General features: G+C 61.2%; 49 protein-coding genes and 3 tRNA genes (1 of these 52 only partly in view). 32 read left to right on the forward strand and 20 right to left on the reverse strand.

Annotated elements, in window-relative coordinates:
* Positions 1–516 carry the 3' portion of an FKBP-type peptidyl-prolyl cis-trans isomerase gene (locus tag OGL93_RS00255; protein WP_263260250.1) on the forward strand. The gene continues 102 nt to the left of window position 1, outside the view, so only the last 516 of its 618 coding nucleotides appear in the window; its start codon lies off the left edge, out of view; its stop codon occupies positions 514–516.
* A 123-nt stretch (positions 517–639) separates the two neighbouring features.
* Here OGL93_RS00255 and OGL93_RS00260 read toward each other — a convergent pair whose 3' ends face one another.
* The 3 genes from OGL93_RS00260 to OGL93_RS00270 all read right to left on the reverse strand — a co-directional run bounded on the left by OGL93_RS00260 (position 640) and on the right by OGL93_RS00270 (position 2,349).
* Complete coding sequence (locus OGL93_RS00260) at positions 640–882, reverse strand: hypothetical protein (protein ID WP_263260251.1); 243 nt, start codon at positions 880–882, stop codon at positions 640–642.
* Positions 883–957: 75 nt separating this feature from the next.
* Complete coding sequence (locus tag OGL93_RS00265; RefSeq protein WP_263260253.1) at positions 958–1,296, reverse strand: zinc ribbon domain-containing protein YjdM; 339 nt, start codon at positions 1,294–1,296, stop codon at positions 958–960.
* Between the two features lie 84 nt (positions 1,297–1,380).
* Positions 1,381–2,349 (reverse strand): polyprenyl synthetase family protein, encoded by a 969-nt coding sequence (locus OGL93_RS00270; protein ID WP_263260255.1) that lies wholly within the window; start codon positions 2,347–2,349, stop codon positions 1,381–1,383.
* A 297-nt stretch (positions 2,350–2,646) separates the two neighbouring features.
* On the opposite strand from OGL93_RS00270, the gene rplU reads away from it, so the two are divergent.
* The 5 genes from rplU to OGL93_RS00295 all read left to right on the forward strand — a co-directional run bounded on the left by rplU (position 2,647) and on the right by OGL93_RS00295 (position 6,379).
* Positions 2,647–2,958, forward strand: a complete 312-nt coding sequence (gene rplU / locus OGL93_RS00275; RefSeq protein WP_263260257.1) for a 50S ribosomal protein L21 — start codon at positions 2,647–2,649, stop codon at positions 2,956–2,958.
* Positions 2,959–2,994: 36 nt separating this feature from the next.
* Complete coding sequence (rpmA, locus tag OGL93_RS00280) at positions 2,995–3,252, forward strand: 50S ribosomal protein L27 (protein ID WP_263260259.1); 258 nt, start codon at positions 2,995–2,997, stop codon at positions 3,250–3,252.
* A 191-nt stretch (positions 3,253–3,443) separates the two neighbouring features.
* On the forward strand, positions 3,444–4,664 hold the full coding sequence (cgtA, locus tag OGL93_RS00285; protein ID WP_263260261.1) for an Obg family GTPase CgtA: 1,221 nt from the start codon (positions 3,444–3,446) through the stop codon (positions 4,662–4,664).
* Between the two features lie 126 nt (positions 4,665–4,790).
* Positions 4,791–5,909, forward strand: a complete 1,119-nt coding sequence (proB, locus tag OGL93_RS00290) for a glutamate 5-kinase (RefSeq protein ID WP_263261080.1) — start codon at positions 4,791–4,793, stop codon at positions 5,907–5,909.
* An 8-nt stretch (positions 5,910–5,917) separates the two neighbouring features.
* The gene (locus tag OGL93_RS00295) at positions 5,918–6,379 is read left to right on the forward strand and encodes a CreA family protein (RefSeq protein WP_263260262.1); all 462 of its coding nucleotides are present in this window, start codon (positions 5,918–5,920) and stop codon (positions 6,377–6,379) included.
* 232 nt (positions 6,380–6,611) lie between these two features.
* On the opposite strand, the gene rpsT is transcribed toward OGL93_RS00295, so the two are convergent.
* Positions 6,612–6,890: a 30S ribosomal protein S20 gene (gene rpsT / locus OGL93_RS00300; RefSeq protein WP_181115681.1), complete on the reverse strand. Its 279-nt coding sequence runs from the start codon at positions 6,888–6,890 to the stop codon at positions 6,612–6,614.
* Between the two features lie 198 nt (positions 6,891–7,088).
* Between rpsT and murJ the strand changes: the two genes are divergently transcribed.
* The 6 genes from murJ to ispH all read left to right on the forward strand — a co-directional run bounded on the left by murJ (position 7,089) and on the right by ispH (position 14,443).
* On the forward strand, positions 7,089–8,627 hold the full coding sequence (murJ, locus tag OGL93_RS00305) for a murein biosynthesis integral membrane protein MurJ (protein WP_263260264.1): 1,539 nt from the start codon (positions 7,089–7,091) through the stop codon (positions 8,625–8,627).
* Positions 8,628–8,748: 121 nt separating this feature from the next.
* A complete protein-coding gene (ribF, locus tag OGL93_RS00310; protein WP_263260266.1) occupies positions 8,749–9,675 on the forward strand; it encodes a bifunctional riboflavin kinase/FAD synthetase in 927 nt (308 codons plus the stop codon).
* 21 nt (positions 9,676–9,696) lie between these two features.
* Complete coding sequence (gene ileS / locus OGL93_RS00315; RefSeq protein ID WP_263260267.1) at positions 9,697–12,528, forward strand: isoleucine--tRNA ligase; 2,832 nt, start codon at positions 9,697–9,699, stop codon at positions 12,526–12,528.
* Positions 12,521–13,030 (forward strand): signal peptidase II, encoded by a 510-nt coding sequence (gene lspA / locus OGL93_RS00320; protein WP_263260269.1) that lies wholly within the window; start codon positions 12,521–12,523, stop codon positions 13,028–13,030. The genes ileS and lspA overlap by 8 nt, the downstream gene beginning before the upstream one ends.
* Positions 13,023–13,460, forward strand: coding sequence for an FKBP-type peptidyl-prolyl cis-trans isomerase (gene fkpB / locus OGL93_RS00325; protein ID WP_263260271.1), 438 nt, complete (start codon positions 13,023–13,025; stop codon positions 13,458–13,460). Before lspA ends, fkpB begins: the two co-directional genes overlap by 8 nt.
* 35 nt (positions 13,461–13,495) lie before the next feature.
* The gene (gene ispH / locus OGL93_RS00330; RefSeq protein WP_263260272.1) at positions 13,496–14,443 is read left to right on the forward strand and encodes a 4-hydroxy-3-methylbut-2-enyl diphosphate reductase; all 948 of its coding nucleotides are present in this window, start codon (positions 13,496–13,498) and stop codon (positions 14,441–14,443) included.
* Here ispH and OGL93_RS00335 read toward each other — a convergent pair.
* A complete protein-coding gene (locus OGL93_RS00335; RefSeq protein ID WP_263260274.1) occupies positions 14,427–14,969 on the reverse strand; it encodes a GspH/FimT family pseudopilin in 543 nt (180 codons plus the stop codon). The two genes, ispH and OGL93_RS00335, sit on opposite strands and share 17 nt — an antisense overlap.
* A 134-nt stretch (positions 14,970–15,103) precedes the next feature.
* Here OGL93_RS00335 and OGL93_RS00340 point away from each other — a divergent pair, with 134 nt between their 5' ends.
* From OGL93_RS00340 to thiO, 7 genes are read left to right on the forward strand one after another with little or no spacing between them, the layout of a single operon-like run.
* Complete coding sequence (locus OGL93_RS00340; protein ID WP_263260275.1) at positions 15,104–15,574, forward strand: GspH/FimT family pseudopilin; 471 nt, start codon at positions 15,104–15,106, stop codon at positions 15,572–15,574.
* Positions 15,574–16,056, forward strand: a complete 483-nt coding sequence (pilV, locus tag OGL93_RS00345) for a type IV pilus modification protein PilV (RefSeq protein WP_263260276.1) — start codon at positions 15,574–15,576, stop codon at positions 16,054–16,056. The genes OGL93_RS00340 and pilV overlap by 1 nt, the downstream gene beginning before the upstream one ends.
* Positions 16,053–16,787: a prepilin-type N-terminal cleavage/methylation domain-containing protein gene (locus OGL93_RS00350; protein ID WP_263260278.1), complete on the forward strand. Its 735-nt coding sequence runs from the start codon at positions 16,053–16,055 to the stop codon at positions 16,785–16,787. The genes pilV and OGL93_RS00350 overlap by 4 nt, the downstream gene beginning before the upstream one ends.
* A 12-nt stretch (positions 16,788–16,799) precedes the next feature.
* A complete protein-coding gene (locus tag OGL93_RS00355; RefSeq protein WP_263260280.1) occupies positions 16,800–17,273 on the forward strand; it encodes a PilX N-terminal domain-containing pilus assembly protein in 474 nt (157 codons plus the stop codon).
* Entirely contained in the window at positions 17,260–20,442 is a 3,183-nt protein-coding gene (locus tag OGL93_RS00360; RefSeq protein WP_263260282.1) for a PilC/PilY family type IV pilus protein, read from the forward strand. Before OGL93_RS00355 ends, OGL93_RS00360 begins: the two co-directional genes overlap by 14 nt.
* Before the next feature lie 8 nt (positions 20,443–20,450).
* Complete coding sequence (locus OGL93_RS00365; RefSeq protein ID WP_263260283.1) at positions 20,451–20,870, forward strand: type IV pilin protein; 420 nt, start codon at positions 20,451–20,453, stop codon at positions 20,868–20,870.
* Positions 20,871–20,891: 21 nt separating this feature from the next.
* A complete protein-coding gene (thiO, locus tag OGL93_RS00370) occupies positions 20,892–21,986 on the forward strand; it encodes a glycine oxidase ThiO (protein ID WP_263260285.1) in 1,095 nt (364 codons plus the stop codon).
* Between the two features lie 42 nt (positions 21,987–22,028).
* On the opposite strand, the gene OGL93_RS00375 is transcribed toward thiO, so the two are convergent.
* From OGL93_RS00375 to OGL93_RS00390, 4 genes are all read right to left on the reverse strand, one after another.
* Positions 22,029–23,369 carry a sigma-54 dependent transcriptional regulator gene (locus tag OGL93_RS00375; RefSeq protein WP_263260286.1) on the reverse strand — a complete coding sequence of 447 codons (1,341 nt, stop codon included), beginning with the start codon at positions 23,367–23,369 and terminating at the stop codon, positions 22,029–22,031.
* Between the two features lie 2 nt (positions 23,370–23,371).
* Positions 23,372–24,919 carry an ATP-binding protein gene (locus tag OGL93_RS00380; protein ID WP_263260287.1) on the reverse strand — a complete coding sequence of 516 codons (1,548 nt, stop codon included), beginning with the start codon at positions 24,917–24,919 and terminating at the stop codon, positions 23,372–23,374.
* Positions 24,920–24,953: 34 nt separating this feature from the next.
* On the reverse strand, positions 24,954–25,184 hold the full coding sequence (locus OGL93_RS00385) for a PP0621 family protein (protein WP_263260289.1): 231 nt from the start codon (positions 25,182–25,184) through the stop codon (positions 24,954–24,956).
* Between the two features lie 124 nt (positions 25,185–25,308).
* Positions 25,309–26,334 (reverse strand): outer membrane protein assembly factor BamD, encoded by a 1,026-nt coding sequence (locus OGL93_RS00390; protein ID WP_263260290.1) that lies wholly within the window; start codon positions 26,332–26,334, stop codon positions 25,309–25,311.
* A gap of 158 nt (positions 26,335–26,492) precedes the next feature.
* Here OGL93_RS00390 and rluD point away from each other — a divergent pair, with 158 nt between their 5' ends.
* From rluD to OGL93_RS00435, 9 genes are all read left to right on the forward strand, one after another.
* Complete coding sequence (rluD, locus tag OGL93_RS00395) at positions 26,493–27,455, forward strand: 23S rRNA pseudouridine(1911/1915/1917) synthase RluD (RefSeq protein WP_263260291.1); 963 nt, start codon at positions 26,493–26,495, stop codon at positions 27,453–27,455.
* Positions 27,452–28,210, forward strand: coding sequence for a peptidoglycan editing factor PgeF (gene pgeF / locus OGL93_RS00400; protein ID WP_263260292.1), 759 nt, complete (start codon positions 27,452–27,454; stop codon positions 28,208–28,210). The genes rluD and pgeF overlap by 4 nt, the downstream gene beginning before the upstream one ends.
* Before the next feature lie 132 nt (positions 28,211–28,342).
* Positions 28,343–30,907: an ATP-dependent chaperone ClpB gene (gene clpB / locus OGL93_RS00405; protein ID WP_263260293.1), complete on the forward strand. Its 2,565-nt coding sequence runs from the start codon at positions 28,343–28,345 to the stop codon at positions 30,905–30,907.
* A 275-nt stretch (positions 30,908–31,182) separates the two neighbouring features.
* Positions 31,183–31,258: transfer RNA gene (locus OGL93_RS00410), tRNA-Asn, on the forward strand.
* Positions 31,259–31,262: 4 nt separating this feature from the next.
* Positions 31,263–31,339: transfer RNA gene (locus tag OGL93_RS00415), tRNA-Pro, on the forward strand.
* A gap of 6 nt (positions 31,340–31,345) precedes the next feature.
* Positions 31,346–31,421, forward strand: a tRNA-Lys gene (locus OGL93_RS00420).
* Positions 31,422–31,622: 201 nt separating this feature from the next.
* Entirely contained in the window at positions 31,623–32,270 is a 648-nt protein-coding gene (locus OGL93_RS00425; RefSeq protein WP_263260295.1) for a CatB-related O-acetyltransferase, read from the forward strand.
* A 119-nt stretch (positions 32,271–32,389) separates the two neighbouring features.
* Positions 32,390–32,944, forward strand: coding sequence for a serine acetyltransferase (locus OGL93_RS00430; RefSeq protein ID WP_263260296.1), 555 nt, complete (start codon positions 32,390–32,392; stop codon positions 32,942–32,944).
* A gap of 147 nt (positions 32,945–33,091) precedes the next feature.
* Positions 33,092–34,825 (forward strand): AMP-binding protein, encoded by a 1,734-nt coding sequence (locus OGL93_RS00435; RefSeq protein ID WP_263260298.1) that lies wholly within the window; start codon positions 33,092–33,094, stop codon positions 34,823–34,825.
* Between the two features lie 116 nt (positions 34,826–34,941).
* Here OGL93_RS00435 and OGL93_RS00440 read toward each other — a convergent pair whose 3' ends face one another.
* Complete coding sequence (locus tag OGL93_RS00440; protein ID WP_263260299.1) at positions 34,942–40,560, reverse strand: putative Ig domain-containing protein; 5,619 nt, start codon at positions 40,558–40,560, stop codon at positions 34,942–34,944.
* Positions 40,561–40,996: 436 nt separating this feature from the next.
* The gene (locus OGL93_RS00445; protein ID WP_263260300.1) at positions 40,997–42,436 is read right to left on the reverse strand and encodes a SulP family inorganic anion transporter; all 1,440 of its coding nucleotides are present in this window, start codon (positions 42,434–42,436) and stop codon (positions 40,997–40,999) included.
* 409 nt (positions 42,437–42,845) lie between these two features.
* On the opposite strand from OGL93_RS00445, the gene OGL93_RS00450 reads away from it, so the two are divergent.
* Both OGL93_RS00450 and OGL93_RS00455 read left to right on the forward strand, forming a co-directional pair.
* On the forward strand, positions 42,846–44,165 hold the full coding sequence (locus OGL93_RS00450) for an MFS transporter (RefSeq protein WP_263260302.1): 1,320 nt from the start codon (positions 42,846–42,848) through the stop codon (positions 44,163–44,165).
* A 155-nt stretch (positions 44,166–44,320) separates the two neighbouring features.
* Positions 44,321–45,505 (forward strand): amino acid aminotransferase, encoded by a 1,185-nt coding sequence (locus OGL93_RS00455; RefSeq protein ID WP_263260303.1) that lies wholly within the window; start codon positions 44,321–44,323, stop codon positions 45,503–45,505.
* Between the two features lie 57 nt (positions 45,506–45,562).
* Here OGL93_RS00455 and OGL93_RS00460 read toward each other — a convergent pair whose 3' ends face one another.
* From OGL93_RS00460 to pilB, 9 genes are all read right to left on the reverse strand, one after another.
* A complete protein-coding gene (locus tag OGL93_RS00460; RefSeq protein WP_263261081.1) occupies positions 45,563–46,588 on the reverse strand; it encodes a branched-chain amino acid aminotransferase in 1,026 nt (341 codons plus the stop codon).
* A gap of 294 nt (positions 46,589–46,882) precedes the next feature.
* Positions 46,883–48,415, reverse strand: a complete 1,533-nt coding sequence (hutH, locus tag OGL93_RS00465) for a histidine ammonia-lyase (RefSeq protein WP_263260305.1) — start codon at positions 48,413–48,415, stop codon at positions 46,883–46,885.
* A gap of 184 nt (positions 48,416–48,599) precedes the next feature.
* Positions 48,600–49,898 (reverse strand): NAD(P)/FAD-dependent oxidoreductase, encoded by a 1,299-nt coding sequence (locus OGL93_RS00470; RefSeq protein WP_263260307.1) that lies wholly within the window; start codon positions 49,896–49,898, stop codon positions 48,600–48,602.
* A 171-nt stretch (positions 49,899–50,069) separates the two neighbouring features.
* Positions 50,070–50,699 carry a DUF1780 domain-containing protein gene (locus OGL93_RS00475; protein WP_263260308.1) on the reverse strand — a complete coding sequence of 210 codons (630 nt, stop codon included), beginning with the start codon at positions 50,697–50,699 and terminating at the stop codon, positions 50,070–50,072.
* Between the two features lie 66 nt (positions 50,700–50,765).
* Positions 50,766–50,969 carry a DNA gyrase inhibitor YacG gene (yacG, locus tag OGL93_RS00480; RefSeq protein WP_263260309.1) on the reverse strand — a complete coding sequence of 68 codons (204 nt, stop codon included), beginning with the start codon at positions 50,967–50,969 and terminating at the stop codon, positions 50,766–50,768.
* Entirely contained in the window at positions 50,966–51,589 is a 624-nt protein-coding gene (coaE, locus tag OGL93_RS00485) for a dephospho-CoA kinase (RefSeq protein WP_263260310.1), read from the reverse strand. Before coaE ends, yacG begins: the two co-directional genes overlap by 4 nt.
* Positions 51,586–52,461, reverse strand: a complete 876-nt coding sequence (locus tag OGL93_RS00490; protein WP_263260312.1) for an A24 family peptidase — start codon at positions 52,459–52,461, stop codon at positions 51,586–51,588. The genes coaE and OGL93_RS00490 overlap by 4 nt, the downstream gene beginning before the upstream one ends.
* On the reverse strand, positions 52,462–53,688 hold the full coding sequence (locus tag OGL93_RS00495) for a type II secretion system F family protein (protein WP_263260314.1): 1,227 nt from the start codon (positions 53,686–53,688) through the stop codon (positions 52,462–52,464).
* Positions 53,689–53,691: 3 nt separating this feature from the next.
* A complete protein-coding gene (pilB, locus tag OGL93_RS00500) occupies positions 53,692–55,386 on the reverse strand; it encodes a type IV-A pilus assembly ATPase PilB (RefSeq protein ID WP_263260316.1) in 1,695 nt (564 codons plus the stop codon).
* Between the two features lie 225 nt (positions 55,387–55,611).
* Between pilB and OGL93_RS00505 the strand changes: the two genes are divergently transcribed.
* Together OGL93_RS00505 and OGL93_RS00510 are read left to right on the forward strand one after the other, a co-directional pair.
* On the forward strand, positions 55,612–56,025 hold the full coding sequence (locus OGL93_RS00505; protein ID WP_263260317.1) for a pilin: 414 nt from the start codon (positions 55,612–55,614) through the stop codon (positions 56,023–56,025).
* A gap of 300 nt (positions 56,026–56,325) precedes the next feature.
* Complete coding sequence (locus OGL93_RS00510; RefSeq protein WP_263260319.1) at positions 56,326–56,748, forward strand: pilin; 423 nt, start codon at positions 56,326–56,328, stop codon at positions 56,746–56,748.
* The last annotated feature ends 29 nt before the right edge of the window (positions 56,749–56,777 follow it).

Genomic DNA, 56,777 nt, shown 5'->3' on the forward strand with positions numbered 1-56,777 from the left:
CTCGATGCGCTGATCGCCGGGTTGACCGACGCGTTCCGTGGCGAACCCAGCCGCGTTGCACCAGACGACCTGAACAACGCCTTCCGCGCCATTCGCGAAGTCATGCAGGCGCAGGAGAAAGCCCGTGCCGAAGCGGCAGCCGGCGAGGGTATCGCTTACCTGGCCGAGAACGCCAAGCGCGAGGGCATCACCACCCTGGCGTCTGGCCTGCAATATGAAGTGCTTACCGCCGGCACTGGCCAGAAGCCTACCCGCGAAAGCACCGTGCGCACCCACTATCACGGCACCCTGATCGATGGCACCGTCTTTGATAGCTCCTACGATCGTGGCCAGCCAGCCGAATTCCCGGTAGGCGGCGTGATCGCTGGCTGGACCGAGGCTCTGCAACTGATGGGTACGGGTAGCAAATGGCGCTTGTATGTGCCGAGCGAACTGGCCTACGGCGCTCAGGGCGTGGGTTCGATTCCACCGCACAGCGTGCTGGTGTTCGATGTAGAGCTGCTCGAGATTTTGTAATCGCTCCAAAGCTCAGATGGTAAGAGCGTGCGAAGCCCGCGAACCTGCGGCATCTGAGGTTCGCAGGCTGTCGCCGGCTCCTGCAAGGATCGCTTCAACCAAATCTCGTGGGGCTGCATACGCTCAATGCAACTCGCCCGCCGGGCGCAACGCTCGCGCATAGCAGAACAGGAACAGGCTGCGTATCAGCTCTTTCTGCACCATTGGCTCTGTAGAGTTCAGCCCTTCGAAATCCAGTTCGCCCTGCTCGCGTAGCTCGTCCAGGGCGTCTTCATGGAGCACCGCGCAGACCTCACCGGTTTCTCGATGCAGGATGCGCAGGTAAGGGTGGGCACGGTCCAGCCAGGCGTCGATGAGGTAGGTCACGATTATTCTCCTTGATGAGGTTCATTGAGAATAATTCGTATTTGCGTTTTTGCAAAGACTGTTCTGTGCCGGTCGTCAGGCCTTGCGCACGAACTCAGACTTCAGCTTCATGGCGCCGATGCCATCGATCTTGCAATCGATATCGTGGTCGCCTTCGCACAAGCGGATGTTGCGCACCTTGGTCCCTACCTTGACCACCAATGAAGTGCCTTTGACCTTCAGGTCCTTGATGACGGTTATGCTGTCGCCGTCCTGAAGCGTGTTGCCTACAGAATCCTTTACGATCAGGCCGTCGTCGTCGCTTGCGGCGGCTTGGTCAGCGGTCCATTCGTGCGCACATTCGGGGCATACGAGGTGGTTGGCATCTTCATACACGTATTCAGAGCCACATTGGGGGCAGGGTGGGAGCGACATGGGGATTCCTCATGTAAAGGCGCGCACGGCGTGACCACGTGCGCCAAGCGCAGAGGGCAACGGCCGTGGCAGTGCGACGGGATTTCAGTGGGTACGGGCGACCGCGAATTCGCTCAGCTCGACCAGTGCGTCACGGTACTCGCTGGCCGGCAGAGCGTCCAGGCAAGCGATGGCACGGCCTGCGTAACTTTGGGCCAATTGCGCGGTATAGGCTAGCGCCCCGGAGGCGTCCACCGCCTCGCGGATGCGCTCGAGGTCTTCGATGCCGCCTTTCTGGATGGCCTGGCGAACCAGTGCTGCCTGTTCGGCGGTACCCTCGCGCATGGTGTAGATCAGCGGCAGGGTAGGCTTGCCCTCCGCCAGGTCATCGCCAACGTTCTTGCCCAGGGTGTCGGCATCGCCTTTGTAATCGAGCAGATCGTCCACCAGCTGAAAGGCTACGCCCAGGTGGTCGCCGAATTGGCGCAGCGCTTCGCGTGCCTGGTCGTTCGCTCCGGCCAGTGCGGCGGCGCTATGGGTAGCGGCCTCGAAGAGCATCGCGGTCTTGCCGCGGATCACGTCCATGTAGGTTTCTTCGCTGGTGCTCGCATCGCGCACCTTGGACAGTTGCAGTACTTCGCCCTCGGCGATGATCCGCGTGGCCTGGGACAGAATCTGCATCACCGGCATCGAGCCCAGCTCGACCATCATTTCGAAGGAACGTGAATAAAGGAAGTCCCCGACCAGCACGCTGGGCGCATTGCCCCACATGGCGTTGGCAGTGGAGCGGCCACGGCGCATGCCGGACATATCGACCACGTCGTCGTGCAATAGGGTGGCGGTATGGAGGAATTCGATGGTTGCGGCCAATAGTCGCAGGTTGTTGCCTTCATACCCCAGTGCCTTGCCGCCGAGCAGGACCAGCAGTGGCCGAAGGCGTTTGCCGCCCGCGGAGATGATATAGTCGCCGATCTTCGATACCAGCGGCACCCGCGAGGTCAGCTGCTGCTTGATGATCTCGTCGACGGCGGTGAAATCTTCCGCCACCGCACGATAAAAGGCTTGGGGTTGCATCAGCGGCTAACGCTCCATAAAGGTTGCGCGGCATGCTAGGTGTCAGGTCCCGGCGTGTCAAGGCAGGGGGCGGGCGCCCCAGGCCCGGGCCGTGTGCCGCCGGCGTGCTCGCTCATCCCGCAACCCTTGCGCGGGAAACCGCCGTTGCGTACAATCGCGCACCCTGAACTTCCTGGGCATCACCTGCCTTACGCAATTGCAGTAGGGACCCCCATCGGGTTTCCGCCCACTGCAGCCATGCCAGCCAACACCTCTTCTTATAAAGCGCTGGGTGAGCAGGATTAACGGAGAAATATCATGTACGCAGTAATCGTTACCGGTGGCAAGCAATACAAGGTCGCCGAAGGTGAATACCTGAAGATCGAGAAACTGGAAGTCGCCACTGGCGAATCCGTGACCTTCGATCGCGTTCTGTTGGTTGGCAATGGCGATGACGTGAACATCGGCGCGCCGGTCGTTGAAGGCGCTAAAGTGGTTGCCGAAGTGGTAGCACAAGGCCGTCACGATAAGATCCGCATCATCAAGTTCCGTCGCCGTAAGCACCACATGAAGCGCATGGGCCACCGCCAGTGGTTCACCGAGATCAAAATCACCGGTATCCAGGCCTGATTTCTAGCCTGATCCGCACATTGGAGTATTGAACTCATGGCACACAAAAAAGCTGGTGGTAGTACCCGTAACGGTCGCGATTCCGAAAGTAAACGCCTTGGCGTGAAAATGTTCGGCGGCCAGGCCATCAAGGCCGGCAACATCATCGTGCGTCAGCGCGGCACCCAGTTCCACGCTGGCTACGGCGTTGGCATCGGCAAGGACCACACCCTCTTCGCTAAAGTCGAAGGCGTGGTGAAGTTCGAAGTCAAAGGTGCTTTCGGTCGTCGTTACGTAAGCGTCATCGCGGCCTGATCGCGATTTCGCTGAAAAGCCCTGTCTCACGACGGGGCTTTTTTGTTTGTAGTGAGTCTCTTGCAAAGCTGTCTGCTTGAGCTCCAGCGCTGTTTCACTCGGTCGTTGATTGGGGCGCTGCGCTCATTTTTGCAAGAGCCTTATGTTCCCTGGCTTATACGGCTCGCCCTTGGGGCGAGAGGCATGTTTTTATGAAGTTTGTAGATGAAGTATCCATCCGCGTGAAAGCGGGTGACGGTGGCAACGGTTGCATGAGCTTCCGCCGCGAAAAGTTTATCGAGAATGGCGGCCCCAACGGCGGTGACGGTGGTGACGGCGGCTCGGTATTCATGGAGGCCGACGAGAACCTCAATACCTTGGTGGACTACCGTTATACCCGCCATTTCGATGCGCAGCGTGGGCAAAACGGTGGCAGTACCGACTGCACCGGCGCCAAGGGTGAAGACCTGGTGCTGCGCGTGCCCGTGGGCACCACGGTGATCGACGCGAGCACCCAGGAAGTCATCGGTGACCTGGTCAAGCCGGGCCAGCGGTTGATGGTGGCGCAGGGCGGCTGGCATGGCCTTGGCAACAGCCGATTCAAGTCCAGCACCAACCGTGCGCCGCGGCAGACCACTCCCGGCAAGCCCGGCGACCAGCGCGACCTCAAGCTCGAAATGAAGGTGTTGGCGGACGTCGGCCTGCTCGGCCTGCCCAACGCCGGCAAGAGTACCTTCATTCGCTCGGTGTCCGCGGCCAAGCCGAAGGTCGCTGATTACCCGTTCACCACCTTGGTGCCGAACCTGGGTGTGGTGAGCGTGGACCGGTGGAAGAGCTTTGTGATCGCGGACATCCCTGGGCTGATCGAAGGCGCCTCGGATGGCGCTGGCCTGGGGATTCGCTTCCTCAAGCATTTGGCACGTACTCGCTTGCTGTTGCATCTGGTCGACATGGCGCCGTTCGACGAAACCGATCCGGCTGATGCGGCCGAGGTGATCGTCAATGAGCTGGTCAAGTTCAGCCCCTCCCTGGCCGAGCGGGACCGTTGGCTGGTGTTGAACAAGTGCGACAATCTGCTCGAAGAAGAACACGAGGCCGCCGTCAAGGCAGTGGTGGATCGCTTGCAGTGGGAAGGCCCGGTGTATGTGATCTCTGCCTTGGCCAAGGAGGGTACCGAACGCCTGAGCCGCGACATCATGCGTTATCTCGAGCTGCGCGCCGAGCGCCTGGCCGAGGACCCGGCATTCGCCGAGGAGGCTGCCGAGCTCGACCAGCGTATCGAAGACGAAGCTCGTGCCCAGCTGCAGGCTCTGGATGACCAGCGTGCGCTGCGCCGCAGCGGCGTGAAGAGCGTGCACGACATCGGCGATGATGACGACTGGGACGAAGAAGACGACGAAGACGGCCCGGAAATCATTTACGTGCGCGACTGATCGGTTGCAGTACACTACAGCGCCCCGGTTCCGGGCGGGCTGGCAAGGAAAGTAGCCCTTGCCTCCCGATCGGGCCCGGGGCGTTTTTCGTCATGGGTTATGGGTTGGGCAGGCAAGGACACAATGATGCGGAGCAAGGTGACGGGTGCGCAGCGCTGGGTAGTCAAGATCGGCAGCGCGTTACTGACGGCGGACGGCAAGGGCCTGGATCGCGCGGCCATGGCGGTATGGGTCGAACAGATGGTCGCTTTGCACGAGGCAGGGGTGGAGCTGGTGCTGGTATCGTCCGGGGCCGTGGCCGCGGGCATGAGCCGCCTTGGCTGGGCTCAGCGCCCAACCGCCATGCATGAACTGCAAGCCGCTGCCGCCATCGGCCAGATGGGCCTGGTGCAGGCCTGGGAGTCCAGCTTCGCCCAGCACCAGCGCCGCACAGCGCAGATCCTGCTAACCCACGACGACCTCTCCGATCGCAAACGTTACCTCAACGCACGCAGCACCTTGCGGGCCCTGGTGGAGCTGAGCGTGATTCCGGTGATCAACGAGAACGACACCGTGGTTACCGATGAAATCCGCTTCGGCGACAACGACACGTTGGCGGCGTTAGTGGCCAACCTGGTCGAGGCTGACCTGTTGGTGATCCTCACTGATCGCGACGGCATGTTCGATGCAGACCCGCGCAACAACCCTGATGCCCAGTTGATTCACGAGGCCCGCGCCGATGACCCGACCCTCGATGCCGTGGCCGGTGGTACCGGCGGCGCGCTGGGGCGTGGCGGGATGCAGACCAAGCTGCGCGCGGCACGTCTGGCAGCCCGCTCCGGTGCTCATACGTTGATCGTGGGCGGGCGCATCGAGCGCGTGCTCGATCGGCTCAAGGCAGGCGAACGCCTGGGTACCTTGCTGTCGCCGGAGCGCGGCATGCTCGCAGCGCGCAAGCAGTGGCTGGCCGGGCACCTGCAAACCCGCGGTACTCTACAGTTAGATGATGGCGCGGTGCAGGCGCTGCGCGCGGCCAGCAAGAGCCTGTTGCCCGTGGGGGTCAAAGGTGTGCAGGGTGGCTTCCGGCGCGGCGAAATGGTCGTCTGCGTGGCCCCGGACGGCTCGGAAGTGGCCCGCGGCTTGAGTAATTACAGCGCCGCCGAAGCGCAGAAGATCATCGGGCAACCGTCCGACGCCATTCATGGCTTGCTGGGCTACATGGCCGAGCCAGAGCTGATCCATCGCGACAACCTGATTCTGGTGTGAGGCTGAGTATGAAAGGTTTGCGTACCCTGATCTTGGCTGCGGCCTTCGCTCCTTTGCTCGCCCAGGCCGAGCAGGTGGGTGAGGTGTCGACCGTGTTCAAGTTCCTCGGCCCCAATGACCGCATTGTGGTCGAGGCTTTCGACGATCCCAAGGTCGAGGGCGTGACCTGCTATTTGTCGCGCGCCAAAACGGGCGGCGTGAAGGGTGGCCTGGGGTTGGCCGAAGACCGTGCCGAGGCGTCCATCGCCTGTCGCCAGGTCGGCCCCGTGCGCTTTGCTCAGCCGTTGAAAGATGGCGAGGAGGTCTTCAAGGAGCGTACCTCGCTGGTATTCAAGACCATGCAAGTGGTGCGCTTCTTCGACACCAAGCGTAATACGCTGGTGTACCTGGTTTATAGCGACCGGCTGATCGAGGGCAGCCCGCAGAACGCGGTGACGGCGATCCCGATCCTGCCCTGGCCGGTTCGCTGAGCCTGTAGGGATTCTGTGGATCTTTCTCGGTCTGATGGCTTGCAGCGCTAGGCTTGCCAGTGACTGGCCTCATAACGGTACGCCCTTGCCGCTTGTCGTGGGGTTGGCGCTCGCCAGCGAGCCTGAATGCTCTGATCCTGGGCTTTGCCAGCTGGCCGGCCCTGGTTCCACCGGTATTTGCCAGGCAACAAAAAACCGGCCACAGGGGCCGGTTTTTTATGAAGCGCGTTGCTTAGGCAGCAGCGGCGGTCTTCAGGGCCTTGATGTGGCCATTCAGACGGCTCTTGTGACGGGCAGCCTTGTTCTTGTGGATGATGCCCTTGTCGGCCATACGGTCGATAACAGGCACAGCCAGGGTGTAGGCAGCTTGCGCTTTCTCGGCGTCTTTGGTGTCGATCGCTTTGACTACGTTCTTGATGTAGGTACGAACCATCGAACGCAGGCTGGCGTTGTGGCTGCGACGCTTCTCAGCCTGTTTTGCACGTTTTTTGGCGGAAGGTGAGTTGGCCACCGTCGAGCTCCTCGAAAGACTTGGGTAATAGCAAACAAATAAGGCCGCGAATCATGCCGACGCGCGTGGGTAATGTCAAGGGATAGCGCCTTGTATTCCTGATGATTTAAGGACGAACGGTGCTGAGCGGAAAACCTTTCCTTCCACAGCGCGGGCTGTACACTTTCGGCTTTTTGCCCAATAGCGCAAACCATCTCCATGAACCTGCTCAAATCCCTGGCCGCGGTCAGTTCCATTACCATGATATCCCGGGTGCTGGGTTTCGTACGCGACACCCTGGTCGCGCGGATCTTCGGCGCCGGCATGGCCACGGACGCCTTCTTCATCGCCTTCAAGCTGCCGAATCTGCTGCGGCGCATTTTCGCCGAAGGCGCCTTCTCCCAGGCATTCGTGCCGATTCTCGCTGAGTATCGGCAACAGCAAGGCGACGAGGCCGCACGTACCTTTACCGCTTATGTGGCGGGGTTGCTGACCCTCGCACTGGCCGTGGTCACCGCATTGGGCATGCTTGCCGCCCCCTGGGTCATCTGGCTGACGGCCCCCGGGTTCGCCGATACGCCCGAAAAATTCGAACTCACCAGCTCGCTGCTTCGGGTCACCTTCCCTTATATATTGCTGATCTCGCTGTCATCCCTGGCCGGGGCCATCCTCAATACCTGGAACCGTTTTTCGGTGCCGGCTTTCACACCCACGTTACTCAACGTTGCGATGATCGGCTTCGCGCTGTTTCTCACGCCCTATTTCCATCCACCGGTCATGGCGTTGGCCTGGTCGGTGCTGGCGGGCGGGCTGGCGCAGTTGCTCTACCAACTGCCGCACCTGAAAAAAATCGGCATGCTGGTACTGCCCCGGCTAAGCCTGCGGCACACCGGGGCATTGCGTGTGCTCAAGCAGATGGGGCCGGCCATTCTGGGCGTTTCGGTCAGTCAGATCTCGCTGATCATCAACACCATCTTTGCATCGTTCCTGGTTGCTGGTTCCGTTTCCTGGATGTATTACGCCGATCGCCTGATGGAGCTGCCGTCGGGCGTGCTTGGGGTGGCTTTGGGTACGATCCTGCTGCCAACATTGGCGCGCACCTATGCGAACAAGGACCGCCAGGAGTATTCGCGTATCCTGGACTGGGGCCTGCGTCTGTGCTTCCTGTTGGTGCTCCCGTGTGCGGTGGCGCTGGGGGTGCTGGCCGAGCCGTTGACAGTGGCGCTGTTCCAATACGGCCGCTTCGATGCCTTCGATGCCGCGATGACCCAGCGCGCGCTCATGGCTTATTCAGTCGGGCTGCTGGGCATCATCCTGATCAAGGTGCTGGCCCCAGGCTTCTATGCCCAGCAAAACATCCGCACACCGGTAAAGATTGCCATCAGCACATTAGTGGCTACTCAGCTGTTCAACCTGGCCCTGATCGGGCCGCTCAAGCACGCGGGCCTGGCCTTGGCGATCAGCGGCGGAGCGACCCTCAACGCCGGGCTCTTGTATTGGCAGTTGCGCCGCCAGCGAATGTTCCAGCCGCAACCGGGCTGGCTCGGCTTTCTGTTGCGCCTGGGCATAGCGGTCGCTGCCATGAGCGGGGTGCTGCTGGGGCTGATGGCAGTGATGCCGCCCTGGGCTGATGGCGCTATGCTCGAACGCTTCGCCCGCCTCGGTGTGCTGGTGGTGGCTGGCGCAGGGACCTATTTCCTGGCGCTATTGGCCATGGGGATGCGCCTGCGCCAGTTCGCTCGTCGGGGGCTGCATTGAAATTCCCCGCGCCTGCCCGAATATCGGTTTCATCGGGCGATGGCCGCTTGCCTGCGCTGTTGCCTGTCGTCCGTGCCCGGGTGTGGTTATAATCGGCGACTTTATGAGCAAGAAGCGCGCTATGCAGCTGGTTCGAGGCCTTCACAACCTGCGCCCCCATCATCGGGGCTGTGTCGCCACCATAGGTAATTTCGACGGAGTGCACAGGGGCCACCAGGCCATCCTCAAGCGCTTGCGCGAACGTGCCCAGGAGCTTGGCGTGCCGAGCTGCGTGGTGATCTTCGAGCCGCAGCCCCGTGAATACTTCAGCCCGGACACCGCTCCGGCGCGGCTGTCGCGGCTGCGCGACAAGCTCGAGCTGCTGGCCGCCGAGGGCATCGACCGGGTGTTGTGCCTGGCATTCAACCAGCGCTTGCGCAGCCTCAGCGCGGCCGAGTTCGTCGACACCGTGCTGGTGGCAGGGCTGGGCGTGCGGCATCTGGAGGTCGGCGACGACTTCCGCTTCGGTTGCGACCGCCTGGGGGACTTCGACTTCCTCGTCGAGGCCGCTCGCACGCAGGGCTTCACCCTGGAAGCAGCACGCACGGTCGAGGAAGACGGCGTGCGTGTCAGTAGCACCCAGGTTCGCAGGGCGCTGGCCGCGGGGGATTTCACCCAGGCCGAGCGCCTGCTGGGCCGGCCGTTTCGCATCGGCGGGCGAGTGTTGCACGGGCAGAAGCTGGCCCGCCAGTTGGGTTGGCCAACAGCCAATGTGCAGCTCAAGCGGCGTCGGGCGCCCTTCACCGGGGTGTACCTGGTGAGCGCAATGCTGGACGGGCGCGCCTGGCCGGGCGTTGCCAATATCGGGGTTCGCCCCACGGTCGCCGGCGATGGCCGGCCCCATCTGGAGATTCACTTGCTGGACTTCGCTGGCGATCTGTATGGCCGGCGCTTGACGGTGGAATTCCACCACAAGCTGCGTGATGAGCAGCGTTTCGCCTCACTGGAGGCGTTGAAGTCGGCGATCGATGCGGACGTCGCCGCCGCCCGTGCCCACTGGCAGGGCTAACCGCCTAATGAAGAGCCTGAAATGACCGATTACAAAGCCACGCTAAACCTTCCGGACACCGCCTTCCCTATGAAGGCCGGCCTGCCCCAGCGCGAGCCGCAGATACTGCAGCGCTGGGACAGCATTGGCCTGTACCAGAAGCTGCGTGAAATTGGCAAGGATCGGCCCAAGTTCGTGTTGCATGATGGCCCGCCCTATGCCAACGGCAGCATCCATATCGGTCATGCGGTCAACAAGATTCTCAAGGACATGATCATCCGCTCGCGCACCCTGGCCGGCTTCGATGCCCCCTACGTGCCGGGCTGGGATTGCCATGGCCTGCCCATCGAGCACAAGGTGGAAGTCACCCACGGCAAGGGCCTGCCCGCGGACAAAACCCGCGAGCTATGCCGTGCCTATGCCGCCGAGCAGATCGAAGAGCAAAAAGCCGGCTTCATCCGCTTGGGCGTTCTCGGCGACTGGAGCAACCCCTACAAGACCATGAGCTTCGTCAACGAGGCAGGGGAAATCCGCGCCCTCGCCGAGATGGTCCGTGGTGGCTTCGTGTTCAAGGGGCTCAAGCCGGTGAACTGGTGCTTCGACTGCGGCTCGGCGCTCGCCGAGGCTGAAGTCGAATATGCCGACAAGAAATCCTCGACCATCGACGTTGCCTTCCCGATCGCCGACCAGGCGGCACTGGCTGATGCCTTTGGCCTGCCCGGCCTGGAAAAGCCCGCCGCAATCGTGATCTGGACCACCACGCCTTGGACCATCCCGGCCAATCAGGCGCTGAACGTTCACCCGGAATTCACCTATGCACTGGTGGATGTGGGTGACCGCCTGCTGATCCTGGCCGAGGAGCTGGTAGAGGCCTGCCTGCTGCGCTACGGCCGCGAGGGCGTGGTCATCGCCACCGCACCGGGCGCCGCCCTGGAAAAAATCCACTTCCATCATCCGTTCTACGAGCGCTTGTCACCCGTTTACCTCGCCGAATACGTCGAGCTGGGCGCCGGTACTGGCGTTGTGCACTCTGCCCCAGCTTATGGCGAGGACGACTTCGTTACCTGCAAGCGCTACGGCATGCATAACGACGACATTCTCACCCCTGTGCAGAGTAATGGGGTGTACGTGGACAGCCTGCCGTTCTTCGGCGGCCAGTTCATCTGGAAGGCTGGCGCCGCGATCATCGACAAGCTGGCCGAAGTCGGTGCGTTGATGCATAGCGAAACCATCACCCACAGCTACATGCACTGCTGGCGCCACAAAACCCCGCTGATCTACCGCGCCACCGCGCAGTGGTTCGTGGGCATGGACAAGCAGCCGGTGGTCGGTGACACCCTGCGCTTACGTGCGCTCAAGGCTATCGAGCAAACCCAGTTCGTACCCGATTGGGGCCAGGCGCGGTTGCACTCGATGATCGCCAATCGCCCAGACTGGTGCATCTCGCGGCAGCGCAACTGGGGCGTGCCGATTCCGTTCTTCCTGCACAAGCAAACCGGCGAGTTGCACCCACGCACCGTGGAGCTGATGGAAGAAGTGGCCCAGCGTGTGGAGCAGGAAGGCATCGAGGCCTGGTTCAAGCTTGGCGCCGAGGAATTGCTGGGCGCCGAAGCCGCCGACTACGAAAAGATCAGTGACACGCTGGACGTGTGGTTCGACTCCGGCACCACCCATTGGCACGTGCTGCGCGGTTCGCACCCAATGGGCCACGAGCAAGGGCCCCGCGCCGATCTGTACCTGGAAGGTAGCGACCAGCATCGTGGCTGGTTCCACTCGTCCCTGCTGACCGGTTGCGCCATCGACGACCACGCGCCGTACCGCGAGCTGCTCACCCACGGCTTCACCGTGGACGAGAACGGCCGCAAGATGTCCAAGTCGCTGGGCAATACGGTCGCGCCCCAGAAGGTCAGCGACACCCTTGGCGCCGACATCATGCGCCTGTGGGTCGCCTCGACCGACTATTCGGGCGAAATGGCCGTGTCCGAACAGATCCTCCAGCGCAGCGCCGATGCTTACCGGCGTATCCGCAACACCGCGCGCTTCCTGCTTTCCAACCTCAGCGGCTTCGACCCGGCCAAAGACCTGCTGCCACCGGAGAGCATGCTGGCCCTGGACCGTTGGGCGGTGGACCGCGCGCTGCTGCTGCAACGCGAGCTGGAAGAGCATTACCAGGCGTACCGCTTCTGGAACGTGTACTCCAAGGTGCACAACTTCTGCGTGCAGGAGCTGGGCGGCTTCTACCTGGACATCATCAAGGACCGCCAGTACACCACCGCCGCCGACAGCGTGGCGCGCCGCTCCTGCCAGACGGCGCTGTTCCATATCGCCGAGGCCCTGGTGCGCTGGATCGCGCCGATCCTGGCCTTCACCGCGGACGAAATCTGGGAATACCTGCCCGGCGAGCGCAACGAATCGGTCATGCTCAACGGCGCCTATACCGGGCTGAACGAGTTGCCAGAGGGGCAGGAGCTGAACCGTGCTTTCTGGGATAGCGTGATGGCGGTCAAGGCGTCCGTGAACAAGGAGCTGGAAAACCAGCGCACGGCCAAGGTCATTGGCGGTAACTTGCAGGCGGAAGTAACCCTTTACGCCGACGAAGCCGTGCAGGGCGACCTGAGCAAGTTGGGCAACGAGCTGCGCTTCGTGCTGATTACCTCCAAGGCAACCCTGGCGCCGTTTGCTGCGGCACCGGCCGACGCGGTCGCCACCGAAGTGGGTGGGCTCAAGCTCAAGGTGGTCAAGTCCACCAACCCCAAATGCGCGCGCTGCTGGCACTTCGTCGAGGACGTTGGCGCCAACCCCGAGCACCCGGACATCTGCGGCCGTTGTGTAAGCAACATAAGCGGCAGCGGCGAGGAGCGTCACTATGCCTAACGCGGCAGGGCGCTTTGGGCGCCTGGGGCGGCTGTGGTTGAGCGTGCTGGTAGTGGTGCTGGACCAGGCGGCCAAATACTGGTTCGACCACAACCTCTATGAAGGGCAGCGCATGACGGTCATTCCAGGCCTGTTCGACTGGGTGCTGGCCTACAACCGAGGCGCGGCGTTCAGCTTCCTGGCCGATCATTCCGGTTGGCAGCGCTGGCTGTTCTCCGTGATCGCGATAGTGGTAAGCGTGGTGCTGGTGGTCTGGCTCAAACGCCTGGGCCGTACTGACACGTGGCTGGCTATCGCCCTGGCGCTGGTGCTCGGCGGCGCTATCGGCAACCTCTATGACCGTATCGTGCTGGGCCACGTGGTGGACTTCATATTGGTCTACTGGAACCAGCATTACTTCCCCGCATTCAACCTGGCCGACAGTGCCATTTCCGTAGGCGCGGCCATGTTGGCCCTGGACATGTTCAAGAGCAAGAAAGCCGGAGAAGCCGTCCATGACTGATGTACGCATTGGCCAAAACACCCAGGTAACGCTGCACTTCGCACTGCACCTGGAAGACGGTAACACCGTGGACAGCACCTTCGACAAGGCACCAGCCACGTTCAAGGTCGGCGATGGCAATTTGCTTCCTGGCTTCGAGAACGCACTCTTCGGGCTCAAGGCTGGGGATAAGCGCGACTTGAGCGTGCCGCCGGAGAACGCTTTCGGCCAACCCAACCCGCAGAACCTGCAGATCATGCCGCGGAGCCAGTTCCAGGACATGGAGCTGGCCGAAGGCTTGCTGGTGATCTTTAACGACGCGGCAAACGCCGAGTTGCCAGGCATCGTCAAGGCCCTCGACGATCAGCAGGTGACGGTAGACTTCAATCATCCGCTGGCCGGTAAAACCTTACGGTTCGAAGTCCAGATCATCGACGTCCAGGCTCTTTGAGCCAACCCAACAGGCGCAGCGCCGCGGAGCCCTCCATGCACATCAAACTCGCCAACCCCCGCGGCTTCTGCGCGGGCGTGGACCGAGCCATCGAGATCGTCAACCGCGCGCTGGAAGTGTTCGGCCCGCCCATCTACGTGCGCCACGAAGTGGTGCATAACAAGTTCGTGGTGGCAGACCTACGCAACCGTGGCGCAGTGTTCGTCGAGGAGCTCGACCAGGTACCGGATAACGTCATCGTGATCTTCAGCGCGCATGGGGTTTCCCAGGCAGTGCGCCAGGAAGCGGCTGGCCGCGGTCTGAAGGTGTTCGATGCCACCTGCCCGCTGGTGACCAAGGTGCATATCGAGGTCGCCCGTTACAGCCGCGACGGTCGCGAAACGATCCTGATCGGTCACGAGGGGCACCCCGAGGTCGAGGGCACCATGGGCCAGTATGACGCCAGCAACGGCGGCGCCATCTACTTGGTGGAAGACGAAGCCGACGTGGCCACCTTGCAGGTGCGCAACCCGGACAGCCTCGCCTTCGTGACCCAGACCACGCTGTCGATGGACGACACCAGCCGGGTGATCGACGCCCTGCGCGCGCGCTTCCCCAACATTGGTGGGCCGCGCAAGGACGACATCTGCTACGCCACCCAGAACCGCCAGGACGCAGTCAAGCAACTGGCCAGCGAATGCGACTTGGTATTGGTAGTTGGCAGCCCTAACAGCTCTAACTCCAACCGCTTGCGCGAGCTGGCCGAGCGCATGGACACCCCGGCATACCTGATCGACGGCGCTGAAGACATGCAACAGAGCTGGTTCGAGGGGGTAGGGCAGGTGGGTATTACCGCCGGCGCCTCGGCCCCGGAAGTGCTGGTACGTGGCGTTATCCAACAGCTACAAGCCTGGGGTGCCACCGACGCGGACGAGTTGGCCGGGCGCGAGGAGAACATTACGTTCTCGATGCCCAAGGAACTACGGGTCAAGACCCTGAGCTGAGCGGGCATAGCGCAGTGGGCGCGCCGTCTCGGGTGACCCGCACCCGGCCGGTGCGCGCGATCACCACTCGCCGATGATCGCTGCGGTCGGCTTCGCATAGGTGAAAGGTGCCTGCCAGGGCGCCTCGGTTGGGCAAGCGCGGTACCCCCAGGTGATCGAAGGCGATTTGCTCGCTCAGGTTCTGGCTCGGTACCACGCTGATCGGCCAAGGGCCGGCGCGGTTGAGGATGACCGGGTTGCGTGGGTCCGCCGGCCCCTGGCCACTTTCATCGACTACCATGCGCCATCCATTGGCCCACTGGCCACCCAAAGGTTGCAGGATCACGATACGGTTGCGCTGCACCGCTTCGAAGCGGGCGCTACGCAGGCCGCTGGCCAGTTCATTGGCGAATGCCAGCCGGCGTTGTTCGGTGATCAATGCGGAAAAGGCAGGAACTGCCAGGTTGGCTAGAACCGCGAGCACTGCCACCACAATGAGCAGGTCCAGCAGCGTCAGGCCCAGGGCGGGTTTAATGCTGGGGGGCATGGGATCATCCTTGATAAAATTTTGCGCGACCGGCGCATCCAATGCGCTGGTTCTGCTGAAATAACCGTATATGCTTTGCCCAGTAGTCCGACGCTGGGCTGGTTTATAGTCGGCGCGTCGAGGTGGAGAGTGCAATGCGTCAAGGTATCAAGGGATTTTCGCTCATCGAGCTGCTGATCACCGTGGCGGTCATGGTTATCGCCGTGACGGTGGTGATCCCTTCTTTCTCTGGCCTGATCGCCCGTAACCGTGCCGATGCGGATATGGCAGAGATCGCGCGGGCGTTGGGTTACGCACGGTTGGAGGCGATAAACCGCGGTCAGCGGGTCAGGATCCTGCCGGTGCCGGGGCAGCTTTGGGCAGGCCAGCTCGAAGTGATGGTCATGAACACTAATAGCGATATCGTCCGCATGTTGCCCGCCCTTTCAGGTAGTGCCGCCCTGGGCGTGACCGCCAACAGTGCGACTCCCGCCAACATCGAATTCAACAGCCTTGGGGCGCTGGCTTCCGCCTACCCGGTGACGTTTGCCTACACCAAAGGTAACGAAGCCCGCAGCTTGCTGGTATGCGTGAACGGCCGCGTAGCGCTGAACGGGGCGTGTTGATGAAGCGCCAGGCCGGGATTTCTCTTGTCGAAGTGCTGGTCGCCATGCTGGTCATGACCCTGGCGTTGCTTGGAGCTGCCGCCCTCCAGCTCAACTCGCTGAAATACACTGGCAGCGCGAACCTGCGCACTCAGGTCAGCTTTATCGCCTACGACATGATGGAGCGTATCCGCGCCAACAGCGGCGCTACCTATACTCTGCCCAACCTCAGCTCGGCGCCTTCGTCCCCAAACCTCGCCGATCCGAAGACGCAAGATCTCTACGACTTTGCACAGAACGTGAAAAACGTGTGCGGGCCTTTAGCCCAGGTGAGCATTACGCTGGTCAACTCCGTTTACACCATCACCATCGTTTGGGACGACACTCGGGTTGGCTCCATGCTTACTGCCAACAACGGTGCTGCCACTGGCTTGAATACTCAAACCTTCACACTTACCAGCCGTGTGGCCGCCCCCTCCACCGCTGCGGCGTCCACGCCATGAAGCGCCAGCAGCAAGGCCTCAGCCTGATCGAATTGATGATCTCTCTCGCATTGGGGCTGATCATTGTGTTGGGCGTTACCCAAGCGTTCATCTCAGCGAAGAACACCTACCTGACCCAGAACGCCGCCTCGGCCATGCAGGAAGATGCTCGCTACCTGCTCACCCGCATGAGTCAGGAAATTCGCATGACTGGCATGTTCGGCTGCCTGGCCACTATCACGGCGCCTACCACCAGCCCGGCGCTGTTCACTGCGGCGCAAGCCACCCCCATTTCCTGGACTGTGGATGCCACCAATGGCAACCGCTTGATGCTGGTGACGGCCGACGTTGGTTCTGCGGGCACCACGCCGACCTGGACGGTGGTATCGGACTGCCTGACCAACGCCACGGCTTATAACGGCGCCGCCCCCGCTGCAGCTGCCGCGGCCGCTGGGAACATGTCCTTCCTCCTGCGCCAGGTGTACTACTCGTTCCGTAGCAACACCATCTTCACCGGCGCGGTAGGCGCGCAACAGCCGCTGATCAGTAACGTCGGTGCCTTCGGCGTATTGTTTGGCCTCGCTTCGGACGCCACCAGTGCCTCAGTCACCAGCTATGTGGCGACCCCAACTACTGCACAAATGGAAATGATCCGCACGATACGGTTGACCCTGACCATGACCGATCCCAACGGCCGAGTTGCGGATCAGACCTACTCAGTGGTCGCGGCCATGCGTAACCGTTTGCAATAAACGAGGCGAATGATGAGTCCACGTTTTACCTCGCCACCTGCCGAGCGCGGCATGGCCTTGATCGTCGCACTGGTGTTCTTGCTACTGCTTACATTGCTGGGGCTTAACTCCATGCAAAACGCCACCCTGCAGGAGAAGATGAGCAACAGCGTGCAGTTCCGTAACCAGTCGTTCCAGCTGGCCGAAGCGGCGCTGCGGGTCGGGGAGGGGGCGGTATCGGCGTCGACCTACGCTTTGGCGCTATGCGCCAACGCGGCCGCTTGCGCACCTCCAACGGACTCTTCCACCGTGCCGGCCGCAGGCAACGGCCTTTATGTAACCTGGGTGACAGCGGGGGATGGAGCGCTGTATGGAGTTCAACGCCTAGGCACCACGACTGGTGGAGTGTGGATTAGCGGCCAGTCCGCCACCCTTTATCGGATCACCGGCGTCGGCATTGTCGGCAGCGCTCGTACCGTGCTGGAGAGCATTTATGCGAAATACTGATTGGCGCGCTTGGTTACAACGCGGCCGTTCCATGCTCGTTGGCGCGTTGCTAGGACTCTACCTATGTTCACCGGCGTATGCAGCCTTCACACCCTCCAGCGCGCCATTGCTCAGCTCGGCGGCGGTCACGCCAAACGTCATGTTGCTGGTGGATAACTCGGGCAGCATGAACAACCTGATCCGCTCCACGGCCTTCGACCAGACGGTAACCCGGGCCCCGCTTTATATCTGCGCTCGGGACGATAACTGCAACACCATTTCCCTTCAGGACATGGATAACGAAAACCTGCTGTTGTCCAGCCTATACAAAGGTGGGTGCAGCACGGGGTATTACGGCTTCTATCGCTACACCAGCAGTAACTCAGGCTCGAGGGTCTGCCTTAAATTGCCAGACCCTGTGGGAAGCGAAGGTACCCGTTATTCCACGCGTTACCTGTCTTACCTGATTTCCCTGTTATCCACGCTGATCACAACCAAAGACTATACCGACGGCAGCATTCCCACGGATTACCGGGTAAACGTCGCACGCACAGTGTCCTCGGCGCTTGTGACCGCCAACCGCAGCCTGCGCATGGGCCTGGCGACCTTCAATGCGCCGAGCGGCTCGGATCGCGGCCCGGGCGGGTATATCTCGCGGGCCATTGCCGACCTCCAAGCCACTACTAACACCACCTCAGCCCAGGCCACCACCAACTACAACAATCTGCTGACCTCCATCGGAGCATTAAAGGCCGAAGCCAACACGCCGCTGGCCGAGACCTATTACGAAATCACGCGTTATTTCCGGGGCCTGGCGCCGTATTACAACAGCTCGCCGTCGACGTATACGAGCCCAATTCAATATCGCTGCCAGCGCAACTTCGGTGTAGTGATCACTGATGGCCTGCCGACCTACGATCGTACTTTCCCCAGCAACGACCCCGCGATCACCAGCAGCAATACGCTGCCGAATTGGGACAATAAAAATAACGATGGGGACGACCTTAACGGTGATGGTGAGGGCGACACGCTTTATCTGGACGATATAGCCAAGTTCGCCTACGACATCGATATGCGCACCACCGGGACGGACGCGGCGGGCAAAAGCTGGAACGATTCGAACTTCCAGCAAAATCTGTATACCTACACAGTCGGTTTTACCGCTGCCAACCAGATGCTCTCAGACACTGCGACCTATGGGCATGGCCGGTACTACCAAGCCACGGACAGCGCCACCTTGACCACGGCGCTGACTCAGGCGCTGAACGAAATCAGCTCCCAGGCAGGTTCTGGGGGCGGTGGTACTACTGCGTCTTCCACAACCTATAACGCCAACTATTACTACAACAGCCAGTACGACCCAGCAGATTGGAGCGGAACAGTCCAGGCGTTTGCCTTCGCCAGCGATGGAACCCTGGCCACTACGCCTACTTGGACCACCGATACCAAGATGAAGGTGGGCTCGGCTGACGGCACCTTCCAGTCTTGGGATACCAGTGGCAACAAAGTCATAACCCTGGCTTACCAGAATTTCTCTACCGCACAGAAAACCGTCCTCACCAATAGCCTGGCGAACTTGAGTACCCGCAACACCACTGGCGTTCTGCTGACAGGTAGCGACCTCATCGAATGGCTCAAAGGCACCAACCCAACGGGCTTGAAAACCCGCACAAAGTTGCTCGGCGACGTAATTGATTCGCCAGTGGTGCTTGCATCCGCCACCACGCAGACGGCATCTGACCTAACCGGCGACACCAGCTACAGCACTTACTTGAACACCAAGGCAAGCAACATGATCAATAGCATCCTGGTCAACGCCAACGATGGGTTGACCAATGTGATCAAGGCCACTGACGGCTCCCGCCGCTATGCCTATCTGCCTTCTACCACCCTGCCCAGTCTGTCCATCGTAGAAGACCCCACTTATATAAACGGGACCACCCACAAGTTTCTCAATGACGGGCCGCTCGCGGTATTCGATTCGCAGATCAACGGCGCATGGAAAACCATTGCCTTCGGCGGAACCGGTGCCGCGGCCAAGGCGTTCTATGCCATTCAGCTGTTCGATGCCACGCCGAGTAATACCGTCCAAGCCCTATGGGAAATCCGCGCGCCGGACACAGCTAGCACCAGCAATAGCTTCAACGACCTGGGCTATGCCTACGCCAAGCCTGAAGTGGCGCGTTTGCCGGACGGCACTTGGGCAGCCTTCATCGGCAACGGCTACGGTAGCAACAGTGGCGTCGCTGCGTTGTATGTGGTGAACATAGCGGACGGTTCGTTGATCAAGAAAATCGTGATAGACAGCACCGAGACCGACAACGGCTTATCCGCCGTCAAACTCGTGGTCAACGCTTCCAACGTGGTGCAAGCAGCCTATGGGGGCGATCTTAAGGGCCGTCTGTGGAAATTTGACCTGAGCGGCACCTCTACTTCTAACTGGGGCCTGGCGTTTTCCGGCAGGCCGCTGTTCACCACTCCCGGTGGTGCGGCCCAGCCGATCACCGCGCAGCCCTTGGTGACCGCCAATGCCACCAGCGGCTACATGGTGTATTTCGGCACAGGGAAATTCCTGGAAACCACCGACAAGACGTCCACGACGACACAGGCATTCTATGCCGTATGGGACGCCGCCGGCGGGGCAGGTAACTTCTCTCAAAGCAACTTGCAGGCGCAGTCCATTACCGGTGCTTTCACCGCTTCGGGTAACAGCTACCTGACCGTGTCGCAGAACGCTGTGGACTACACCTCCAAAAAAGGTTGGTATTTACCGCTTACCTACAACAACACCCTGGTGGGCGAGCGGGTGATCTATCAGGCCGCCTATACCCGCGGCAGGATCGTTTTCACTACTGCCGGTGTCGATACTTCAGACCCCTGCTCAAGCCAGGGCTTCGGGCGCTTGATCGAGCTGGATGCGACCACCGGCAACATGTTGACCTACCCGGTGATCGACACCAACGGCGACGGCGTGGTGAACAGCAGTGATTTGCTATCGGCTGGCATGACTTACAACAGCATCCCCACGTTGAATGGCATCGTCAGCGACGATTCCAGCACCACTAGCACCACGACCTCCGGCACGGACACCAAGGTTGTTCAGAAGTCGGATAAAACCACTATTTCTGTCAAAGAGGCCGGCGGGCGTGGCACCGGATCCAGGCGGATCATGTGGCGACAAGTACAGTAGAGGACGCTATGAACAAGTCATCCAAGGGTTTCAGCCTGATGGAGCTCATGATCGCGGTCGCCATAGTCGGGATACTGTCCGCGATCGCGTACCCCAGCTACATGAACTATGTGCGCAAAAGTCATCGGGCGGAGATTGCGCAGTTGCTGGTGGAGGCAGCGCAGAATATGGAGCGCTATTATTCGCGGTCAGGAGGCGTGTATACCGCGAAGAGCGGCGTAACCGAGCCGAATATTCCGACTGGGAACGCCTGGTACAACTTGGTGCTTGCCCGCCAAGACCAGACCTTCACTATCACCGCTACCCCAGTGAACAACACCCTAATGGCCAACGATGTATGCGGCAGCTTCATCATCAATAACACCGGCCAGCGCACAAATTCCACTCTCCCCGCCGGGACCACCACCGCGTTCTGCTGGGGCCGCTAAGCCGTATCATCCGGAAACCTCATGAGCAAACCAGAACACGCCATCGTGGTCGGCGCCGGCGTCATCGGCCTGTTGACCACGCTTAACCTTGCCTCGGCCGGAATAAAGGTCACCCTGATCGACCGCCAGCAAGCCGGCAAGGAAGCGTCCTGGGCGGGCGGTGGTATCGTCTCGCCGCTGTACCCGTGGCGCTACAGCCCTGCGGTCACTGCTTTGGCGCACTGGTCCCAGGATTTCTATCCCCAACTGGGCGACCATCTATTCGGCCGCACAGGGATTGACCCGCAGGTTCACGTGACCGGCCTTTATTGGCTGGACCTAGATGACGAGGCACGAGCGCTGACCTGGGCGAATGAGCAGTCCCGGCCACTGAGCAAGGTCGCGATCAATGAGGTTTACCGAAAGGTTCCGGTGCTTGGGCCGGGCTTTGCCGAGGCGGTGTACATGGCCAACGTGGCCAATGTGCGCAACCCTCGCCTGGTGAAGGCCCTGCGCGCCGCGTTGGAAGCAACACCCGGTGTGCAGTTGCTCGAACACTGTGCGGTACAGGGGTTTGTGCAGCACCAGGCCCGAGTGTGCGGTGTGCGCACCGAGGCCGGGGAAATCCTCGGTGATGAGGTGGTGCTGACAGCCGGAGCCTGGAGCGGCGAGCTTCTGGCCACGCTCGGGCTAGCGTTGCCGGTTGAGCCGGTAAAAGGGCAGATGATTCTGTTCAAATGCAGCGAGGACTTCCTCCCCGCCATGGTGCTGGCCCGCACCCGCTACGCCATTCCTCGCCGCGACGGGCATATCTTGGTGGGCAGTACGCTGGAGCATGCGGGCTTCGATAAAACGCCTACCGAAGATGCGCTCGCCAGCCTGCGCGCTTCGGCGCAAGACCTCCTGCCAGCGCTCAGAGAAGCGCAGGTCATCGCCCATTGGGCCGGGCTGCGCCCTGGCTCGCCGGAGGGCATTCCCTTTATCGGGCCGGTGCACAGCCATCCGGGGCTGTGGCTCAACTGTGGGCACTACCGTAATGGATTGGTGCTGGCGCCTGCATCGTGCCAGTTGCTGGCTGATCTGATGCTGGGTAGGGCGCCTATCGTCGAGCCGGCGCCTTACGCCCCGCCTTTTTGATTGCGGTTACGCTAGAGGTCCTGTTCGCCAGCTCGCTGGCGCTTACTCCAGCCCCAGCTTCTTCAACCGATAACGCATGGAGCGGAACGACATGTTCAGCCGCTGGGCTGCGGCGGTGCGGTTCCAGCGGGTTTCTTCCAAGGCCTGGAGAATCAGCGTGCGCTCGATGTTTTCCAGGTAATCCTCGAGGTTGTCCACCTGCGCCAGGTCGTGATCGCTAGCCTCGCGGCACGCGGGGGTGTCTGCCAACCGTAGGTCGGCGGCATGAATGGTGTCGTTTTCGCAGAGGGTGTACGCCCGCTCAAGCATGTTTTCCAGTTCCCGCACGTTACCGGGGAAGCGGTAGTGGCGCAGGGTGGCCTGGGCGTCGGCAGAGAGGGTCGCGGGCGGGAGCCCTGCGCTGGCGGCCAAGCGTTTGAGCACGCTTTGGGCGATAGCGTCGATGTCTTCGCGGCGTTCACGCAGCGGCGGCACGTGCAACTCGATGACGTTCAGCCGGTAGTAAAGGTCCTGGCGGAAGCGCCCGGCCTGGACCTCCAGGGCCAGGTCCTTGTGGGTCGCGCACAGTATGCGCACATCCACCACCACTTCACTTTGCCCGCCTACGCTACGAATCGCCTTTTCCTGGATCGCACGCAGCAGCTTGACCTGCATGCCCAGCGGCAGGTCCGCTACTTCGTCGAGGAACAGCGTGCCGCCTTCTGCCGCCTGGAACAGCCCCGGCTTGTCTTCCATCGCGCCGCTGAAGCTGCCCTTGCGGTGCCCGAAGAATTCGCTCTCCATCAATTCGGTGGGGATGGCGCCGCAGTTCACCGGAACGAATGGCCGCTCGCTGCGGGGGCCTTGATCGTGAATCTGGCGGGCTACCAACTCTTTGCCCGTGCCTGATTCGCCGCTGATATACACCGGCGCCTGGCTGCGGGCCAGGCGGCTGATCTGCTTGCGCAGGGCCTGCATCGGCGGCGAATCACCGATCAGGCGATCGTCGCTGCTTATCGGCTCGTTGGTGCGGGTACCCAGGCGCAGGGCGGTGGCTACCAGCTCGCGCAGGCGCGGCAAATCCACGGGTTTGGTCAGGAAGTCAAAGGCTCCAGCCTTGAGCGCATTGATGGCCGTTTCCACGTTACCGTAGGCAGTGATCATCGCCACAGGGACATTAGGATGGCGCTGCTGGATGTGCTGAACCAGATCCAGGCCGGTACCGTCCGGTAGGCGCATGTCTGTGAGGCATAGTTCGAACGGCTCACGGGCCAACCAGTCTCGCGCTTCCTTGAGGTTGCGAGCGCCGCGCGTGTCCAACTTCATCCGGCCGAGGGTGATTTCGAGCAGCTCCCGGATGTCCGGTTCGTCGTCGACGATAAGGATTTTCTGCCGTGGGGTCATGGTCAGGCCTGCCTTTGGGCGTGGGCGAAGGTAATGCGCATGCAGCTTCCACCTCGCGTGCCTGGCCGATAGTCCAGGTGAGCGCGGTTGCCTTCGCACAGCTCCCGTGAAATATACAGACCCAGCCCCGTACCTTTGGTTTCGGTGGTGAAAAAGGGCTCGAAGATATGCTGGAGCTTTTCCGGAGCGATACCGGGGCCGTCATCGATCACATCCAACACTGGCAGGCCAGTGGCGGGCTCCAGCGCCAGCTTCAGCCACACCTGGGCTTGGGTGTGGTTCAGGCCGCTGTAGCGCAGGCCGTTTTGCACAAGGTTGGTCACCACCTGGGTTAGATGGTGAGGGTCCATGCGGGTCTCGATCGGCCCGTCCGCAACTTTTGCATGCAGGCGGTGATGGCTGGGCGCGGTGGCCTTGAACTCCTCCACGAATGCCAGCAACCAGGTTTTCAGGTCGAGCATCTGCGGCTGCGCGGGGCGTCGCCGGGACAGCTGCAGCACGTTCTCGATGACCAGGTTCATGCGCTTGGACTGGTCCAGGATGATCTGCACCAGGCGTCGATCCGGGTCGTTCAGCGCCTCGGATTCCTGCAATAGCTGGCCGGCATGGCTGATCGCGCCCAACGGGTTGCGCACTTCATGGGCAATGCCCGCGGTCAGCCGGCCCAAGGCGGCCAGCTTGAGTTGCTGCGCCTGTTGGGCGATCTGCGAAAGGTCCTCGAGAAACACCAGGGTTTGCTGGCCAGCGGTGCGGCTCAGGCCGATGAAGCTCACTTGCACCGGCGGGCCATCAGCCCTGAGCTTGATGCTGTTGACCCGCAGCGCTGGGTTCACCTGCCACTGCAGCAGGCGCTCGACCAGGTCTGGTGCGTGCACGCTGACCGGCTGGCCGCTGAATATCGGCCGGCCGAACAGGGCCAGGGCGCTCTGGTTCACGAGTTGCACCCGGTGCAGTGCATCCAGCACCAATATGCCGGTGCGCATGCGCTGGAGGATGAGGGCATTGAGCTCTTCCAGGTTGGTGACGTCACTGGCGCGTTGCTCTGCCAGGTTTTCGCTGGTACGCAGCAAATGGCTCAACCCTTGGACGATCAACGCCACGGCAAAGCACAGCACGCCCAGCGAACCGGCTTGCACGTAGTCGTTGGCGGCGGCCCCGCGGGTAAAGCTCAGGTAGAAGGTAAGGTAGATGATGCCAATGGATGCCAGCGCGGCGATCAACAAGCCGAGGCGCCCACGTAGCAACAGGTTGCTCATCGCCACTGAGGCGATCATCAGGTTGCCGATGCCGCTGGCGGTGCCGCCGCCGGCATAAAACAGCCCGGCCAGCAAAATGATGTCTGCGGCAGACAGGCTGAACACCTTCGCTGACCGGTTTGCATTACCGAACGTCAGGGCTACCAGCAGGTTGAACAGCAGGTACAACCAGCTGCCGAGGCGAAACAGCTGCCCATCGGCCAACTCCAGCAGGCGATTGTCCATGTCGCTGGAGATCAGCAATACGAGGCTGATGCCGATGACCAAACGATACAGGTGGTACAGCCGCAGCATCCGCCGCGCTTGTGCCCTGCTGCTGGGGGGCGCCTCAGTGGTCACGCGGGGCCGGCCCTTGCTCCAGGTGCGCTCGGCTGCAATACCAGTTAGCACCGCCGGCCAGCGCGCGGTCGCCGGGCAGGTGAACGCCGCAATGTGCGCACCGCACCATGGGCAAGGTGTCGCCGGTGGCGCGCGGCGGTTGTGCCTTGGGAGCCTTGAAGCTGCGCCACAACCATACGGCCAGGGCGATAATGGCGATCCAGAAGAGCAGGCGAATCATGGCGGAAGGGCTTTTCGCAGGAAGGGAGCGCGCAGTGTAGCCAAGGGGAGCGGGGGAGGGCCAGCGTCGCCGGCGGCGCACAGCGATCGAGCCTGGCGAGGGCCCGACCGCCATGCAGGCAGGGTCAGTCGAACAGGCCGAAGGTCAGCCGGCTGAACCAGGAGCGGTGCGGCTTGGGCTCGGCATTCTCTACCGGCGGCTCATCGGCGGTACCGCCTTCGTCAGCGGGGCGCAGTTCGCTAGGAATGTTGTCCTTCGCGTCCTGATACTGCTTGGCCAGCTCCTGATTGGCGCGGCTCTCGCTTGGTGGCGGCGGCGTGTCGTTACCTTCGATCAGGCCCAGCGTCGCCTTGGACAGCCACGAGCGGTTGTCTGCCTCTTCCTTGAGCGGAACGAACTGGCCGTCTTTCAGGCTTGGGTGATCCGGGTAGTTGTATTTCAGGGTTTGCAGGCTGGTATCGGCAAGGTCGTCCAGATGCAGATGCTGATAAGACTCGACCATCACCGCCAGGCCGTCGCCGACCGCTGGTGTTTCCTGGAAGTTTTCCACTACGTAACGGCCCCGGTTGGCGGCTGCCACATAAGCCTGGCGGGTAATGTAGTAGTGCGCCACGTGGATCTCGTACGCGGCCAGCAGGTTGCGCAGGTAGATCATCCGCTGCTTGGCATCGGGCGCGTAGCGGCTGTTCGGATAGCGGCTGGTGAGCTGGGCGAACTCGTTATAGGAGTCGCGCGCGGCGCCTGGGTCACGCTTGGTCATGTCCAGCGGCAAGAAGCGGGCGACGATGCCGCGGTCCTGGTCGAAAGAGGTCAGGCCTTTGAGGTAGTAGGCGTAATCCACGTTCGGGTGCTGGGGGTGCAAGCGGATGAAACGCTCGGCGGCGGATTTCGCGGCTTCCGGCTCGGCGTTCTTGTAGTTGGCGTAAATCAGTTCGAGCTGGGCCTGGTCGGCATAGCGGCCGAACGGGTAACGGGATTCCAGCGCCTTGAGCTTGGCCGTCGCACTGGTATAGCCGTGGTTATCCAGGTCGGTCTGGGCCTGCTGGTACAGCTCGGCTTCGCTCAGGTTTTCGTCGACCACTTCCTTGTTCGACGAACAGGCGGCGGTAAGGCCGACAATGGCGATCAGCAGCAGGTGTTTCACTTGCATGGCGGCTTGCGTCCCTTAACGGCCGCTGTCTTGGGCGCGGCCGTCCTGTTATGATGAGCGCCCCGTGAACCTCCGGGGCGAAAGACGCCGTATTTAACCACAAGCGCGCAGCCGAAACCAAAGGCTGTGCGGCCGCGCTGTTTCCTGTGTAGCCAAGCATGCCCGATATCATCCGCCTGACCGCCGAAGTCACCTCCGACCTGGGAGGCCAGCGCCTCGACCAGATCGCCGCGCAACTCTTCGCGGAGTTCTCCCGTTCGCGCCTCTCCGCCTGGATCAAGGAAGGCCGCCTGACCGTCGATGGGGCCGTGCTGCGGCCGCGTGACGTCGTCCATGGTGGTGCCGTCCTGGCGCTGGACGCCGAGCAGGAAGCCCAGGGCGAATGGATCGCCCAAGCCATCGAGCTGGACATCGTCTACGAAGACGAGCAGATCCTGGTCATCAACAAGCCCGCTGGCCTGGTGGTTCATCCAGCTGCGGGCCACGCTGATGGCACCTTGCTCAATGCTCTGCTGCACCATGTGCCAGACATCGTCAACGTGCCGCGTGCCGGCATCGTCCATCGGCTAGACAAAGACACCACCGGCCTGATGGTGGTGGCTAAAACCCTGCAGGCGCAGACCCAGTTGGTCGCGCAGCTGCAAAAGCGCAGTGTCAGCCGCATCTATGAGTGCGTGGTGGTCGGGGTGGTCACCGCCGGCGGCAAGATCAATGCCCCTATCGGCCGTCACGGCACCCAGCGCCAGCGCATGGGCGTGATGGACAACGGCAAGCCCGCCGTCAGCCACTACCGCGTACTGGATCGCTACCGCTCGCACACCCATGTGCGGGTGAAGCTCGAGACCGGTCGCACCCACCAGATCCGAGTACACATGGCCCACGTAGGCTTCCCCCTGGTAGGGGACCCAGTGTATGGCGGGCGCTTCCGCATTCCGCCGGCCGCTAGCCCAAGCCTGGTAGACGCTCTCAAGACCTTCCCACGGCAAGCCTTGCACGCGCGCTTCCTCGAACTGGATCACCCCACGACGGGCGAGCGCATGGGGTGGGAATCACCATTGCCCGACGACTTCGTCTGGCTGGTATCACTGCTCAAGCAGGACCGCGAGGCTTTCGTCGGATGACGCCGCTGGCCGGCAGCCTGCTCCTGCCGGACTGGCCCGCGCCGGCCAATGTACGTGCGTGCGTCACCAGCCGCTCCGGTGGCGTCAGCCAGCCGCCCTTCGCCAGCCTTAACCTGGGCGACCATGTGGGCGATGAACCCGCGGCGGTCGCTGAAAACCGCCGGCGCCTGACTGAGCTGCACCACATACAGCCGGCCTGGCTGCGCCAGGTGCATGGGGTGACAGTGGTCCAGGCCGACCCCGGCGCTCAGCCGGAAGCCGACGCCAGTTGGTCTGCCAGCCCAGGCGTAGCCTGCACGGTGATGACCGCCGATTGCCTGCCTGCATTGTTCACCGATCGCGCCGGCACTCGGGTGGCTGCCGCTCACGCCGGTTGGCGCGGGCTGGCCAATGGCGTGCTGGAGGCCACGGTCGCCAGCCTGGGCGTACCCGCCGAAGACCTGTTGGTGTGGTTGGGGCCTGCCATCGGCCCGGCTGCTTTCGAGGTTGGCGAGGAAGTACGGGACGCCTTTACAGCGCATCATCCGGGCGCCCGCGAGGCGTTCATCCCAGGCCAGCGGCCCGGCAAGCTCATGGCCGATATCTACGCGCTGGCCCGTCTGCGCCTGGCGGCGGTTGGCGTTCAGGCGGTCTACGGCGGTGGCCTTTGTACGGTTGCTGATGACCGCTGGTTCTCCTACCGCCGAGCCCCGCGTACCGGGCGCTTCGCTTCGCTGGTATGGCTGGCGCCTACGCTGGAAAGCCCCGCCTTCTGACACCGATCAGCACCGCTCCTGCTTGAATCTTGAACAATTGCCCCTATCTAAGCGGTATCTCGGGCAGGTTGTCTTGTCATCTATGCGGAGCTGGGTATCGCTCCGGCCTGCCTTTCTCAGGAAGGTATATCCATGCGTATAGACCGTTTGACCAGCAAGTTGCAGTTGGCGCTGTCCGACTCCCAGTCCCTGGCAGTGGGCCTTGATCACCCGGCTATCGAGCCCGCGCACCTGTTGCAGGCGCTGATTGACCAACAAGGCGGTTCGATCAAGCCGCTGTTGATGCAGGTGGGCTTCGACGTAAGCGGCCTGCGTAAGGAGCTTGCCAAGGAGCTCGACCGCCTGCCGAAAATCCAGAACCCCACGGGTGATGTGAACATGTCGCCGGAGATGGCGCGCCTGTTAAATCAGGCCGACCGCCTTGCCCAGCAGAAGGGCGACCAGTTTATTTCCAGCGAGCTGGTGTTGCTTGCAGCCATGGACGACAGCACCAAGGTCGGCAAGCTGTTGCTGGGCCAGGGTGTGAGCAAGAAGGCCCTGGAAAATGCCATCAACAACCTGCGCGGCGGCGAAGCGGTCAACGATGCCAATGCCGAGGAATCGCGCAAGGCGTTGGAAAAGTACACTGTGGACCTTACCCGGCGCGCCGAGGAGGGCAAGCTGGACCCGGTGATCGGCCGTGACGATGAAATCCGCCGTACCGTGCAGGTGCTACAGCGCCGGACCAAGAACAACCCGGTGCTGATCGGCGAACCTGGTGTGGGTAAAACCGCCATCGCCGAGGGCCTGGCGCAGCGCATCATCAATGGTGAGGTGCCTGATGGGCTCAAGGGCAAGCGGCTGCTGTCCCTGGACATGGGCTCGTTGATCGCCGGGGCGAAGTTCCGTGGCGAATTCGAAGAGCGCCTCAAGGCGGTGCTCAATGAGCTGTCCAAGCAGGAGGGGCAGGTCATTTTGTTTATCGACGAACTGCACACCATGGTCGGTGCCGGCAAGGGCGAGGGGTCGATGGACGCCGGCAACATGCTCAAGCCGGCATTGGCGCGCGGTGAGCTGCATTGCGTAGGCGCCACCACCCTTAATGAATACCGCCAGTACATCGAGAAGGATGCCGCGCTGGAGCGGCGCTTCCAGAAGGTGCTGGTGGACGAGCCTAGCGAAGAGGACACCATTGCCATTCTGCGGGGGCTGAAGGAGCGCTATGAGGTGCACCACAAGGTGGCAATCACCGACGGCGCTATCATTGCCGCCGCCAAGCTCAGCCATCGCTATATCACCGACCGGCAATTGCCGGACAAAGCCATCGACCTGATCGACGAGGCAGCCAGCCGCATCCGCATGGAAATCGACTCCAAGCCCGAGCAGCTGGATCGGCTGGAGCGGCGCCTGATTCAGCTCAAGGTCGAATCCCAAGCCCTGAAAAAGGAAGAAGACGAGGCCGCACGCAAGCGCTTGGAGAAGTTGACCGAGGACATCACCCGGCTGGAGCGTGAATACGCCGACCTTGAAGAAGTATGGTTGTCGGAAAAAGCCGAGGTACAAGGTTCGGCGCAGATTCAACAGAAGATCGAACAGTCTCGCCAGGAGCTGGAAGCTGCTCGCCGGCGCGGTGACCTTAGCCGCATGGCCGAGCTCCAGTACGGGGTTATCCCTGACCTGGAGCGCAGCCTGCAAATGGTCGACCAGCACGGCAAGTCAGAAAACCAGTTGCTGCGCAGCAAGGTCACCGAGGAAGAAATTGCCGAGGTGGTTTCCAAGTGGACCGGCATCCCCGTGGCCAAGATGCTCGAAGGCGAGCGGGAAAAGCTGCTGAAAATGGAAAGCCTGCTTCACCAGCGCGTGATTGGCCAGAACGAAGCGGTGGTGGCCGTGGCCAACGCCGTGCGTCGTTCGCGCGCGGGGCTGTCTGATCCGAACCGGCCCAGCGGCTCGTTCATGTTCCTCGGCCCTACCGGGGTTGGTAAAACCGAGCTGTGCAAAGCCTTGGCGGAATTCCTGTTCGACACCGAAGAAGCCATGGTGCGGATCGATATGTCCGAGTTCATGGAGAAGCACTCCGTGGCGCGGCTGATCGGCGCCCCGCCAGGCTATGTAGGCTACGAAGAAGGCGGTTATCTCACCGAAGCGGTGCGGCGCAAGCCTTACTCGGTGGTGCTGCTGGACGAGGTGGAGAAAGCCCATCCGGACGTATTCAACATTCTGCTGCAGGTATTGGAAGACGGCCGCCTCACCGACAGCCACGGGCGTACCGTGGATTTTCGCAACACCGTGGTGGTGATGACGTCGAACCTCGGCTCGGCGCGCATCCAGGAGTTGGTCGGCGACCGTGAGGCGCAACGGGCAGCAGTGATGGACGCACTCTCTAGCCATTTCCGCCCTGAATTCATCAACCGCGTGGACGAGGTGGTGATTTTCGAGCCGCTAGGGCGCGAGCAGATCGCTGGCATCACGCAGATTCAGTTGGGCCGCTTGCGCAGCCGACTGGCCGAGCGCGATTTGGCCCTGGAGCTCACCGACGAGGCCTTGGACAAGTTGATTGCAGTGGGCTATGACCCAGTCTATGGGGCTCGCCCGTTGAAGCGAGCCATACAGCGCTGGATCGAAAACCCGTTGGCGCAGCTGATTCTCAGCGGCAGCTTCCTCCCTGGCAGTTCGATCCAGGCCAAGGTTTCGGGCGACGAGATCGTGTTCACCTGAGCCGATGTTCACCCGTGAGTGCATACCCCTTGCACCCACGGGTGATGTTATATATCATGCGCCCCGCTTGAGTCGCCCTTACCTACGCCGGTTTAACTGGCAGCGGAAAAAAAGATGCAAATCAGCATCTTAGTTGTAAAACAGGGGTTGACAGGGCGAAACGAAGGTGTAGAATGGCGCGCCTCAGCACAGCGAACGTAGCGATACGAAACGCAGTCAGGGCCGAAGCCGAAAGCCTTCGGAAATGTAAAAGGTTGTAAACCGTTGTATGTAGTTCCGTGATAGCTCAGTCGGTAGAGCAAATGACTGTTAATCATTGGGTCCCAGGTTCGAGTCCTGGTCACGGAGCCAACTTCGGGGTGTAGCGCAGTCCGGTAGCGCGCCTGCTTTGGGAGCAGGATGTCAGGAGTTCGAATCCCCTCACCCCGACCATTTTCCGGGTCGTTAGCTCAGTTGGTAGAGCAGTTGGCTTTTAACCAATTGGTCGTAGGTTCGAATCCTACACGACCCACCATGTAGAAAAAGGCACCCGATAGGGTGCCTTTTTTTTCGCCTCGATTTCCTATGGCCAGCCTTTGCCGGCAATAGCTAGCCCTTCTAGCGCAGCATCTACCCTTTCCCTTTCCCTTTCCCTTCCCTTTCGCCGATATCGCCCGTTCGGAGTTGGGTTTGATACAATGCGGATACATTCGGTGATGCACTGGGAAAGATCCTGATGTTCAGATTCTTGAAAAAATTCATAAAAAGAAAAGCCGAACGAAGGAAGAAGAACGCAATCAAGCATCTACCGAAATTTCACAAGCAAACAGAGCTGCTTCGAATAAAATTTCCTGAGTATACATTTGGTCTTGGCACCTATGGCGACTTAGAGGTGCATGATTGGAATGAAGGCTCTACGCTTAAGATCGGTAATTTCACTTCCTTGGCACGAGGCACGAAAGTACTTCTGGGCGGAATTCACCGCGCCGATTGGGTGTCAACATACCCATTTCCAAAGTACATAGACCAAGCAGCTCATATTGTCGACTATCACGGCACTAATGGCGACGTGGTCATTGGCAGTGACTGCTGGATCGCCACCGATGCTATGATCTTGTCGGGCGTGACTATTGGCCATGGCGCAATTATCGCTGCTCGCTCTGTCGTTACTAAAGATGTGCCCCCCTACGCGATCTTCGGCGGCCACCCGGCGAGGCTTATCCGCTGGCGGTTCGATGAAATAACTATTTCAACCTTGCTTGATTCCGAATGGTGGAACTGGCCGGAGCCCGAAATTCGTAGAGTTGCACACTTGCTTTCCGGCAGTATCGAAGAGTTTTTGAAGTACCTTTCTACTCGTGGCCAGCCTTCTAGCTTGCCTTGACGCCCGGATGAGATGGGCTGCACTGAGGCCGGGCGTTATTAGCTTGAGGCGGCGAGGCCATAGGAAAAATCGCTGTGATGTTAGTCCGATTTGCATGATTGCAACGGTGGAGGAAGTAAATGGATTTCAAAGACTTAATAGGGTACTGGAAGACTGAGATTACCGGTAGGCCCGAAGAACGCTTCAAGCTAGTACGTTGCTGGCGAAGAGTGCGACGAAAGGAAATAGATCATTTCATGTTCTGGTTTCGGCTAGCGCAATATCTACACAGAAAGCCGAGCGGAATAATAAATTATCGGAAAATGGCTAGCAAAATTCATACAGGCTTAGTGAGTCGCCACAATATCGACATACTCCTTGATGCCGAAATCGGTCCGGGTATGAAGATTTATCATCGTGTGGGTATAGTCATTGCTGATCGAGTGCGTATCGGCACTAATCTGCGAATCAGGCAGAATACAACTATAGGGATCGTCGGGAAGAAAGAGGGCCTCATTCTTATAGGGAATGATGTAAATATCGGAGCCAATGCTTGCATCATTGGCGATGATCTCAATATTGGGGACAACGTGACTATTGGCGCTATGGCATTCGTCAATCACGATATAGCGTCCGACTCCATTTGTTATACAAAACATGTTTCGAGCATACGGAGCCTGATGAAGGGAAAGTGACTTTACTTGGCGGGCGTAACACCTGTGCCCGCTCCTCGCTCCCGGCGTTCCTGCACAACCCACCGGCTTTTTTGCCCCCGCTGCATGTCGGGCGGCTGCCTATACTCAGGCCACTCGCGTCTACAACAACAAAAACAGGCCAGGCACATGCACGCTATCACCCTCGAACCCGCAGAGGCATCGGTTGCCTCCGCCGCTGCGTTTATCGCGGCGAGAGATTTCCTTCTTGCTCACCGCATTGATTACGAGACCGCTGCCCGGGATTTTCGCTGGCCGCAGCTGGAGTACTTCAATTGGGCGCTGGACTATTTCGATGAGATGGCGGAGGGCAACGAGGCGCCGGCGTTGCGGATCGTCGACGAGCACGGCATTGATACCTGCCATTCCTTCGCGCAAATGCGCGCGCGCTCTAACCAGGTTGCCAATTACTTACGCAGCTTGGGCGTGACGCGTGGAGCGCGGCTGTTGCTGATGCTTGGCAACGAAGTTGCCTTGTGGGAGCTAATGCTCGCCGCGGCCAAGCTCGGCGCGGTGGTGGTCCCGGCGACGGCGCTGCTGGCCAGCGAGGATCTGCACGATCGGCTGCAGCGGGGGCGGATCAGCCACATCGTGGCGGGAGAGGCCCACGTGGCGAAGTTTGAAGGCCTGGGCAGTGACTGCACCAGGGTCGTGGTTGGCGCTGCCGTATCTGGCTGGCATCCGCTGGCCCCGGCCTACGCATTGAGCGAGGCGTTCACGGCCGACGCGCCAACCCGGGCGACGGACCCTTTGTTGCTGTATTTCACCTCCGGCACAACCTCCAAGCCGAAAATGGTGCTGCACAGTCATCAGAGCTACCCGGTTGGCCATCTTTCGACCATGTATTGGATTGGCCTGCAATCGGGCGACGTGCACCTGAATATTTCCTCTCCGGGTTGGGCCAAGCATGCCTGGAGCTGTTTCTTCGCGCCGTGGAATGCTGGTGCCTGCGTGTTTATCCACAATGTGGAACGCTTCAGCGCAAAAGGGTTGTTGCAAGTGTTGCAGGCCTACCCGGTTACCAGCCTGTGCGCGCCGCCTACGGTATGGCGCATGCTGATTCAGGAGGACTTGTACGCGGCTCGCGCGGGGCTGCGGTTGCGCGAGTTGGTCGGGGCGGGCGAACCGCTGAACCCAGAAATCATCGAGCAAGTACAGGCCGCCTGGGGGCTCTGGCTGCGCGACGGTTTCGGTCAGTCTGAAACCACGGCTATCGTTGGCAACACGCCAGGGCAATCGCTCAGGCCTGGCTCCATGGGGCGGCCGTTGCCCGGTTACCGTTTGAGCCTGCTCGATGCCGACGGGCAGCTCGCGCGGGAAGGCGAGGTAGCGCTGCCGCTGCACCCAGCGCCGCTTGGGCTGATGCTGGGGTATGCCGACAATCCAGAGAAGACCGCCGAAGCAATGCGTGACGGCCATTACCGCACAGGTGATACCGCCATGATCGACGACGACGGCTACATCACTTTCGTTGGCCGCGCTGATGACGTATTCAAGGCCTCGGATTACCGCATCAGCCCGTTCGAACTGGAAAGCGCATTGATCGAGCATCCTGCGGTGATGGAGGTGGCGGTGGTGCCCAGCCCCGATCCGCTGCGCCTGGCCGTGCCCAAGGCTTACCTGATCGTTGCGCCGGGGCATCAGGCAGGCGCCGGGTTGGCTGAAAGCATCTTCAGCTTCGCGCGGGAACAGCTGGCCGCTTACAAGCGAGTGAGACGCATCGAGTTCGTCAGTGAACTGCCCAAGACCATTTCCGGGAAGATCCGCCGGGTGGAACTGCGCCAGCGCGAGCAGCTTGGCCACGCGCGGGGCAGGGGAGTGATGGAGTTTTACGAGGAGGATTTCGTGACTGCACGGTTGTAGCGTCACGCCTGCATGCGCCAGCGCCTTTAGGGCGCTGGCGAAGCCTGCGAACCAGGTGTTGCATGGTTCACAGGCTCCGCCGGATAGCCGCCCGCCTTTGCGTCAAGCGCGAGCCCTTACGCGGCGAAGTCGCTCTGATGCAGCTCCTTGACCCCTACCAGCTGGATCTCGAACTCGGCGCTGGCGTCGGCGTTGACGCTGCCATACAGAATGCCGTTTTCGAAGCGCAGCTGGCCGGTGGCGTTATTGCTGTCGAACGCCTGGCTGCCGATGAAGGTGAAGTGCTCCTTGGCCTCGGTGGCGGAATTGGCATCCACTCCCGTGAGGTCGATCTTGTCGCCCTCGGTGGTCTTGAAGCCAATGATCACATCCCGCAGGTTGCCTAACCCCATATCGCCCAGCGCGGCGAACTTGTAGGTATCGGCCCCGGTGCCGCCGGTGAGCGAATCGGTGCCCGCGCCGCCAATGAGGGTGTCATCCCCAGCACCGCCTACCAGGGTGTCGTCGCCGTCGCCGCCATCCATCACGTTAGCGGCACTGCTACCGCTGAGGCTGTCACCGAAATGGCTGCCAATCACGTTCTCGATGTACTTGAGGGTGTCCAGCCCGGAACCACCGGTGTTCTGCTGGGCGCTGGTGCTCAGTGACAAGCTGATGCCGCCGGTGGCGAAGGCGTAGGACACGGTATCGATCCCGCCGCGGCCGTCGAGCACATTGTTGCCGCTGCCCGCGAACAGGGTGTTGTCCAGCGCGTTGCCCACGCCGTTGGCCGCCGCGTCGGTATTGATCACCAGGTTCTCAACGTTGCTGGTCAGGGTATAGGTCGCCAGGCTGCTGTACACGGTATCGATGCCGCCGACGGCGCTGTCACTGTTCTTCTCCACCACGGTGTCGTCGACGTTGTCCACGTAGTAGGTGTCTGACCCATTGCCACCGGTCATGCTGTCGGCGCCGCCCATGCCGTTGAGCACGTTGGCCGCGTCGTTGCCGGTGATGAAGTTGCGCAGGGCGTTGCCGGTTCCGTCAATGGCTGAATAGCCGGTGAGCACCAAATATTCCACGTTGTCGCCGAGGGTCCAGCTGACCGATGCCTTCACGGTGTCGATCTGGCTGGCGGCGGCGTTGGTTTCTGTCACCACGTCTGCGGAGTTATCAACGATGTACACGTCCTTGCCGTCGCCGCCCGCCATGTTATCCGCGCCCAGGTCGCCGTCCAGGGTGTCGTCCCAGGCGCTGCCCACCAGGGTATCGTCCTGGTCGGTGCCGAGGATGTAGCCGCCCTTATGGCTGTTCACCTCGTCGTACACGTCCTGCGCTGTGCCGTTGTCGGTGAGGTCCGCCTGGTAGCCGAGGTCGGTGGCGATGCTGTCGGCCAATCGCTGGCCAACGATTTCCGCCGACTCCTCGTGCAAATGCCACACGTCGTCCGGGTAGGTAACCGGGTCCGCCTCCTGGCGCAGCGGCAGGTCGGTGTAGTCCACGGCGATGTCGACGTCCGAGCGCTCCGCGGCGATCGCTTCCTGTACCGCGCGCACGGCAACCACACCACTTTGGATCGAGGCGATTTTATCTTCGTCGTAGCCACGTACGCGTGCGGCGTCCGCATCGTAGTGGCCGGTTTCCATCATGTAGACCTTGAAGTCGCCCAGCTGCGCATGCAGGTAATCGAACACTTTGAGCGTGGACTCTTTATACAACGCGGCTTGAGCCGTAGGGTCCGCCGCGCGGCCGATCTCCTGAGCGGCTTCTTCGCCCTGGCCCCATACGATGCCCATGGTCACGTTGTCGATGGCCTTCAGGCTGGAAAGCTGTTCCTGCAGCAAGCCCACGGCGCGCAGCAGGGCCGGGCCGGGCTGGTTGGTGTCGGTCAGCCACCAGCACAGGCGCAGCTCTTCCGGAGTGCCGGTAGACAGACCGCAGACGGTGCTGCCCCCTACCGCCACGTCGATGCCATTGCCATCGGCATCGGAGAATTGGCTGCGCACGTCGTAGTCGGTGTACTTGCTCAGGTCCTTGACCATCTCAGTGATCCCGGACTGTCCATCGTCTTCGGTCATGCGCAGCAGCCGGGCGTTGGACTGGCCAAGCGTCGGCAGGAAGAGAATGTCCTGCTGGGCGCGCTCGGCGAACACGAAGTCATCGGCGCTCAGGGTCGTGGCGTAGTTGCCCTGCAGGGTGATCTCGAAGCGGTTGCCGTCCGCATCCGACTCCCCAGACTTGACATAGGTCTTGCTGCCGTCGTCGCTGGTGGTGATGTACAGCGTGTGGTTCGAGCCATTGCCCAGGCCAAGGATGCCCAGGGCGCTGACATCGATCTTGTCCACGCCGACGGTAAAGTCGGTGATGGTGTCGGTAGCGGTGATGCCACCGGCGTCGTAGTCACGGTAGCTGTCGCTCAACGCCGAGTAGCGGAAGGTGTCCGTGCCAGCGCCGCCGGTGAGGGTATCGCGGCCGGCACCACCGTCGAGCACATCGTTGCCGGCGTTGCCGTTGAGGGTGTCAGCGCCGTCTTGGCCCAGGATCAGGTCGTCGTGGCTGGTCCCGTTCAGGGTCTCGGCAGCGGAGGTACCGGTGATGGTATTGAGCGGTGCGTTGGCGACGGTCAGCGCGAACACGTCGCTGGCCGACGCGCCCTTGGTATCAGTGGCGGTGACCAGGAAGTTATACACACCGGCGGCATTGTCGTCCGGGGTGCCGCTGAAAGTCATGGTTTTTGCGTCGAAGGTGAGCCACGCCGGCAGCGGCGTGCCGTCCTGGAGCGTAGCTGTGTAGGTCAGCGTGTCGTGATCGGCGTCGGTGAACGCCGTCGGCGCTACAGTATAGGTGTAAGGCGTATTTTCCGTCGCGGTGCTGTCCAGCAGAGGGTCGCTGACCACTGGCGCATTATTGGCTGGAGGGGTATCGGTGCCGAAGATGAAGTTGGACGCCTTCAACGTGTTCAGGTAGTTGCCCTCGAGCGCCAGCTCGAAGCGATTGCCATTGGCGTCGGCATCTCGGTCCTTGATGTAGGTGCGGCCGGTGCTGCTGTTGTAGGAAATGTTCAGCGTCCCGTTGTAGCCAGTGCCCAGGCCGCCGAAGCCCAGGGCAGACACATCGATCTTGTCCGCGCTCACATCGAAGTCGGTGATTACATCGGTAGCACTGGTGGTGTCGGTGCGGTAGCTGTCCAGGGTCGAGGTGTAGCGGAACACATCCGCTCCAGCGCCGCCGGTCAGTTTGTCTGCGCCGGCACCTCCTACCAGCAAGTCATTGCCGCCGCCGGCATTGATGGTGTCCGCGCCCGCCAGGCCAAAAAACTGTTCATTGGCGTCGGTGCCGGTGAGCGTGTCTTTGCCGGCGGTGCCGTTGAACACGCCGTTGTTATCCGGCACATCCTTGACCGCCAGGGCGAAGGTGTCGCTTACGGTGCCGCTTTTGCCATCGTTGGCGGTCACAGTCACGTTGTAAGTGCCCGAGGCGGTGGAGCCTGGAGTGCCGCTGAAGGTGCGAGTGGTGGCGTCGAACGTCAGCCAGGAAGGCAGAGCGCTGCCGTCAGCCAGCTTAGCGGTATAGGTCAGGGTGTCGTTGTCGGCGTCGCTGAAGCTCGCCTTCGGTACTACGTAGGAGAAAGGCGTGTTTTCACTGGCGTTCTGGTCGGCAAGCGGAGTGGCCACCACGGGTGCATGATTCACCGGCGTGGCTGTGGAGAACACGAAATTCGCCGCGGTCAGGCTGTTCATGTAGTTACCGTTGAGGGCAACCTCGAAGCGATTGCCCGAAGCGTCGGCTTCCAGCGACTTGATATAGGTCTTGGTGCCGGCTGAGTTGAGTGTCAGGTAGATGGTGCCGTTGCGCCCGTCGCCCAGGCCGCTGATGCCCAAGGCCGAAAGGTCGATCTTATCGCTGGTCACGTCGAAGTCCGTGACCAGATCGGTCACGGTGTCGCCGCCAGTGTTGTAGTTGCGGTAGCTATCCAGGCGGCTGGCGTACACGAAGGTATCAGCGCCGGCGCCGCCGGTAAGGGTGTCTGCTCCGGCACCACCGGTGATGCGGTCATTGCCCCCGCCACCGTTGATGCTGTCTGCCCCGGCCAGGCCATTGATGGTATCGGCGCCGCTGGTACCGGTGAGCGAATCGCTGCCGCTGGTACCGTCGATCACCCGCTGGAACACGAAGTTATCGGCCTTCAGCGTGCTGACCAGGTTGCCGGTAAGTGCCAGCTCGAAGCGGTTGCCACTGGCGTCGGCGTCATAGCTCTTTATATAGGTACGGCCGTTGCTGCTGTTGTATTGCACCAGCAGGGTGCCGTTGTAGCCGTTGCCCAAGCCCTTGAACCCCAGGTCGGCCAGGTCGATCTTGTCCTTGCTCACGTCGAAATCAGTGATCAGGTCGCTATAGGACGTGCTGGCGGTCCGGTAACTGTCGGTTAGCGCGGTGAAGCGGAAAGTGTCCGCGCCGGCACCGCCGGTAAGCTTATCGACGCCGGCACCGCCGACCAGAACGTCGTCTCCGGCGCCCGCCGAGACGGTGTCATTGCCCGCACCGGCGAGAATCAATTCGTTGTTGGCGGTGCCCGTGAGGGTGTCAGCGCCCGAAGTGCCCTCGATGGTTGAGGTTGGCAACGTGTCACCTACATAGGTGCCATCGCCATAGGTGAGGGTCGATCCCTTGGTCGTCTGGCTGATGTGGTTGCCGACGATGGTGTTGCGGTCAGTCCCGTCTTCGTTACGCTCGGCCACGCCATAGGTGGAATTGGCGCCGCCGGTGATGGTGTTATTGGTGATCTGGTTGTCGCTGCCGGGGAAGAACTTGCCAGACACCCCGGTGGTGTCGTCATAGCTCTGGATGATCACTTCCGGAACCGGCGCATTCAGGGCGTTGTTGGTGAGGGTGTTGTCGCTGACCACCACGCCCGAGCTGCCATAAATGCGCACGCCGGCGCCGCCGTTGTCATGGATATCCACCCCAGTCACCGTCACGTCGCTGGACAGCTTGACCAGCACGCCTTCGGCGCCGTTACCGTACACGCTACCGCCCTGGATGAGCACGTCATGCGGGGAGGGGATGTTCTCGCTGCCGCGCTGCACCACGATACCGTTGCCGCCGTTGCCATAGGCCACGTTGCCGGTCATGGTGAAGTCATTGGTGCTGGTGACGATATTGAAGCCGTGGCGGTCGTTGTCATAGGCCACGTTGTTCACATACTTGGTGTCGATCATATAGTCGGCAACGAAGCCATCCAGGCCGTTGCCATGAGACACGCAATTTTCGATCAACATATTGATCGTTTGCTCGTGCGGATCGAAGCCGTAACCCGAGCAATCCTTGATCTCTACCCCGCTAAGGGTGACGTTGCTATCGTGGCCGTCTTTCCCAGGAATGAAGCCGTTGAACCAGCCATCGATCTTGCCAGTCGTGTGTTCACGGTTGCCGTCGATAGTGAGGTTGCTCAGGCCGAAGTCATGGGTTTCCTCGCCGTAGGCTGAGCGGATGACGCCGGTAATCTTGGTGTCGGAACCGTCAGCCACTTTCACAGTGGTCTTCCCGGCGCCAGCGCCTTCCATGTACACGTTGCTCTTGAGCATCAAGCAGCCGTCAGAGGGTTCTTCCCCGGCGGAGACAATAAAGGTGCCGGTGGGAACGAAGACCGTTCCGCCCCCCGCGGCGGCGGCAGCGTCGATGGTGGCCTGGATGGCCGCTGTATCATCCGTGACACCGTCACCAACAGCGCCAAAATCCTTTACATTGAAAATCATGTGCTTACCCCGGTCCTGGATCAAGAAATGGAATCAATGCCAATAACTCAGCGCTGCTTACCGAATTTGTATGACACAGTTCTCAGAAATCGATCCGCCCTTTTATCGAGTACGCCAAAGAAGTAGACGGAAACCCAAAAAACGCCATTTAAATGCCGAATTCCTGGCGGCGGCTCCTCTGTAAGCAAGCGGATACACGTGAAGGCGTCAAAAGTATGGCTTTTGCTAGCGTGTTTTCTGGCGCTTCTTGCGTTCCAAAAGCGAAGCGGCATAGGCACGCTTGGCGAGCGTACTCGCGGTATTGGCGTGTTGGAGAGGGAGTGGAGGAGAGAGGGGTTTGACTGGCCGGATGGCCCAGGAGTGGGGAGTCAGAATTTTGAAATAAAGAGCGCCGGCGTTTTATTGTCGGCGCTTTGGCTCTAGCAGGAGTTGAGGATCAGCCGCGTACGCCGGCGCGCTCAAGCAGCGCCTCGCAGCGGGGTGACAAATGTGCCAGCTCTACGTGGCGGCCCTCATCGCGGTAGCGGGCCAGCAATGCCTCGAGCGCAGCAATGGCGGAATGGTCAACGACGCGCAACTGGGCGCAGTCGATAACCACCTCGGGCGGATCACCGGCCGGGTGGAACAGCGACTGGAAGCGAGTGGTCGACGCGAAGAACAAGGTCCCACGCAAGCGATAGCGCCGCTGGCCGCCTTCATCGCTGCGCTCGGCATGAATATCCTGCGCGTGCTGCCAGGCAAAGCTGAGCGCGGCGATGATCACCCCGCAGAGCACGGCGATTGCGAGGTCGGTAAATACCGTGATTACCGTCACCGCGACCACTACCAATGCGTCGTGGCGGGGGATTTTTCCCAGCACGCGCAAGGATCCCCAGGCAAAGGTTTGCTGAGCGACTACGAACATCACTCCTACCAGCGCCGCGAGTGGAATGCGTTCGATCCAGGGCGACAGGAACAGGATGAACATCAGGATCATGCCGCCGCTGACGGCTCCCGACAGGCGCCCGCGGCCGCCGGACGCCAGGTTGATCATGGTCTGGCCGATCATTGCGCACCCACCCATGCCGCCGAACAGGCCGGAAGCCAGGTTCGCGGCGCCGAGCGCGACGCATTCGCGGTCCGGCTGCCCCGGGGTGTTGGTGATCTCGTTGGTAAGGTTCAGGGTCAGTAGGGTTTCCAGCAGCCCGACCGAGGCCATCAGGACCGCGTAAGGGAGCACGATCCTTAAGGTGTCGAGCGTCCATGGCACCTGCGGTATATGTAGCTGTGGCAAGCCGGCGGCGATATGCGCCATGTCGCCCAAGGTGCGCGTGGGAAGGTCCAGCCAGGCGGCCAGCATGCCCACGCCGAGAATCGCCATCAGCGCCGGCGGTATTGCTCGGGTCAACCTAGGCAGCAGCCATACCATCGTCATGGTGAGCACTACTAGCCCCACCATCACCCACAACGCTTTACCCTGCAGCCAGTGGCCGCCCTGCTTGAAGTGCTCTAGCTGGGCCAGGGCGATCACGATTGCTAGGCCGTTGACGAACCCCAGCATGACCGGGTGCGGCACCATGCGTATGAGTTTGCCCAGGCGCAGGGCACCGAACAGCATCATCAGCAGGCCACCGAGCACCACGGTGGCTAGCAGGTAGTCCGCCCCGTGCTGCACCACCAGCGCGACTATCACCACCGCCATGGAGCCGGCAGCGCCGGAAATCATCCCGGGGCGCCCGCCCAGCAAGGCGGTCAAGGTGCAGATAAAGAAGGCTCCATACAAACCCATCAGCGGATTGAGGTGGGCGACCAGGGCGAAAGCAATGCATTCAGGCACCAGGGCGAACGCCGTGGTCAGCCCCGCCAAGGCGTCCTGGCGCAGGGAGGTAAAAGCCATAAGACCTCAGGGTAGGCAAGGCACAAAGCCCCCGTACGCCGCTGGAACGAACCAGGGCGGGCGAAGGCTTTTGTTGGAATGGCGGCACTATAGGCAATGCTGCTGGCCTTGAACAGCCGTACAAGTAAAGGGAGATAGGCCAAACACGTTTATGACAGACCAGTAGGTTGTCATACAAGAGAGATAATATCTGGGGATTTTTTTCTTCAGGCGGATCTATGGTGCCGTTACAGGGGTGTATCGCTACAAAAGCCCACATGAACGGTCAGATGAAATCGTACAGGTGGCACGTATTCATGCTCAATATCCGTTTGACAGGGCAGGGGCCTAACTCTATAAAAGGCACACAAGTACGACGACACATGTCGTTACGCTTTCTCGACAAAAACAATTCGAAGAGTGTCAGCCCATGAAAATCAAAGGCATCCGTTGGTGGATGGTCGGCCTGGTTACGGCCGGGCTCATCGTCAACTACCTAGCCCGTAATACGCTCTCGGTGGCCGCGCCCACCCTGATGAAAGAGCTCACCATTTCTACTGAGCAGTACGCCAATATCGTGGTGGCTTGGCAGCTGTGCTACGCCTTCATGCAGCCCGTGGCCGGCTACGTCCTCGATGCAATAGGCACCAAGATGGGTTTTTTCACCTTTGCCCTGGCATGGTCCGCGGCCTGTGCCGCCGCGGCAATGGCGACCGGCTGGCAGAGCATGGCGTTCTTGCGGGGGCTGCTGGGGTTGACCGAAGCCGCCGGCCTGCCCGCGGGCGTAAAGGCGACCACCGAATGGTTCCCCGCCAAAGAGCGTTCCGTGGCCATCGGCTGGTTCAATATCGGCTCCTCCATCGGCGCTCTGTTAGCACCTCCACTGGTGGTTTGGGCGATCCTGCAAAGCGGCTGGCAATTGGCATTCTTGATCGTCGGTGGCCTGGGCATCGCTTGGAGCTTTCTCTGGCTGGTGCTGTACAAACATCCGCGCGATCAGCGCCGGTTGGCGGATGCCGAGCGCGAGTACATCCTTTCCGGGCAGGAAGCGCACTTTAAAGAGGCCGATACCGGCCAGCACAGCCCAGCTCAAAAAGGCGGCTGGAAGAAAATCATCAGCAGCCGGAATTTCTATGCGATCGCCTCGGCGCGGATTCTTTCCGAGCCGGCCTGGCAAACCTTCAATGCCTGGATTCCGCTGTACCTGATGACCGAGCGGCACATGAACATCAAGGAGATCGCCATGTTCGCCTGGCTGCCGTTCCTCGCGGCAGACCTGGGCTGTGTGCTTGGCGGCTACCTTAGCCCGTTCTTCCACAAGCGCCTGAAAGTGTCGCTGTTCACCTCGCGTAAGCTTGTGCTGCTGTTCGGCGCCTCGTGCATGATCGGCCCGGCCTGCATCGGCTTGGTGGAAAGCCCCTACACGGCGATCTTGCTGCTGTGCGTGGGCGGCTTCGCCCACCAGACCCTTTCTGGCGCCCTCTACTCGATCACGTCCGACTCCTTCGGCAAGAACGAGGTAGCCACCGCTACCGGCATGGGCGGGATGTTCGGCTATCTGGGTGCGGCAGCCTTCACCATGGTGTTCGGCGTGCTGGTCACCAAGATTGGCTACAGCCCATTGTTCGTGGTGCTGGCGGTGTTCGACCTTATCGCCGCGGTCATCGTATGGACCGTCGCCCGTGAGCTGGTGCGGCCGCCAGAACCTACCCTCAGCGCCGATCTTCAGGTCCGCCCCGCCGCCGCCTGATCGCCCGACCACCGCCTGTACACGGCCGCTGCCACGCCCTTGCGCGTGCAGCGGCCGCGGGCGTTTTTGCGCCTTGACCCAGGGGTTGCGGCTATGGGCTAATCTTGCCCGCATGGGCTGTTTCCCGCCCGGATTACCCACAATTTGAGGTGCATATGTTCGAACACTTACCCCTCTATGCCGGCGACCCGATACTCGGGCTGATGGGGGAGTTCGCCGAAGACCCGCGGCCGAACAAGGTCAACCTGGGCGTTGGCATCTATTACGACGAGTTGGGCCGCGTGCCCCTGCTGCCCTCGGTGCAGCGCGCCGAAGAATTGCTGGTAGCCGAGCACCAACCGCGCAGCTATCTGCCGATGGAAGGGGCCACTGCCTACCGCCGCGTCGTCGAGCAATTGCTGTTCGCTGACAGCGTGGACAGCACCCGGCACCGCGTGGCGATCATCCAGACAGTCGGCGGCTCTGGCGCGCTGAAAGTCGGCGCGGACTTCCTCAAGACCGCCTGGCCGGATTCGCAGGTGTGGGTATCCGATCCTACCTGGGACAACCATCTGGGCATCTTCCAGGGCGCGGGGTTCAAGGTAAACCGCTACCCGTACTTCGAGCCCAACCGCAAGCAATTCGACTTCGAAGGCGCGATGCAAGCGCTGGAAAAACTGCCGGCGAACGCCATCGTGCTGTTGCATCCCTGCTGCCATAACCCCACGGGTATCCAGCCGGAGCGTGAACAGTGGCTGAAGATCCTCGACGTGCTGCAGGCGCGCGAGGCTATTCCATTCCTGGACATCGCCTATCAAGGCTTCGGCAAAGGCCTGGACGAAGATGCCTGGCTGATCCGTGAGTGCGCTCGCCGCGGCCTGGAGTTCTTGGTATCGAGCTCCTTCTCCAAAACCTTTTCGCTGTACGGCGAGCGGGCGGGGGCATTGAGCATCCACACCGCCGTGGATAGTCACGCGCAAGTGTTCGGGCAGCTGAAGCTGCACGTGCGCCGCAACTATTCGAGCCCGCCCATGTTCGGTGCCAGCATCGTTGCGCGGGTGTTGGGTGATGAAACATTGAACCGGCAGTGGCAGGGTGAGTTGGCGCAAATGCGTGACCGCATCACCGCCATGCGCGCGGCGTTGGTGGAAGGCCTGAGCAAGAGGCTGCCCGAGCGGGACTTCGGTTTCCTAGCTCATCAGGAAGGTATGTTCGCTTACACCGGGCTGAGTGCGGACCAAGTGCGCAAGCTCAAGGCTGAGCATGGAGTGTATGCGGTGGAAACCGGGCGCATCTGTATCGCTGGCCTGAGCCCAAGCAACCTGGAGCATGTGATCGAGGCGTTTGCCGCGGTGATGTAACAGCCGGTTGCCGATAAACGAAAGGCGCCCCAGGGCGCCTTTTGTGTTGGGCGAAGGTCAGTCGACCTTCACGATCCAGCCTTGTGGGCCTTCGATCTCGCCCATCTGGATACCCGTCAGCTCCTTGTACAGGCGCTGCGTGACCGGGCCGACCTCGGTTTCGCTGTGGAACACGTGCAGCTTGCCCTTGTACTCGATGCCGCCGATCGGGCTGATCACCGCAGCGGTGCCGCAAGCGCCGGCCTCGGCGAAGCGGTCCAATTCATCGATGAGCACGTCGCCCTCGACCACTTCAAGGCCAAGGCGGCTGGCGGCCAGTTCAAGCAGCGACAGGCGGGTGATGCCGGGCAATACCGAGCTGGACTTAGGGGTAACGAACTGCTTGCCGTCCTTGGTAATGCCGAAGAAATTCGCCGAGCCGACTTCCTCGATCTTGCTGTGGGTTTGCGGGTCCAGGTAGATGCAATCGGCGAAGTTCTGCTTCTTGGCTTCGGCGCCAGGCATCAGGCTCGCGGCATAGTTACCACCGACCTTGGCGGCACCGGTGCCGTTCGGCGCGGCGCGGTCGTAACCGGAGATCACGAAGTTGTGCGGCTTCATCCCGCCTTTGAAATACGGCCCGACCGGAACGGCGAACACGCAGAAGATGAATTCCGGGGCAGTGCGTACGCCGATGTTGTCGCCCACGCCGATCACGAACGGCCGCAGGTACAGCGCGCCGCCAGTACCGAACGGCGGGATGAAGCGCTCGTTGGCCTTGACCACCTGCTTGCAGGCATCGATGAACATCTCGGTTGGCACGTGTGGCATCAGCAGGCGGCTGCAACTGCGCTGCATGCGCAGGGCGTTCTGGTCCGGCCGGAAAAGATTGATCGTCCCGTCCTTGGCGCGATAGCCCTTGAGCCCTTCGAAGCACTGCTGGCCGTAGTGCACCGCGGTGGACCCTTCGCTGATATGCAGCACGTTGTCTTCGGTCAATACCCCGGGCTGCCAGGCGCCGTCACGCCAATAGGCGAGGTAGCGCAGGTCAGTCTTGATGTAATCGAAGCCCAGCTTGTCCCAATTGATGCTTTCGTTGCCCATGACACCCTCGATCGACAGTTTCAGCCGGCTGCTCACTGGCCGTTCTTCACCTTGGGATAATAATGATTTCTACAGATTTGTCCGAGGCTTTCGCACGCCGATTGCCCAGGTCGGCGTGCCGACGGGCTCGAGGGCCTCGCTGAACAGGCGCGCAGGCGAACGCCTCGATCAACCGGCGGATCGGCTCCTCGTTGGCCGGGGGCAGGTCCTGGTTGAGGCGGAGGCCGGTAAAACCTCCGCTTACTTAAGGCGAAAAAAAGCCGCTCGTGGGAGCGGCCTTTAACCTTCCGTGCGTTAGCGGCCGTACAGGCGCTCAGCCGGCAACCATTGCTCAAACGCACCACCTTCGACCCAGGCCCTGGCGCAGGCGATGTCGGGGGCAAAGTAACGGTCTTCGTGGTAGTGCTCCACTTCGGACCGCACCAGCGCCATGACCTGGCCGAGCAAGGGGGACGTTTGCAAAGGTGCCAGCAGATCGATGCCCTGGGCCGCGCCTAGCAGTTCAATGGCCACTACCGCGCTGCTGTTGCCGGCCATGTCTTGCAGGCGGCGTGCGGCGAAGGTCGCCATGGATACGTGGTCTTCCTGGTTGGCAGAGGTAGGCAGGCTATCGACCGACGCGGGGTGCGCCAGGGTTTTGTTTTCCGAAGCCAGTGCCGCCGCCGTGACCTGGGCGATCATAAAGCCTGAGTTCAGCCCGCCCTCCTTGACCAGGAACGCTGGCAAGCCAGAGAGGGCGGGGTCCACCAACTGCGCGGTACGGCGTTCAGACAACGCACCGATTTCCGAGATCGCCAGCGCCAGTACATCTGCCGCCATGGCAACAGGCTCGGCGTGGAAGTTGCCGCCCGAGAGCACGTCGCCGTCGGCGCTGAAAACCAAGGGGTTGTCGGACACGGCGTTGGCTTCGCGCAGGAAGACCCCAGCGGCGAACCGCAGGTGGTCCAGGCAGGCGCCCATCACTTGCGGCTGGCAGCGTAGGGAGTAGGGGTCCTGGACGCGCGGGCAGTCCCGGTGCGATTCGCGAATTTCGCTGCCTGCCAGGAACTCGCGGTAGAACGCCGCCACGTCGATCTGCCCCGGTTGACCACGCACGGCCTGGATGCGGGGGTCGAACGGCACATCCGAGCCTTTAAGAGCCTCCACGGTCAAACTGCCCGCTACCACGGCGGCGCTGAACAGCCGCTCCGCCGCGAACAGCCCGCGAAGGGCCAGCGCAGTAGACACTTGGGTACCATTGATCAGGGCCAGGCCTTCTTTCGGGCCCAGCTCCAATGGTTGCAGGCCGGCCAGAGCCAGCCCTTCGGTCGCGTCCATTTCACGGCCTTGGTGACGCACGCGCCCCACGCCGATGAGCACGGCCGACAGGTGAGCCAGCGGAGCGAGGTCACCCGAGGCGCCGACCGAGCCCTGGGAAGGCACGCAAGGGTAAACGCCGGCGTTGTAGAGCGCCGTCAGCCCTTCGATCACTTGCCAGCGGACGCCGGAGAAACCGCGCGCCAGCGAAGCAACCTTCAGCGCCAGGATCAGGCCGACCGTCGCGTCATCCAGCAGCGGGCCGGTGCCTGTGCAATGGCTGAGCAACAGGTTGCGTTGCAGGCGGGTCAGGGATTGTTCAGGGATCGAGGTGCGTGCCAGCAAGCCGAAGCCGGTGTTGATGCCGTAGACCGTGCGCTGGCTGGCGATGATCTTGGTGACCGTTGCCGCCGCTTCATCCACGGTGGCGCGGGCCGCCGGGTCGAGCTGGATAGGCACCTGGGAAAGGAAAATGGCGCGCAGTTGGGCAAGGTCGAACAGGCCGGGCTGGATAAGCAAGGGCGCTGGCATGAGGGGTGTCCTGGTACGTTGGCAATGGCTGTTATCTAAACCTGTATATACAGGTATGGCAAGCAGCATTTTTGCCTCACCTTTCCGCCTCTTAGTGAGTTTGTTCGCGGGCTACGAGCTCCTGCCGGTTTTGATGATTATCGCAAGCGGCGCGGGAGCGGGCCGAAGCCCGTGAGCGGATTGGTCAATGCAGCTTCAAACGAGGCTCCGTGCCACGGCCCAAACGGCTGCCCAACATCGACATGGCGGTACGGAAGGGGCCGTACAAAGCCATTTGGTGCATGCGGTACAGCGAGACATAAAACATCCGTGCCAACCACCCTTCGAGCATCACGCTGCCAGTAAGGTTGCCCATTAGATTGCCCACGGCGGAGAAGCGCGACAGCGAGATCAGCGAGCCGTAGTCGGTGTAGCGATATTCCGGCAACGCGCCGCCTTCGAGCCGCAGCTTGAGCGCTTTCACCAAGAGCGACGCTTGCTGATGCGCGGCCTGCGCACGCGGAGGCACGTTGCGGTCCGAATCGGGCTGCGGGCAGGCCGCACAGTCGCCGAAAGCAAAGATGTTGTCGTCGCGGGTGGTCTGCAGGGTGCGCCTGACTTGAAGTTGATTGATCCGGTTTGTCTCCAGGCCATCGATGTTCTCGAGGAAGCCTGGCGCGCGAATGCCAGCGGCCCAGACCTTCAGCCGTGCCGGAATCACCTTGCCGTCGGCGGTGATCAGACTGTCCGCAGTGACCTCGCTGACAGCAGCACCGGTCAGCACGGTGACGCCCAGTTTCTCCAAGGTGCGGTGCACCGGGGCGCTGATTCGCTCGGGCAGGGCAGGGAGCACCCGCGGGCCGGCTTCGATCAAGGTGATGCGCATGTTTTCCGGGCGAATACGACCCAGGCCATAGGCTGCCAGCTCGTGGGCGGCGTGGTGCAATTCAGCGGCCAACTCGACCCCTGTGGCCCCTGCACCAACGATGGCCACGGTGATCTCTTCCTGATGGCCTTCGTCCTGGGCATGGGCGCGCAGGTAAGCGTTCAGGAGTTGCTGGTGGAAGCGCTCCGCCTGCTGCCGGGTATCGAGGAACAGGCAATGCTCCGCCGCACCCTTGGTGCCGAAGTCATTGGTGGTGCTGCCCACCGCGACCACCAAAGTGTCATAGGCCAGCTCACGTTCCGGTACGAGCTCGGAACCGCTGTCATCCAGGGTCGCCGACAGCGTAATCCGCTGCCGAGCGCGGTCCAGCCCACTCATGCGGCCCAGCTGGAACTCGAAATGATTCCACTTGGCCTGGGCCAGGTAATTGAGCTCGTCTCCGGACGAGTTCAACGAACCAGCGGCTACTTCGTGCAGCAGGGGCTTCCAGATATGCGTGAGGTTAGCGTCGACCAAGGTAACGCAAGCCTTGCCCCGTTTGCCCAGGGTCTTACCCAGGCGGGTCGCCAGTTCCAGGCCGCCAGCGCCGCCGCCGACGATCACGATGCGATGTTTCATTGAGATATCTCGTAAGGTTGAAAAATCCATGGGGCGCCCTCGGCGCAACTGGCGGCGAGGGCAGGCGGATGGGGCGAGCGCAAGGCAGCTTCGAGCGCCCATCCAGGGCGTGACGGTGATCAGGTCGCGCGAGTAGACCGCAGCGGTGGGCAAAATGTTGCACAAGGGGTATCAAAGGCTGATCCCCACGTCGAAGAGAATGCTGCGGCCGAGGTTGGCACGCAGAAAATCCGGGGCATCCGGATGCGCGAACAACACCCGCGCAAAGTTAGGCCCCACCAGCGACAGCGATCGCCAGCCTTGGCGCAGGTATTCGGTGGGTGGGGGGAAATGGCTGTTGAGGTTGAGCACGTCGCGCTTGAGGCTGGCGAAGGCGACCATGTCCAGCTCGCCCAGGTCTATTCCGCGTTCCAAGTAGTTATGGGCTTTTTTGCGCAGGGTCGGCGCCAGCCGGGCGAGCAGTTCCGGCGCGCGAATACGCTTGGGGCGGGCTTCGCGACGCACCAGTTGGCTCAGGGAGAATGCGCTACGGCGGCGTTGCAGCTCTTCGCGCCATTCATCGTTAAGCCGGCGACCTTCATCGAGCACGAAGAACACTTCGAAGTTGGCGTCGCGAAACAGCACGTCGGGCGGCTCCTGGCCCACCGGCAGAAACTCCTCGGTGCCGTAGGTAATGTTCAGCCCTTGCAGCAGCCGCTGGCACACCCAGCGCTCGCGCTCCCACTTGCGCGCGTTGGACAACAACGCATTTGCCTGTTCGGCCTGGGTGGTCAACAGGCGCAGGTAGTCGGAATCGTCCATGGCCTTGCCTCGTGTGCGGCTTGGCCTATTGGTAACAGTCATGGGGGGCGAGAACAAGCCCTGGCTTCAATGCTGGCTTGGCGGCAGGTCGGCGGAGAAGACCTCGTCCTCGGATTCCTCGCGGCCGGCGATCTTGTGTTCCTCCGAGGCCCAGGCGCCCAGGTCGATCAGCTTGCAGCGGTCCGAGCAGAAAGGCCGGTTGGGGAAGGCGCTGCTCCATTCCACGGGCGCTCCGCAAGTGGGGCAGTTGACGAAGGTGGGTTGGGTCATGAGTGCGTTCCAGCTAAAGACAAGTAAACAAGGTGCAATCGGTCGACCTCGGCGTGCAGGGCATCCAGGCTGCCGTCGTTGACGATCACGTCGTCGGCCAAGGCCAGGCGATCCTCGCGGGTAGTTTGCGCGGCCAGTATTGCCTCCACCTGGGCCTCGCCGATGCCGTCGCGGCGCAGGGTCCGTGCCACTTGCAGCTCGCGCGGTGCATCGATCACCAGCAGGCGATTGGCCAGGCGGTATTGGCCAGACTCGATCATCAGCGGCGAAACGAACACGGCGTAGGGAGACCTTGCGGTACGCAGGCGTTCGGCGATCTCGCTGGCAATCAAGGGGTGCAGCAGCTTTTCGACCCACAGCCGCTCATCGCTGTCGGCGAAAATCCGTGCCCGCAGCGCGGCCCGATCCAGGGCGCCGTTGGCCTGCAGGATACCTTGGCCGAAGTGTGCCGCCAATGCTGCCAGGGCGGGCTTTCCTGGCTCCACTACCCAACGCGAGGCCTGGTCGGCGTCGACGACCTCCAGGCCCAACGTTGCGAAGCGCTCGGCCGCCGCGCTCTTGCCACTGCCGATGCCGCCAGTCAGCCCGAGGACCCACGGGTGCGCGGTGCTTGCAGTCATTGGCCGAGCCCTGCGAATTGAAGGTAAGAAGCGGTTATGCGTTCACCCCAGATCAAGGCGACCCAGCCGGCAATGGCCAGGTAGGGCCCAAAAGGGATGGGCGTGGCACGGCTGGCGCCACGAGCGCGCAGCATCAGCATGCCGAGTATTGCGCCAACCGCCGAGGACAGCAGAATGGTCAGCGGCAGCACTTGCCAGCCGCCCCAGGCCCCTATCAGCGACAGCAGCTTGAAGTCCCCATAACCCATGCCTTCCTTGCCGGTCAGCAGGCGGAACAGCCAGAACACCAGCCAGAGGCTCAAATAGCCAGCCACCGCGCCCCAGAGCGCGTCCGCCAGCGGCACGAACAGCCCCAGCGCATTGACGATCAGGCCTAGCCAAAGCAGCGGCAACACCAGTGCGTCGGGCAGCAACTGATGATCCACATCGATCATGCTCATCGCCAGCAAGCCCCAGGTAAGCAGCAGCATGGCCGCTGTTTGCCAGGTTGCGCCGAAATGCCAGGCAATAAACGCCGAAAGCAGGCCGCAGACCAGCTCGATCAAAGGGTAGCGCCTTGGAATCGCCACCTTGCACGCAGCGCAGCGGCCGCGCAGCCACAGATAGCTCACCACCGGAATGTTCTCCGCCGCGCTGATCCGATGGCCGCACTGGGGGCAGGCGGAGCGCGGCACCATCAGGTTATACCGGGGCCCGGACGGCTCCGCCGGAAGCTTGAGGTACTCCCTGGCCTGGGCACGCCAGTCGGCGTTCATCATGATCGGCAGGCGGTGGATCACTACATTCAGGAAGCTTCCCACCAGCAGGCCGAGCAACAGCGCGCACAGGGTGGTAGCCAGCGGCGAGCTGGCCAATAGGTCGAGGGCGGGCATTTAAACGACAGAACCGAGCTGGAAGATAGGAAGGTACATGGCAATGACCAGGCCGCCGACGAGCACGCCCAGCACCGCCATGATCATGGGTTCCATAAGGGTGGTGAGGCTGGAAACGGCATTGTCCACTTCCTCCTCGTAATAGTTTGCAACCTTACCAAGCATTTCATCCAAGGCGCCGGATTCTTCGCCGATGGCGGTCATTTGCACGGCCATGCTGGGAAAGGTCCCCGTGGAGCGCATCGACGCATTCAGCTGCATGCCGGTGGAAACGTCCTGGCGCACCTGATTCACCGCCGTACGGAACACCACGTTGCCGGTGGCGCCGGCGACTGAGTCCAGCGCCTCTACCAGCGGTACGCCGGCGGCGAAGGTGGTCGACAGGGTGCGCGCATAGCGAGCCACCGAACTCTTGTAGAGAATCTGGCCGATGATCGGCGTTCTGAGCAATGCGCGGTCGATAGTGTCGCGGAATTTCACGTTCTTCTTGTAGGCGCGTCGGAACAGCAACCCCACGCCAATGAGGGCTGGCAGCACGATATACCACCAGTTCTGCAGCAGCTCCGAAAGGTTGATCACCATCTGGGTAAAGGCAGGTAGCTCCGCGCCGAAGCCCTGGAACACGCTCTGGAACTGGGGCACTACCTTGATCAGCAAAATGCCGGACACGATAAAAGCCACGACCAATACCGCGATGGGGTAGGTCATGGCCTTCTTGATCTTGGCCTTGAGCGCTTCGGTCTTTTCCTTGTAAGTCGCCACGCGGTCGAGCAGAGTTTCCAGCGCACCAGCCTGTTCACCGGCATTGACCAAGTTGCAGTAGAGATCGTCGAAGTATTCGGGCTTGCGCCGCAGGGCACTGGCGAAACTGTTCCCCGCCGCCACTTCTTGTTTGAGATCAAGCACCAGGTCACGCATGCTTTGTTTATCCACACCTTCGGCGATGATGTCGAAGGCCTGCAACAGTGGCACACCGGCGCGCATCATGGTCGCCATTTGCCGAGTGAAGAAGGCGATGTCCAGCGGCTTGATCTTCTTACCCTTGCTGAAGATCGAGGAAGATTTTTTCTTCACCTTGCCCGGCACTATCCCTTGGCGGCGCAGCTGCGCCTTGACCAAGGCAGGGTTGAGGGCGGTAAGTTCGCCTTTAAGCCGGTTGCCTTTGCGATCCACGCCATCCCAGCTGAATACGCTGGGCTGCGCGGCCTTTGCCACTTTTACCGCCATGGTTTAATCCTTGGTCACCCGGTTGACTTCTTCGAGGCTGGTGACGCCCTGCATGACCTTTGCCAAACCAGACTGGCGCAGGTCGCTGAACCCTTCCTGGCGCATCTGCGCCGCGATGTCGATTGAGTTGGCGGCTTCCATGATCAGCCGCTGTAGCGCCGGCGTGTTCTTCACCACTTCGTAGATGCCCTGGCGACCCCGGTAGCCGTTGTTGCATTGCTCGCAGCCATTGGGTTCGTACACCTTGAAGGTGCCGATACTCTCGGCGGGGAAGCCTTCTTCGATCAAGGCATCCCGGGGGATATCCGCTTCCTTCTTGCAGTGCGGGCACAGCTTGCGCGCCAGCCGCTGAGCGATGATCAGGTTTACCGAGGTGGCGATGTTGAAACCGGCGACGCCCATGTTCTGCAAGCGGGTAAGGGTTTCCGCCGCGCTGTTGGTGTGCAATGTCGACAGCACCAAGTGCCCGGTTTGCGCGGCCTTGATGGCAATCTCGGCGGTTTCCAGGTCTCGGATCTCACCGACCATGATCACGTCCGGATCCTGACGGAGGAAGGAACGCAGCGCCGAAGCGAAGTCCAGCCCCTGGCGAGGGTTGACGTTCACCTGGTTGATGCCTTCCATGTTGATTTCCACCGGATCCTCGGCGGTGGAAATGTTGATATCCACTGTGTTGAGGATGTTGAGGCCGGTGTACAGCGACACGGTTTTACCCGAACCCGTAGGCCCGGTGACCAGGATCATCCCCTGTGGCTGCCCGAGCGCATCCAGGTATAGCTGCTTCTGATTCTCTTCATATCCCAGGGCGTCGATACCTAACTGGGCGCTGGTGGGGTCGAGAATCCGCATTACGATCTTTTCGCCCCAAAGGGTCGGCAGCGTGTTCACCCGGAAGTCGATGGCCTTGCTCTTGGAAATGCGCATCTTGATGCGCCCGTCCTGCGGCTTGCGCCGCTCGGAAATATCCAGGCTGGCCATGACCTTCAGCCGCGCGGCGATACGGCCCGCCAGGCTGATCGGGGGGCGGGCGATTTCCCGTAGCATGCCATCGGTGCGGAAGCGCACCCGGTAGGCTCGCTCATAGGGCTCGAAGTGCAGGTCCGAGGAGCCGCTGCGGATCGCATCCAGCAGCATCTTATTAACGAAGCGCACCACCGGAGCGTCGTCGGCGTCCTGGCCAGTGCCCTCGTCGCGGGTATCGTCCACCGCCTCAACGTCCAGGCCATCGAGGTCGACGTCGGCCAGGTCCTCAAGCCCGGTATTGCTTTCGAAGAAGCGGTCGATAGCGTCGCTGAGCTTGTCGTCTTCTACCAGGATGGCTTCGGCGTTCAGCCCGGTGTTGAACTGGATGTCCGTGATCGCCTGCTGGTTGGTCGGGTCCGACAGGCCGATAAACAGCTTGTTGCCGCGACGCCACAGGGGCAGGGCACGGTGCTGACGAACCAGGCGCTCGTTCACTATGCCCTGGGGGAAGGCGTCTTTGTCTACCGTGGAGATGTCGAGCACCGCCATGCCGAACTGGTCCGCCGCCAGCTCAGCGATGTCCCGCCCTTTTACCAGCTTGGTCTGCACCAGGTAGTGGACAAGGGGAATCTTGTTGCGCGTGGCCTGCTGGAACGCCTGCTGGGCGTTTTTCTCGTTCAATAGCTCTGCAACGACCAACTGCTTGGCCAAGCCGGTCAGGGCGATGTCATTCATGGGTAGCCAGACTCCTTCGGTCGCTCGTTTATAGCCTAGTCGACCCACAGGTGCCAAATGCTTGGGATAAAGTGACAAAAAACGTCAGTTTGCGCCGACGCGGGGCGGCAGCGGAGCGGCTGTCAGGGCCTTTTAGGTTCCGCAAGCGAAGGGGAATAACCTTTGGCATGGCGGTTGCTCTCGCCCTTTCAGGTCACAAGGCCTTCTCGCATTAGGAGACGAGTTATGAATAATCAGAAGGGTTTTACCCTGATCGAATTGATGATCGTGGTGGCGATCATCGGTATTTTGGCGGCGATCGCGATTCCGCAATATAGCCGGTATCAAGCGAAGGCGAAGGTCTCCGCCGCCATGGCAGAAGCTTCCGCCCTTAAAACTGGCGTCGAAGACACCATCAATGCCGGCACTGTCCCAACCTTGGCCTTAGCAGGCGGAACTTCCCCGACTTCTAACTGCTCCACTTTGGCCGTAAACGGAAGCCTGACGGCTAACACTACGGTGGTGTGTACTATTCAAAACGCACCACAGCAAGTTAATGCTAAGACTGTCACCTTCACTCGTGACACGACGGGCACTTGGTCTTGTGCATCTAACGTTACTGATACAACGCTTTTGCCTAAGAGTTGCGGTGGTAGCTGATAGTTATGGCCTGTCTGAGAGAGTCAGAAGGATAGACTACACTTTGATAAATATGATGACCGCGCATGCGGTCACCATATTTATTTCGAGTTCTATCAAAGCACAAAATTTATGATGGAGTCGGATCGGAGTCACTGTCATTTATGTTGGAACGAATCTCTATCGAGATTTAAGATTCCAGCGCCTTTGGTGAGGAGTCCGCGCAAGGTGGGCGTTGATAGCTTTCATTAGTATAAGCAAATGCGCGACTAGCGTGCGCTACTCTGCTGAAAAGGCGCCGCTTTATCTTAAGGAGAGAAAGTGAAGAAAGGCTCCGCCGGCTTTTCCCTAATCGAGCTGTTAATCGTTATTGCGACCATTAGTATCCTTGGAGCGATAGCGGTGCCTAGTTATCTTCGATATATTGCATCCGCAAAGGCTACCGCTGGCAAGGCTGAGCTCGGAGCTCTGCAAATCAATTTTGAGGGCGTACTAAGCACCGGCAATACCACCCCGTCAATAACTGATATTGGCACGCCAAACTCTTCAACCAACTGCATTTTATCCCTCACGTACAACCAAGACGGCACTTCCGTCCTCGCTTGTGCGCTGATAAATCCCCCCTACCTGATCACCGGTGGCATCATCAGCTACCTCCGCAGCCCCACCGGCACCTGGACCTGTCAGGTCAACGCCGCCATCGGCGCAACCTACGCTCCTAACGGCTGCAGCGTAGGCGGTTGATTCTCAAACCATTCTTTCCAGTTGCCTGG

Origin of the sequence: Pseudomonas sp. RIT-PI-S (genome assembly GCF_025642975.1) — a bacterium.
GTDB lineage: Bacteria > Pseudomonadota > Gammaproteobacteria > Pseudomonadales > Pseudomonadaceae > Aquipseudomonas.

What these genes read in the sequence shown, in the direction of transcription:
- OGL93_RS00375 (WP_263260286.1), bottom strand. Translation starts at nt 23,369, where the DNA reads ATGACCCCACGGCAGAAAATCCTTATCGTCGACGACGAACCGGACATC.
- OGL93_RS00470 (WP_263260307.1), bottom strand. Translation starts at nt 49,898, where the DNA reads ATGAAACATCGCATCGTGATCGTCGGCGGCGGCGCTGGCGGCCTGGAA.
- yacG (WP_263260309.1), bottom strand. Translation starts at nt 50,969, where the DNA reads ATGACCCAACCCACCTTCGTCAACTGCCCCACTTGCGGAGCGCCCGTG.
- OGL93_RS00355 (WP_263260280.1), top strand. Translation starts at nt 16,800, where the DNA reads ATGAGTCCACGTTTTACCTCGCCACCTGCCGAGCGCGGCATGGCCTTG.
- OGL93_RS00435 (WP_263260298.1), top strand. Translation starts at nt 33,092, where the DNA reads ATGCACGCTATCACCCTCGAACCCGCAGAGGCATCGGTTGCCTCCGCC.
- ispH (WP_263260272.1), top strand. Translation starts at nt 13,496, where the DNA reads ATGCACATCAAACTCGCCAACCCCCGCGGCTTCTGCGCGGGCGTGGAC.
- lspA (WP_263260269.1), top strand. Translation starts at nt 12,521, where the DNA reads ATGCCTAACGCGGCAGGGCGCTTTGGGCGCCTGGGGCGGCTGTGGTTG.
- proB (WP_263261080.1), top strand. Translation starts at nt 4,791, where the DNA reads ATGCGGAGCAAGGTGACGGGTGCGCAGCGCTGGGTAGTCAAGATCGGC.
- OGL93_RS00265 (WP_263260253.1), bottom strand. Translation starts at nt 1,296, where the DNA reads ATGTCGCTCCCACCCTGCCCCCAATGTGGCTCTGAATACGTGTATGAA.
- OGL93_RS00460 (WP_263261081.1), bottom strand. Translation starts at nt 46,588, where the DNA reads ATGGGCAACGAAAGCATCAATTGGGACAAGCTGGGCTTCGATTACATC.
- fkpB (WP_263260271.1), top strand. Translation starts at nt 13,023, where the DNA reads ATGACTGATGTACGCATTGGCCAAAACACCCAGGTAACGCTGCACTTC.
- OGL93_RS00450 (WP_263260302.1), top strand. Translation starts at nt 42,846, where the DNA reads ATGAAAATCAAAGGCATCCGTTGGTGGATGGTCGGCCTGGTTACGGCC.
- pgeF (WP_263260292.1), top strand. Translation starts at nt 27,452, where the DNA reads ATGACGCCGCTGGCCGGCAGCCTGCTCCTGCCGGACTGGCCCGCGCCG.
- OGL93_RS00360 (WP_263260282.1), top strand. Translation starts at nt 17,260, where the DNA reads ATGCGAAATACTGATTGGCGCGCTTGGTTACAACGCGGCCGTTCCATG.
- rpmA (WP_263260259.1), top strand. Translation starts at nt 2,995, where the DNA reads ATGGCACACAAAAAAGCTGGTGGTAGTACCCGTAACGGTCGCGATTCC.
- OGL93_RS00505 (WP_263260317.1), top strand. Translation starts at nt 55,612, where the DNA reads ATGAATAATCAGAAGGGTTTTACCCTGATCGAATTGATGATCGTGGTG.
- OGL93_RS00365 (WP_263260283.1), top strand. Translation starts at nt 20,451, where the DNA reads ATGAACAAGTCATCCAAGGGTTTCAGCCTGATGGAGCTCATGATCGCG.
- OGL93_RS00350 (WP_263260278.1), top strand. Translation starts at nt 16,053, where the DNA reads ATGAAGCGCCAGCAGCAAGGCCTCAGCCTGATCGAATTGATGATCTCT.
- OGL93_RS00475 (WP_263260308.1), bottom strand. Translation starts at nt 50,699, where the DNA reads ATGGACGATTCCGACTACCTGCGCCTGTTGACCACCCAGGCCGAACAG.
- clpB (WP_263260293.1), top strand. Translation starts at nt 28,343, where the DNA reads ATGCGTATAGACCGTTTGACCAGCAAGTTGCAGTTGGCGCTGTCCGAC.
- OGL93_RS00455 (WP_263260303.1), top strand. Translation starts at nt 44,321, where the DNA reads ATGTTCGAACACTTACCCCTCTATGCCGGCGACCCGATACTCGGGCTG.
- OGL93_RS00390 (WP_263260290.1), bottom strand. Translation starts at nt 26,334, where the DNA reads ATGCAAGTGAAACACCTGCTGCTGATCGCCATTGTCGGCCTTACCGCC.
- OGL93_RS00335 (WP_263260274.1), bottom strand. Translation starts at nt 14,969, where the DNA reads ATGCCCCCCAGCATTAAACCCGCCCTGGGCCTGACGCTGCTGGACCTG.
- OGL93_RS00440 (WP_263260299.1), bottom strand. Translation starts at nt 40,560, where the DNA reads ATGATTTTCAATGTAAAGGATTTTGGCGCTGTTGGTGACGGTGTCACG.
- pilB (WP_263260316.1), bottom strand. Translation starts at nt 55,386, where the DNA reads ATGAATGACATCGCCCTGACCGGCTTGGCCAAGCAGTTGGTCGTTGCA.
- OGL93_RS00495 (WP_263260314.1), bottom strand. Translation starts at nt 53,688, where the DNA reads ATGGCGGTAAAAGTGGCAAAGGCCGCGCAGCCCAGCGTATTCAGCTGG.
- OGL93_RS00445 (WP_263260300.1), bottom strand. Translation starts at nt 42,436, where the DNA reads ATGGCTTTTACCTCCCTGCGCCAGGACGCCTTGGCGGGGCTGACCACG.
- OGL93_RS00340 (WP_263260275.1), top strand. Translation starts at nt 15,104, where the DNA reads ATGCGTCAAGGTATCAAGGGATTTTCGCTCATCGAGCTGCTGATCACC.
- OGL93_RS00430 (WP_263260296.1), top strand. Translation starts at nt 32,390, where the DNA reads ATGGATTTCAAAGACTTAATAGGGTACTGGAAGACTGAGATTACCGGT.
- ileS (WP_263260267.1), top strand. Translation starts at nt 9,697, where the DNA reads ATGACCGATTACAAAGCCACGCTAAACCTTCCGGACACCGCCTTCCCT.
- OGL93_RS00425 (WP_263260295.1), top strand. Translation starts at nt 31,623, where the DNA reads ATGTTCAGATTCTTGAAAAAATTCATAAAAAGAAAAGCCGAACGAAGG.
- OGL93_RS00295 (WP_263260262.1), top strand. Translation starts at nt 5,918, where the DNA reads ATGAAAGGTTTGCGTACCCTGATCTTGGCTGCGGCCTTCGCTCCTTTG.
- OGL93_RS00490 (WP_263260312.1), bottom strand. Translation starts at nt 52,461, where the DNA reads ATGCCCGCCCTCGACCTATTGGCCAGCTCGCCGCTGGCTACCACCCTG.
- OGL93_RS00385 (WP_263260289.1), bottom strand. Translation starts at nt 25,184, where the DNA reads ATGATTCGCCTGCTCTTCTGGATCGCCATTATCGCCCTGGCCGTATGG.
- rplU (WP_263260257.1), top strand. Translation starts at nt 2,647, where the DNA reads ATGTACGCAGTAATCGTTACCGGTGGCAAGCAATACAAGGTCGCCGAA.
- coaE (WP_263260310.1), bottom strand. Translation starts at nt 51,589, where the DNA reads ATGACTGCAAGCACCGCGCACCCGTGGGTCCTCGGGCTGACTGGCGGC.
- pilV (WP_263260276.1), top strand. Translation starts at nt 15,574, where the DNA reads ATGAAGCGCCAGGCCGGGATTTCTCTTGTCGAAGTGCTGGTCGCCATG.
- cgtA (WP_263260261.1), top strand. Translation starts at nt 3,444, where the DNA reads ATGAAGTTTGTAGATGAAGTATCCATCCGCGTGAAAGCGGGTGACGGT.
- rluD (WP_263260291.1), top strand. Translation starts at nt 26,493, where the DNA reads ATGCCCGATATCATCCGCCTGACCGCCGAAGTCACCTCCGACCTGGGA.
- OGL93_RS00270 (WP_263260255.1), bottom strand. Translation starts at nt 2,349, where the DNA reads ATGCAACCCCAAGCCTTTTATCGTGCGGTGGCGGAAGATTTCACCGCC.
- murJ (WP_263260264.1), top strand. Translation starts at nt 7,089, where the DNA reads ATGAACCTGCTCAAATCCCTGGCCGCGGTCAGTTCCATTACCATGATA.
- OGL93_RS00380 (WP_263260287.1), bottom strand. Translation starts at nt 24,919, where the DNA reads ATGCTGCGGCTGTACCACCTGTATCGTTTGGTCATCGGCATCAGCCTC.
- thiO (WP_263260285.1), top strand. Translation starts at nt 20,892, where the DNA reads ATGAGCAAACCAGAACACGCCATCGTGGTCGGCGCCGGCGTCATCGGC.
- hutH (WP_263260305.1), bottom strand. Translation starts at nt 48,415, where the DNA reads ATGCCAGCGCCCTTGCTTATCCAGCCCGGCCTGTTCGACCTTGCCCAA.
- ribF (WP_263260266.1), top strand. Translation starts at nt 8,749, where the DNA reads ATGCAGCTGGTTCGAGGCCTTCACAACCTGCGCCCCCATCATCGGGGC.